Origin of the sequence: Citrobacter amalonaticus Y19 (assembly GCF_000981805.1) — a bacterium.
In the GTDB taxonomy this organism is placed as follows: Bacteria; Pseudomonadota; Gammaproteobacteria; order Enterobacterales; family Enterobacteriaceae; genus Citrobacter_A; species Citrobacter_A amalonaticus_C.
Window position 1 is genome coordinate 2646888 of record NZ_CP011132.1, and the last position, 56484, is coordinate 2703371.

A 56484-nucleotide genomic window follows, 5' to 3' on the forward strand; every position below is an offset into this window, starting at 1 on the left:
CGGTGCGTGTGCACAGAAGGTCTTACCCGGACCGAGGAAACGACACAGTTGCTCAAGTGTCTCGATATCCCCTGGTTGACCTTCGCCACGCTCCAGCGCACGCAGAATTTTTACACTCCACGGCAGGCCGTCACGACATGGCGTACACCAGCCGCAGGATTCACGGGCAAAGAACTCTTCCAGGTTGCGCACCAGCCCCACCATGCCAATCTCGTGGTCAACCGCCATCGCCAGCGCCGTACCCAGACGACTTCCGGCTTTACCAATGCTCTCAAATTCCATTGGCAAATCGAGGTGCGCTTCCGTCAGGAAGTCGGTTCCCGCTCCGCCGGGCTGCCAGGCTTTGAATTTGAGCCCATCGCGCATACCGCCCGCGTAATCTTCGAGGATCTCACGCGCGGTGGTGCCGAATGGCAGTTCCCACAGTCCCGGATTCTTCACGCGACCGGAGAAGCCCATCAGCTTGGTACCGGCATCTTTGCTCTTCGAAATGTTCTGATACCACTCCACGCCGTTATCGAGGATCGCCGGAACGTTACACAGCGTTTCCACGTTGTTGACGCAGGTCGGTTTACCCCATGCGCCAGAGGTCGCCGGGAACGGCGGCTTCGAGCGTGGGTTAGCGCGACGGCCTTCGAGGGAGTTGATAAGCGCAGTCTCTTCACCGCAGATGTAACGCCCTGCCCCGGTGTGAACAAACAGTTCGAAGTCAAAACCGGTGCCCAAAATGTTTTTGCCAAGCAGACCGGCTTCAGTCGCTTCCGCAATCGCACGGCGCAGATTCACGGCCGCTTCAATGTATTCACCGCGCAGGAAGATGTAACCCCGGTACGCTTTCAGCGCAAACGCGGAGATCAGCATGCCTTCCACCAGCAGGTGCGGCAGCTGTTCCATCAGCAAACGGTCTTTATAGGTGCCCGGCTCCATTTCATCGGCGTTACACAGCAGGTAACGGATGTTCATGGATTCGTCTTTTGGCATCAGGCTCCACTTAAGACCCGTGGAAAAGCCTGCGCCGCCGCGCCCTTTCAGGCCAGCGTCTTTTACCTGGTTGACAATCTCATCCGGAGACAGACCGGTCAGCGCCTTACGCGCGCCGTCGTAGCCTTTCTTGCTACGGTATTCGTCCAGCCAGACGGGCTGTTTGTCATCACGCAGCCGCCAGGTCAGCGGATGCGTTTCGGGAGTACGGATAATGTCTTTCATTTATACCGCTCCAGCAGTTCAGGAATGCCTTCCGGGGTCAGGTGAGCATGAGTATCGTCATCGATCATCATGTTCGGCCCTTTATCGCAGTTCCCCAGGCAGCAGGTCGGCAGCAGCGTAAAGCGACCGTCGAAGGTCGTCTGCCCCGGCTTGATGTTGAGCTTTTTCTCCAGCGCCGCCTGAATTCCCTGGTAGCCGTTGATATGGCATACCACGCTGTCGCAATAGCGGATCACGTGGCGTCCCACCGGCTGGCGGAAGATCTGGCTGTAGAACGTCGCAACACCTTCGACGTCGCTTGCCGGGATCCCCAGCACATCGGCGATCGCATGGATTGCGCCGTCCGGCACCCAGCCGCGCTGCTTCTGAACGATTTTCAGCGCTTCAATGGACGCCGCACGCGGGTCTTCGTAGTGGTGCTTCTCGTGCTCAATGGCTTCACGCTCTGCCGCACTCAGCTCAAAAGCCTCGGTTTGTGGTTGTTGATTCTCGTGCATAATTAGCGGTCCACATCTGACATAACAAAATCGATACTACCCAGATGGACGATCAGGTCGGACACCAGGCTGCCACGTACTGCCACCGGGATCTGCTGCAGATGCGCATAGCTCGGGGTACGAATACGGGTACGATAACTCATGGTGCTGCCATCGCTGGTCAGGTAGTAACTGTTGATACCCTTGGTCGCTTCCACCATCTGGAAGGACTCGTTCGCCGGCATGACCGGGCCCCACGACACTTGCAGGAAGTGGGTGATCAGGGTTTCGATATGTTGCAGCGTGCGCTCTTTCGGCGGCGGCGTCGTCAGCGGGTGATCCGCTTTGAACGGGCCTTCCGGCATATTATTGAGGCACTGCTCAAGGATGCGCAGACTCTGGCGCAGCTCTTCCACTTTCAGCATGACGCGGGTGTAGCAGTCGGAAACTCCGCCGCCAACCGGCACTTCAAAGTCAAAGTTTTCATAGCCAGAGTAAGGGCGCGCTTTACGCACGTCGAAATCAATACCGGTCGCACGCAGCGCCGCACCTGTGCAGCCCCAGTCCAGCGCTTCTTTCTTACCGTAAGCGGCCACGCCCTGCGAACGCCCTTTCAGAATGGTGTTTTGCAGTGCGGCTTTCTCGTAAGAAGCCAGACGCTTCGGCATCCAGTCGAGGAACTCACGCAGCAGTTTGTCCCAACCGCGCGGCAGGTCATGCGCCACACCGCCGATACGGAACCAGGCCGGGTGCATACGATAGCCAGTGACCGCTTCCACGATGTCGTAGATTTTCTGGCGATCGGTAAAGGCAAAGAAGACCGGCGTCATGGCGCCGACGTCCTGAATAAACGTCGAGATATACAGCAGGTGGCTGTTAATGCGGAACAACTCGGAGAGCATCACGCGGATAACGTTAACGCGATCCGGTACGGTAATGCCCGCCAGTTTTTCCACCGCCAGCACGTACGGCATCTCGTTGACGCAACCGCCGAGGTATTCGATACGGTCGGTATACGGAATGTAGCTGTGCCAGGACTGACGCTCGCCCATCTTTTCAGCACCACGGTGGTGGTAGCCGATGTCAGGCACGCAGTCGACAATCTCTTCGCCATCAAGCTGAAGAACAATACGGAATGCACCGTGTGAGGACGGGTGGTTCGGGCCGAGGTTGAGGAACATGAAGTCCTCGTTTTCGGTACCACGCTGCATGCCCCAGTCTTCCGGTTTGAAGGTCAGCGCTTCCATTTCAAGATCCTGCTTCGCTTTAGTCAGCTCAAACGGATCAAATTCGGTAGCACGCGCCGGGTAGTCTTTACGCAGCGGATGACCCTGCCAGGTATGCGGCATCAGCAGGCGCGTCAGGTGCGGGTGACCTTCAATATCAATCCCAAACATTTCCCAGGTTTCGCGCTCATACCAGTTGGCGTTCGGGAACAGTTTGGTGAAGGTCGGCACGCGCAGGTCGTTTTCAGACAATGCCACCTTGAGCATGATATCGCGATTGCGTTCAATGGAAATCAGGTGGTAGAAAACGGAAAAATCCGCGGCGGGTAACCCTTCGCGGTGTGTGCGCAGACGTTCGTCCATGCCGTGTAAGTCAAACAGCATGACGTAAGGTTTCGGCAATCTCTTTAAGAAATCGCCCACTTCCAGTAATTGTTCACGCTTGACCCAAACAACGGGTACCCCGGTGCGAGTCGCCTGAACGGTAAAGGCATCCGGCCCAAAACGGTTGCGCAGTTCGCCGATGACCGGGTCATCAAGGTGATCCCGGGTCTGCCATGCGGCATCTTGCGCGGTTAAGTCGGTCATAATGTTCACCATTGCAAATGGTCCGTGGTGACTGTCGACAGAGCTTCGCGCGATTTATGTAGTGATAGGCGAAGTAAAATGCTGCTGCCGACAGGCGCAAATTAAATCTCGTCTGGTGTACGCAGATTCGTTACTGCAATGCGTTCGCCGCGTTTACGCTCGCGCTCTGACTGCATGTTGGCGCGATAAACGCCCTGATCGCCAACCACCCAGGAGAGCGGACGACGTTCTTTGCCAATGGAATCCTGCAACAGCATTAACGCCTGCATGTACGCTTCCGGACGCGGTGGGCAACCCGGGATGTAAACATCCACAGGGATAAACTTATCAACGCCCTGCACTACCGAATAAATATCGTACATACCGCCGGAGTTGGCACACGCGCCCATGGAAATCACCCATTTCGGCTCCAGCATCTGATCGTAGAGGCGCTGAATGACCGGTGCCATTTTGGTAAAGCAGGTCCCCGCCACCACCATCAGGTCAGCCTGACGCGGCGAAGCACGCAGGACTTCCGCGCCAAAGCGCGCCACGTCATGCACGGCGGTGAACGAGGTCACCATCTCAACGTAGCAGCAGGAAAGGCCGAAGTTATAAGGCCAGATTGAGTTTTTGCGACCCCAGTTAACCATGTCATGCAGTTTGCCCATGAACACGTTTTTGTTAACTTCCTGTTCCAGGGGGTCGGTTACGATCTCCTGCTTTTGCAGGGGGTAACGGTCGTTCTCACCGTTAGGATCTATGCGGGTGAGCGTATAATCCATCTTAATGCCTCGCGGTTAGCGTTGACGATTAGCGATACTGTTCGTTTCCGGGTTCATACGCTCGCGGCGTGAACGCGCGGGCGTCCAGTCCAGCGCGCCAATACGCACCAGATAAACCAGACCTGCCAGTAACACAAAAATAAAAATTGCAGCTTCCACAAAGCCAACCCAGCCGCTTTCACGGATGGAGGTCGACCATGCGAACAGATACAGCGCTTCAACGTCGAAGATAACGAAGAACATGGCTACCAGATAAAACTTGGCAGACAGGCGTAAGCGGGCGGAGCCGACCGAGTCGATACCGGATTCAAACGGGGTGTTTTTTGACCTCGCGCGTGCGCGACCGCCTAAAAACCAACCGCCGATAAGCATCAGGCAGCACAGGCCAATGGCGACAATAAGAAAGATAGCGAATGCCCAGTGATGAGCGATGACTTCAGTGGATGTTGACATACTCATTGCTTACTCATCAAAAGTAGCGCCAAATTCTCTGCTCTTTTCGGCAGATGAACGCCACATCGATTCATGGGGAGGAATAAAAAAAACCTTACAATCGCTGCAAAAAATGTTTTAAACAGCCAATTGATGGGGTTTTTTACTCCTTTCTATAACCTTTTGTCAACTTTAACAAAAGTTTCCTCACATTAATTTACATGATAACAACACCCTTAACATTTAATGCGCTTTAGCACCGTGTCGATCGATTCACAGGCTAAATGGGAACGTTGTTGAATCGTGTCCGTTGTGAAGTAAGTAGGAAAAATCGCGCCTATTTTGACAGGAATTGATCCAAAAGCCTTCCCCTAAAAGGGAGTATTTTCTTGATCTGTGACACGCTTTTGTTAATCCACCAGAAAAAACAGCAACAATTTCTCTCGTTTTTTAACATGAAAGCGTTGAGTTGCGAATTTTGCTTAATTTTTACGCATTTTTTAATCGCAACGTCTACTCGCTGATTTATGAGGATTTTTAGCTTTTCCCTCCTGTCCGTTAAGGATATTAGTACAAAAAAAGAACCACTGGATGTTTTTTAATCATCAGTGGCTCTTTTTTACACTTGCATTTTTTAATGACTTTTTTGTGATCCGTTACTCATAGTCTCCTTCGACCAGCACGGAATCATCCCCCCCTTCCGGGGTAATCGGACTGTACTGCCACGGATTCTGCCAGGTATCCATCGCCTGAAAGATGACCTGCGCCAGATCGTTCTTCGACGCCGGGTCGCGGCAGAGTAAGTATTCGGTGTCCGGCAGCGGCGGTAATCCGTCAACGGCCCCCAGCACGCGCAGGTCCGGGCTCATCATTTCTACCGGGCGCGCCGTCACGCCGAGACCCGCCTTCACCGCCGCGCGCACTGCTGGCAGTGTCGACGCGACGTAGGCCAGCCGCCAGGGGATATTCGCCGCATTCAGAGTGGCAAGGACCACGTCACGAAACGGACTGGGATCATCCAATAACACCAGCGGAACCGGTTCGCCCTTTTGCAGTACATACTCTGCGGCACAGTACCAGTGTGTCGGTGAAGTACGCAGCGTCAGGCTCTCAAACGATCCGGGACGATTGGTGGTAACGATCAGATCCACCTCTTGCGATTTCAGCATGTCGAGCATAAAAGCATTTCGCTTCACTCTGACATCCAGCGCAAGTTTCGGATAAACCGAACTAATGCGATTGAGGAGGAAGGGCAGTATCGTATCGGCGGACTCATCAGAAGCCCCGATAGTTAATACTCCCTGAAGATTGCTGAACATCAATGATGAGCAGGCCTCATCATTGAAACGTAAAATTTTTCTGGCGTACCCCAGAAGCTGGATGCCGTGTTCAGTCAACAGTTTGTTACGACCGTGACGAGCGAAGAGTTCTTTTCCCACGAGCTGCTCGAGGCGCTGCATCTGTTGGCTCACCGCAGACTGAGTACGACACACCGCTGCAGCCGCTGCTGCAAATGTGTTCAGATCGGCAACAGCAACAAATGTTCTCAGCAGATCGAGGTCGAGGTTAATTATCGGACGATTTGCATTTATCATAATTTTTCACTTACTGGCGGCTCATACTGAGCTTGTTAATGCTGTGCATACAAAATCAAGCAATTCCGTTTGTAATGCGCTTCCTTAGCAGATTCACCCACTGGCAGCAGGTGAAAGTAAATAGGTATATCATGAGACTGGCGAAATGCTACTCTCTTTCTTACGTAATAATACCTTACGCGAACTCTCAGGTTATTATGTTATGAACGGGCTGACCTATTAAAGCGTATGTAGATTTCTGCCGTTACCTGGATGTAAAAGTGTAAACGTAAAGAATGGAGCTGAGCATACATCAACGAGAAATAAGCATATATGGCAGTAAGTTAGCAACAAAACCCCGTCCGGGATTTTAAAAAATCATGCGATTACATGCCATTTCCTCAGGCGTATCTTAACCTAAAACCTTTTTATTTATAAGCCTTAATGCGAATAATCTGATGCAAAGTTTTGTTATGTTTCTCAAACCAAGCCGCTATTATTCTCGCCTTGCGTAAAGCCTTTTTAATTATTAAATAATAATTAATGAGATTCGAGGTCATTCATAAATCCTGCTTAACATTAGATTTACACCGCCAGGGTTCCCGTACATCCCGATAACACAGCCGGCGGTTAATCTTTCAGTATTTACGAATTATTAAATGACGTAAGAGTCTTCCCGAAATTTCACGAACACAGAACCTTTTCCAGACCAGAGAATACGCCACTCACTAACGACAACGTTGAAACATCATACTATAAAACCAAGCAATTTCTGTTTTTATCTCTGTCAACCACGTAAAAACCAGTCAATGACAACATAATAGCACATCAACATTCAGCAAAATCTTCCTCTGCAAAGCCTTCAAAACGCCCCGCCGTGGGAGTACATTGTTTCAAACTGACTTCCACGGCAGGAAGTGATGATAACAGCATAAAAAGGTCAAGGTTCATGTCCCCCATTGAGAAATCCAGCAAATTAGAAAACGTCTGTTATGACATCCGCGGTCCTGTTCTGAAGGAAGCGAAACGCCTTGAAGAAGAAGGCAATAAGGTTCTGAAACTGAACATTGGTAACCCCGCCCCTTTTGGCTTTGACGCCCCCGATGAGATTCTGGTAGACGTCATTCGCAATCTGCCGACCGCGCAGGGTTATTGCGATTCGAAAGGCCTCTATTCCGCACGTAAAGCCATCATGCAGCATTATCAGGCTCGTGGTATGCGTGACGTCACCGTCGAAGATATCTATATCGGCAACGGCGTTTCGGAGCTAATTGTGCAGGCGATGCAGGCATTGCTGAACAGTGGGGACGAAATGCTGGTGCCCGCGCCGGATTACCCGCTGTGGACGGCGGCCGTTTCGCTCTCCGGTGGTAATGCCGTGCATTATCTGTGCGATGAATCGTCCGACTGGTTTCCGGACCTTGATGACATTCGCGCAAAAATCACGCCGCGTACCCGTGGGATCGTCATCATTAACCCGAACAACCCGACCGGTGCGGTCTATTCCAAAGAACTGCTAATGGAAATCGTCGAGATCGCGCGGCAGAACAATCTCATCATCTTTGCCGATGAGATCTACGATAAGATCCTGTATGACGACGCTGAGCACCATTCCATCGCCGCGATGGCGCCGGACCTGCTGACTATAACCTTTAACGGCCTGTCCAAGACCTATCGCGTCGCCGGATTCCGCCAGGGCTGGATGGTTCTCAACGGTCCGAAGAAGCATGCGAAAGGCTATATCGAAGGGCTGGAAATGCTGGCATCGATGCGTCTTTGCGCCAACGTGCCAGCGCAGCACGCTATTCAGACGGCGCTGGGCGGTTACCAGAGTATCAGTGAATTTATCATGCCTGGTGGACGCCTGTATGAGCAGCGCAATCGCGCCTGGGAATTGATTAACGATATTCCGGGTGTCTCCTGTGTGAAGCCGCGCGGTGCGCTGTATATGTTCCCGAAAATTGACGCCAAACGTTTCAATATTCACGACGACCAGAAAATGGTGCTCGATTTCCTGTTGCAGGAAAAAGTCCTGCTGGTTCAGGGAACGGCGTTTAACTGGCCGTGGCCGGATCATGTGCGCATCGTCACCCTGCCCCGCATTGACGACATTGAGATGTCGCTGAGTAAATTTGAACGTTTCCTGTCGGGATATCACCAGGCTTAAGGCCACCGTCTGAAATTGGCTGCCGGTATTTGCATCCGGCGGCCTTCTCTGCGCACAATGACCTCCAGGTTGTTATCATGAAAAGGTCACTATGAAGCAGAGCCATTTTTTTGCCCATCTCTCCCGTCTCAAACTCATTAACCGCTGGCCTTTAATGCGCAATGTGCGCACAGAAAACGTCTCTGAGCACAGCCTCCAGGTCGCGATGGTGGCCCATGCGCTGGCTGCTATCAAAAACCGAAAGTTTGCCGGTCAGGTTAATGCTGAACGCATTGCGCTGCTGGCGATGTATCACGATGCGTCAGAAGTGCTGACCGGCGATCTGCCCACGCCGGTAAAATATTTCAATTCGCAAATCGCCCAGGAATATAAGGCGATTGAGAAAATCGCGCAGCAGAAACTGGTCGATATGGTGCCCGATGAGTTGCGGGATATTTTTGCGCCACTGATTGATGAACATGCGTATAGCGAAGAAGAAAAATCAATTGTGAAGCAAGCCGACGCGCTGTGCGCGTATCTGAAGTGTCTGGAAGAGTTGTCGGCAGGAAATAATGAATTCCTGCTGGCGAAGACGCGACTGGAAAAAACGCTGGAATTACGCCGGAGCCCGGAGATGGACTATTTCATGGAGGTCTTCGTCCCCAGTTTCCACCTGTCTCTCGATGAAATTAGCCAGGATTCTCCATTGTAAGCCATGTTGCCGGATGGCGACGTAAACGTCTTATCCGGCCTACAGATCGCATCCAATCATGTCCGAATGATATGAACGTCTCGTAGGCCCGGTAAGCGTCAGCGCCACCGGGCAGCAGGTCAGAACGGAAACAGCATTGGGATCATCACCACGCATACCGCCATCACGATAAGGGTGAACGGGACGCCCAGCTTTAAAAAATCGCTAAAGCTGTAATTCCCCGGTCCCAGCACCAGCGTGTTGACCGGTGACGAAACCGGCGTCATAAAGGCCGCCGACGCCGCCATCGCGACCACCATCGCAAAAGGATAAGGGGAAACGCCCATCGACTTCGCCGCTGCAAGGGCAATCGGCGCCATTAACACCGCCGTCGCAGTATTTGAGATAAACAGGCCAATGGTCGCACACAGCACAAACAAACAGCCCAGCATCATGTACGGGCCGTAACCGCCGCCGACGTCCATCAACCCTTTCACCACTAAATCAACCCCGCCGGTCTTTTGCAGCGCCAGTGCAAAGGGCATCATGCCGACGATCAAAATGATACTAGGCCAGTGAATCGCCTTGTAGGCGCTTTCGGCGTCAATGCAGCGGAATTTGCCCATCAGCAGACAGGCCACAATCGCCGCAACAGTATTAGGTATTTCGTCGGTCAGCATCAGCGCGACCATCAGAACCAGACAGAAAATAGCGTGCGGGGCCTGGCTGTGCGCCGGTGAGGCCTCGCTCACCTCTTCTGGCAGGTTAAGCGCGACAAAATCTCGCCCCTGCTTCGCCAGCATACCGATCAACTTCCAGTTACCGACGACCAGGATGATGTCGCCCATCAGCAGCGGCTCATCGGCAAGCGAGCCTTCAATCGCCACGCCGTCGCGTTTCAGACCGACCACGTTCAGCCCGTAACGGGTACGAAAACCAATTTCCCGTACCGACTTGCCAATCAGCTCCGATTCCGGGATCAGTGAGATTTCCGCCATTCCCACATCCAGCGCCTGGTCAGAGAAATATTCCCCGCGCAGCACCATCGGCTCCAGCAATTGCTCGCTACAGAATTCACGGAGATCAACATCGGCGGCAGACATATCAATCAGCAAGACGTCGCGGGCGCGAAACTCCGAAACCCCGTTCACGTTCACAATCACCCGCCGAAAGCGCCGCCAGCGTTCAACGCCGATGACGTTGGCACCATAGCGCTCACGCAGTTTGAGATCGTCAAGGCGCTGACCGATCATCGGCGAGCCCGGACGAATCGCCAGTCGACGCGCCCGCCCGGTCAGGCGATATTCTTTGATCAGATCGCGGAAGGTACGGCGCTTCCAGCCATCCCGTTGCTGTTGCGGATTGTCACCTTTGAGCATAAAACGCATCAGCAGCATGTAGATAATGCCCAGCACCAACACCACCAGACCGATAGGTGTAACGCTAAAGAAGCTAAAACCGGCATGGCCTTCGCGCAACAATTCACTGTTAACCACCAGGTTTGGCGGGGTGGCCACCAGCGTCATCATGCCGCTGATAAGCCCTGCGAAACTCAGTGGCATCATCAGGCGCGATGGCGACGTTTGCATGCGCATCGAGACGCTGAGTACCACGGGGATAAAAATCGCGACAACGCCGGTTGAACTCATAAACGCGCCCAGTCCGGCAACGGTCAGCATCAGCAGGACCAGCATTTTGATTTCGCTGCTGCCCGCCATTTTCACAAGCCAGGTCCCCATGACGGTCGCCACACCGGTGCGCACCAGTCCGTCGCCGATGATAAACAGCGCGGCAATCAACACGACGTTAGGGTCGCTGAAGCCAGAGAAGGCTTCGGTAATATTCAGTGTTCCACTCAGAACAAAGGCGACGATGACCAACAGAGCGACCGCGTCCATACGCACTCTGCCCGTCGCAAACAAAATAACGGCAATCGCCAACAGCGAGAGAACCCAGATCAATTCACCGTTCACAACCTATCCTTGTCCTTGTCAGATGAGAAGATGGAATGATTCTGCCATAAAAAAGCCCCGACAAATCGGGGCTAAATCATGATCAGGTATTTCTTAACACGACCACATCGCCGTTCGGTTGTTTGGTCACTGAAAGCTGCTCCAGACTGGTCAGGACGAAGTCGACCTCATCCAGACGCGGCGTGTCCGCCGGGGCATTCACCGCGATAACATGACAGCCTGCCGCCAGTCCCGAGAGCACCCCCGCAGGGGCATCTTCCACCACCACACATTCGTGCGGCGATAACCCCAGCAACTGTGCCCCCAACAGGTAAGCATCCGGTTCTGGCTTACCGCGTTTGACCCGTTCAGCGGTGACGAAAACTTCCGGTGCCGGCAGGTTGGCAACCTGATGACGCGCGCGCGCGACCGGCATTGACCCGGATGTGACAATCGCCCACGGAATCCCGGCTTTGTTCAGATGATTGAGCAGCGCAACGGCACCGGGCAGCGCAGTAATGCCCGCCGTTTCTGTCGCTTCAATTTTCTCCAGACGTGTAAATTCAGCGACGATCTCCGCCTCAGGCTTACCCGCCATAAAGTGACGCAAAGAGGTGATCGCCTGCTTGCCATGAACAAAACTCAACACATCGTCATGCGCCAGCCCAAAACGATCGGCCCAGTTACACCATGCGCGTTCCACTGCGGGTAAAGAGTCAACCAGCGTCCCATCCAGGTCAAACAGAAAGCCTTTGCACTGCACGTTCACCTCCTCAGGCATTGATGATTTGGTTGATTTCGTTGGCGCTCAAATGATACTGACGCGGGCAGGCATGCCACGCGCTTAACATCCGCTGATATTTTTCCCACATTGGGGTCTGCGCGTTGAAGCCGTGAGTACCGGCATCAAAATGAGTGTAACGACCTTCCACATTCACCATAAAGCGAACATAGCCGAGGTAGCGCGCTTCCGTTGCGGCATCAAAACCCAGAAAGGTCACCCGACGCTCATCAATACTTTGCGCATCTTTCAGGTTGGCCCATGAGACATGCAGGGCATGATACATCTCCATGATGTCGATAACCGTACGACAGGTTTCCTCTTTCAGCTCACCAAACTCCCGATCCAGTTCGCGCATTTGCAGACCGTAACCGCGTTCAATGATCGTCTGCAGACGACGATAACGCTCGGCGTTAGTCGGATCGAGCATAGTCATCATTTTGTATTGATTAGACAAAATAAGACGTTGAGCGTTGGTCATTTCCATTTTGGACTCCTGTATCACTCTACTACGGTGAAAAAAGTGAAAAAAAAGAAGGCATCAATAATGCCTTCTTTTATATGCGTAATCCGGGGTCAATTACAAATCATCAAGGAAAGTTTTATCCAGTTGTTTGAAGGCACGCTTAAGCGTGTCAGCTAGCGCCTGGTAATCCGGCTTCCCTTCCACCGGGGAGAGCGCTTGCCCAGCTTCCTGTAATTTTCCTCTGACTTCATAGAACCAGTTCAGTATAGAGGGCGGAAGTGGCGTGACGGAACGTTTTCCTAACCACCACAGCCCCTGCATCGGCAGGCTAAGCGCGAACAACGCGGTGGCGACGGCAGGCCCTAGCTGGCCGCCCAGTGCTATCTGCCAGCACAGCGTAAAAATGGCGATTGGCGGCATAAAGCGGATCGCGTAACGCGTCATCCGTATCACGCGGTTCTCAACAAAGACGGGCGCAAGGCGCTTTTCCATTGGCCACGTCTTTGAGTAATGCTGCCCCCGACGAAAAAGGCTGAAAAAATTTACGGAGCGATGATCCGGCGTCGACATGGCTTACCTCAACTTCACATATAAAAATTCAAATATTTGTGCAAAACAACAACTATACGGGACAACGTTCAAAACATTTTGTCATTGATACCGACTATCGGGTATCCTGTAGCGGCCTGTAAATGGCCAGTAGTCCAAAATCATTGAGTCGTCAAATTTACATATAGTATGCCATTGGCTGAAAAATACGCAAAATGGCATAGACTCAAAGGTATTTCTTCCATCGTGCCAAAAAACACAACTGGCATGATGTTAATCATAAATGTCAGCGTCACACTGCGCTACGCTTTTGGCTCCCTGACGTTTTTTTAGCCACGTATCAATAATAGGTACTTCCATGTCGAGTAAGTTAGTACTGGTTCTGAACTGCGGTAGCTCCTCACTGAAATTTGCAATCATCGATGCAGTTAACGGTGAAGAGTACCTTTCTGGTTTAGCCGAATGTTTCCATCTCCCAGAAGCACGTATCAAATGGAAAATGGATGGCGGTAAACAAGAAGCGGCTTTAGGTGCAGGCGCCGCTCACAGTGAAGCGCTGAACTTTATCGTTAATACTATTCTGGCACAAAAACCAGAACTGTCTGCGCAGTTGACTGCAATCGGTCACCGTATCGTACACGGCGGCGAGAAGTATACCAGCTCCGTGGTTATCGATGACTCTGTTATTCAGGGCATCAAAGATTCTGCCTCTTTCGCACCGCTGCACAACCCGGCTCACCTGATCGGGATCGCAGAAGCGCTGAAATCCTTCCCGAATCTGAAAGACAAGAACGTGGCTGTGTTTGACACCGCGTTCCATCAGACCATGCCGGAAGAGTCTTACCTCTACGCCCTGCCGTACAGCCTGTACAAAGAACACGGCGTTCGTCGTTATGGCGCGCACGGTACCAGCCACTTCTTCGTCACTCAGGAAGCGGCAAAAATGCTGAACAAGCCGGTAGACGAGCTGAACATCATCACTTGCCACCTGGGCAACGGTGGTTCCGTTTCTGCTATCCGCAACGGTAAATGTGTTGATACGTCTATGGGTCTGACCCCGCTGGAAGGTCTGGTGATGGGTACCCGTTCTGGTGACATTGACCCAGCAATCATTTTCCACCTGCACGACACGCTGGGTATGAGCGTTGATCAGATCAACAAGATGCTGACCAAAGAGTCTGGCCTGCTGGGTCTGACCGAAGTCACCAGCGACTGCCGTTACGTTGAAGACAACTACACCACCAAAGAAGACGCGAAACGTGCAATGGACGTTTACTGCCACCGTCTGGCGAAGTACATCGGTTCCTACACGGCGCTGATGGACGGTCGTCTGGACGCGGTTGTCTTCACCGGTGGTATCGGTGAGAACGCGGCGATGGTTCGCGAGCTGTCCCTGGGTAAACTGGGCGTGCTGGGCTTTGATGTTGATCATGAACGTAACCTGGCTGCACGTTTCGGCAAGTCCGGTTTCATCAACAAGGAAGGTACCCGTCCTGCGGTGGTGATCCCAACCAACGAAGAACTGGTTATCGCGCAAGACGCGAGCCGTCTGACTGCCTGATTTCACACCGCCAGCTAAGCTGGCGGTGCTGTTTTGTAACCCGCCCAACGGGCGGTAACGAAAGAGGATAAACCGTGTCCCGTATTATTATGCTGATCCCTACCGGAACCAGCGTCGGCCTGACCAGCGTCAGCCTTGGCGTCATCCGCGCTATGGAACGCAAAGGCGTTCGTCTGAGTGTCTTTAAGCCCATCTCCCAGCCACGCGCCGGTGGCGATGCGCCTGACCAGACCACCGCTATCGTTCGTGCAAACTCCTCTGTCACCGCGGCTGAGCCGCTGAAGATGAGTCACGTTGAGTCTCTGCTGTCCAGCAATCAGAAAGATGTGCTGATGGAAGAGATCATCGCGAACTACCACGCGAACACCAAAGACGCAGAAGTGGTACTGGTTGAAGGCCTGGTCCCAACCCGTAAACACCAGTTTGCGCAGTCTCTGAACTACGAAATCGCTAAAACGCTGAATGCGGAAATCGTCTTCGTGATGTCTCAGGGCACCGATACGCCGGAACAACTGAACGAGCGTATTGAACTGACTCGCAGCAGCTTCGGCGGCGCAAAAAACACCAACATCACCGGCGTTATCGTTAACAAACTGAACGCCCCGGTTGATGAACAGGGCCGTACTCGCCCGGATCTGTCCGAGATTTTCGACGACTCTTCCAAAGCACAAATCGTGAAAGTTGATCCGGCTAAGCTCACCGCAAGCAGCCCGCTGCCGGTTCTGGGCGCGGTGCCGTGGAGCTTTGATCTGATCGCGACCCGTGCTATCGACATGGCGCGCCACCTGAATGCCACCATCGTTAACGAAGGCGACATCAACACGCGTCGCGTGAAGTCTGTCACCTTCTGTGCGCGCAGCATTCCGCACATGCTGGAACACTTCCGTGCCGGTTCTCTGCTGGTCACCTCCGCTGACCGTCCGGACGTGCTGGTTGCTGCATGCCTGGCTGCGATGAACGGCGTAGAAATCGGTGCCCTGCTGCTGACTGGCGGTTACGAAATGGACGCGCGCATCTCTAAACTGTGTGAACGCGCTTTCGCGACCGGCCTGCCGGTATTCATGGTGAACACCAATACCTGGCAGACCTCTCTGAGCCTGCAGAGCTTCAACCTCGAAGTGCCGGTTGACGATCACGCTCGTATCGAGAAAGTCCAGGAGTACGTGGCAAACTACATCAACGCTGACTGGATCGAGTCTCTGACCGCGACCTCTGAGCGTAGCCGTCGTCTGTCTCCGCCAGCGTTCCGCTATCAGCTGACCGAACTGGCGCGTAAAGCCGGTAAACGTGTTGTGCTGCCGGAAGGCGACGAACCGCGTACCGTGAAAGCGGCGGCCATCTGTGCTGAACGTGGTATCGCTACCTGCGTGCTGCTGGGTAACCCGGAAGAGATCAACCGTGTTGCGGCGTCTCAGGGCGTTGAACTCGGCGCTGGCATCGAAATCGTAGACCCGGAAGTGGTTCGCGAAAGCTATGTCGCCCGTCTGGTTGAACTGCGTAAGAGCAAAGGCATGACCGAAACCGTTGCCCGCGAACAGCTGGAAGATAACGTGGTTCTCGGTACGCTGATGCTGGAACAAGACGAAGTTGACGGTCTGGTATCGGGCGCCGTTCACACCACGGCTAACACCATTCGTCCGCCGCTGCAACTGATCAAAACAGCGCCAGGCAGTTCACTGGTTTCCTCCGTATTCTTCATGCTGCTGCCGGAACAGGTTTACGTTTACGGCGACTGCGCGATCAACCCGGATCCGACCGCTGAACAACTGGCTGAGATCGCTATCCAGTCTGCTGATTCCGCCATTGCCTTTGGTATCGAACCGCGCGTCGCGATGCTCTCCTACTCCACCGGCACCTCTGGCGCGGGTAGCGACGTAGAAAAAGTACGTGAAGCGACTCGTCTGGCGCAGGAAAAACGTCCTGACCTGATGATCGATGGTCCGCTGCAGTACGATGCCGCCGTGATGGCGGATGTCGCGAAATCCAAAGCGCCGAACTCTCCGGTTGCCGGTCGCGCTACCGTGTTCATCTTCCCGGATCTGAACACCGGTAACACCACCTACAAAGCGGTACAGCGTTCTGCCGACCTGATCTCCATCGGGCCGATGCTGCAGGGTATGCGCAAGCCGGTGAACGACCTGTCCCGTGGCGCGCTGGTTGACGATATCGTCTACACCATCGCCCTGACCGCGATTCAGTCTTCACAGCAGCAGTAAACCGCCCACCTGGGCTCTGATGAGCCCAGTCAACACCCGGAAATAGCCACTATTTCCGGGTGTTTTATTTCCGCCCTTCCCGCTTTGTAAAATCTGATTTTTTGGGCTTAACTGCGCTGTATCAATGAATAACCATTCGCCTGTTTGCATACTTAGCCTCTTTGCTTTGCAACAGGGATAGACGGTCATGTCTGCAGTAACCGAAACACAGCCAACCAAAAGAAAATGGGCCATGCCCGATACGTTGGTCATTATTTTCTTTGTCGCTATTTTAACCAGCCTTGCGACCTGGGTTGTCCCCGTCGGGATGTTCGACAGCCAGGAGGTGCAGTACCAGTTAGATGGTCAGACAAAAACCCGTAAAGTGGTCGATCCGCACTCCTTTCGTATTCTGACCAACGAGGCAGGTGAAGCGCAGTATCACCCGGTGAAGTTCTTTACCACCGGTGACGAAAGTCCGGGCCTGATGAACTTCCCATTCGAAGGGCTGACTTCTGGCTCTAAATTCGGTACCGCCGTCGGTATCATCATGTTTATGCTGGTGATTGGTGGCGCGTTTGGCATCGTCATGCGTACGGGTACCATTGATAATGGCATCCTGGCGCTGATCCGCCATACCAAAGGTAACGAAGTGCTGTTCATCCCGGTACTGTTTATTCTCTTCTCGCTGGGCGGCGCCGTATTCGGTATGGGGGAAGAGGCGGTTGCCTTTGCGATCATCATCGCGCCGCTGATGGTGAGGCTGGGCTATGACAGTATCACCACCGTGCTGGTGACCTATATTGCGACGCAAATCGGCTTTGCCAGTTCGTGGATGAACCCTTTCTGCGTGGTGGTCGCTCAGGGTATTGCCGGCGTCCCCGTCCTCTCCGGTTCCGGTCTGCGCATCGTGGTCTGGGTCATTGCAACGCTGATTGGCCTGACGTTTACCCTGGCCTACGCCTCGCGGGTGAAAAAGAACCCGCTTCTGTCGCGCGTCCATGAATCTGACCGTTTCTTCCGTGAACAACAGAATGACGTTGTCGAGCGACGCTTCACGATCGGCGACTGGCTGGTGCTGCTGGTTCTGACCGGCGTGATGGTATGGGTTGTCTGGGGCGTCATCGTCAACGCCTGGTTTATTCCTGAAATCGCCAGCCAGTTCTTCACCATGGGCCTGGTGATTGGCATTATCGCCGTTGTCTTTCGCCTTAACGGCATGACGGTCAACATTATGGCTTCCTCTTTCACTGAAGGCGCGCGCATGATGATTGCCCCCGCCCTGCTGGTGGGCTTTGCCAAAGGCATATTGCTGCTGGTAGGCAACGGTGAAGCGGGTGACGCGAGTGTGCTGAATACGCTGTTGCACAGTATTGCCAACGGCATCAGTGGGCTGGATAACGCCGTTGCCGCGTGGTTTATGCTGCTCTTCCAGGCCGTGTTTAATTTCTTTGTTACCTCGGGATCCGGCCAGGCGGCGCTGACCATGCCACTGTTAGCGCCACTCGGCGATCTGGTGGGGGTTAACCGTCAGGTGACCGTGCTGGCGTTCCAGTTTGGCGATGGCTTCAGCCATATCATCTATCCGACCTCAGCGTCACTGATGGCGACGTTAGGTGTCTGTCGGGTGGATTTCCGTAACTGGCTGAAAGTGGGTGCGACGCTGCTGGGACTGCTGTTTATTATGTCCAGTGTGGTGGTGATTGGCGCACAGATTATGGGATACCATTGATCCAAAATGCCGGATGGCGACGCTAATGCGTCTTATCCGGCTGACAGTCTTTCTTATCCTCGTAGGCCGGATAAGCGTTAGCGCTTATCCGGCATTACCTTTCTAAAGCAGTGATTTTGCTGCGGTCACAATTGCTGCCGCGGTGAGTCCATACTCTTCCTGTAAGAAGTCCGGGGTGCCAACCTGTCCATAACGCTCCCGGACGCCCACCCGCCGCATCGGAACCGGACAGGTTTCCACCAGCACTTCCGCTACCGCCGATCCCAGTCCGTTATGGATACTGTGGTTTTCACAGGTCACAATCCGCCCCGTTTTTTCGGCATAGTTTTTCACCAGCATGCGATCGACAGGCTTGAGGGTGAACATGTCGATGACGGCCGAACTGACTCCCATTCGTTCCAGCTGACGTGCCGCTTCCAGCGCTTCAGCCACCATAATCCCATTGGCAATTAAGGTGACATCGTTGCCTTCGCGCAACACATTCCCTTTTCCCAGCGTGAAGGTCGATCCCGGGGCATAAATACTCGGTGCCTGTTTACGGATGGTGCGCACCCAGTAGAACCCGTCGAGGTCGATCAGTTGGCGTAAGATATCCTCAAACATGACGGCATCAGTGACTTCCAGCACGACCGAATGCGCCAGCCCGCGAACGATGCCCATATCTTCGAAAGACATATGCGTCCCGCCGTTATGACAGGCGGTCACGCCAGCATCGGAGGCGATGACTTTGACGTTACTCCGCTGGTAATCGAGCGACATAAACAACTGATCGAAACAGCGGCGACTGGCAAACGCCGTAAAGGTATGCACAAACGGCTTGCGTCCGGTCAGCGCCAGCCCTGCCGCAGTACCTATGACGTTCGCCTCCATGATGCCGCAATTAATAACATGCTGCGGATACTCGCGCGCCACACCGTCCATCGCCATGGAGCTCATCAAATCGGCTTCCAGCGCAATAATCGGGCTTCCCGCCGCCACTTCTTTCGCGACAAAACCGGCATAAACCTTGCGCATCTCCACACTGTCTTTTTGCCCTTCGGGCGCGAGCTTAATCATGCGTAGCCTCCAGTTGGCGAAGGTTATCGTTCAGCGCAAGTCTTGACGCATCCGTCAGGCGCAGGTGATGCGAGTTGGTTAATTGCTCCAGATACGGCACTCCCTGACCTTTGATGCTGTCAAGAATCACGACGCGTGGACGTGCCTGGTTATCCAGAACCGGTTGTACCACCGCCAACAGTCCAGGGATGTCATCCCCTTTCACCGTGAACGCCTCAAAACCAAACGCGCGGAATTTATCTTCAAGACAAAACGGGTGAATGATGTCATCCAGTTCGCCGTCCAGTTGCTGCTTATTCCAGTCAACGAAAACCGTCAGGTTATTCAGCCGATGGTGGGCAATAAACTGGAACGCTTCCCAGCACTGCCCTTCATTGAGCTCGCCATCGCCGACAATGCAGAATACCCGGTTCGCCCGCTGCGCCAGTTTGTGCGACAGCGCCATCCCCGCGGCGATAGAAATGCCCTGCCCCAGCGATCCTGTCGTCGCATCAACGCCACGCGTCTTAAGCCTGTCCGGGTGACTGGGCAGGCGTGTGCCATTCTGGTTCAGCGTGCTCAACTCAGCGACCGGGAAGTAGCCTTTCAGCGCCAGCGTGCTATACAGCGCTGGCCCGGCATGGCCTTTTGACAACACGAAATAGTCCCGCTCCGGCCAGTCCGGATCGGCTGGATCAATGTTCATCACCTCGCCATACAAAACCGCCAGCGTTTCCACCACCGACATACAGCCGCCAAAATGGCCAAAGCCGAGATGAATGAGCGACTTCAGGGTGGCGATGCGAATTTCCCGCGCCAGTTGGGTTACCGCCTTCACACTCATGATTTGGCTCCATTATTTTCCTCAGTCTGACCCGCTACCGTCCGGTTTTTCGCGAACAGATTCCAGGCCACCAACAGCGCAAACAACGCCACAACCAGCCCCGTGATGGCAAAAGGCGACAGATAACGCGCCAGATTGCCGAGAACGATGCCAATGACGCCAAAGTCAGCATCCGAGAAGGTGGTATTGGCAAAACCAATCGCGCCCAGTACAGGCAGGAGCAGAACCGGCAGGAAGGTGATTAACAGGCCATTGGCAAACGCGCCAATCATGGCCCCGCGACGCCCACCGGTGGCGTTACCAAACACCCCGGCCGTTGCGCCAGTGAAAAAGTGGGGAACAACGCCTGGCAGGATCAGCACCAGTTTCATCTGCCCCAGCAGGAACAATCCCACCAGGCCTCCGAGGAAACTGAACAGAAAGCCAATCAGTACCGCATTCGGGGCATAGGGATAGACCACCGGGCAATCCAGTGCAGGCCGCGCATTAGGCACCAGTTTTTCAGAAAAACCGGTAAACGCCGGGACGATTTCCGCCAGAATCAGACGGACGCCTTGCAGAATAATGAATACCCCGGCAGCAAAGGTGATCGCCATGATGATGGCGTAAACCAGATAGTTCTGCCCGCCGCTGAAGGTACTTTCGACATATTCCCGACCGGCGCTGATCGCCATAATCAGATAGATTATCATCATGGTCAGAGAGATAGAGATTGAACTGTCGCGCAGGAAGCTCAGGTTTTTCGGCAAGTTCATCTCTTCGGTCGAACGGGAGCCCTTGCCGCAGACGCTGCCAATCCAGCCTGACAGCACGTATCCCAGGGTGCCGAAGTGACCAAAGGCAATCTCATCATTACCGGTGATCCGTCGCATGTAACGCTGCGCCAGCGCGGGGAAAAAGGCCATCACCAACCCCAGAATCAACGAGCCCGTAAAGACCAGGCCAATCCCGTCGAATCCGGCGACGGTCAGAATGACGCCGATCATGCAGGCCATATAAAACGTATGATGCCCGGTCAGAAAGATATACTTCAGGCGCGTGAAGCGGGCGACAATAATATTCGCCACCATCCCAAATGCCATAATAAGCGCGGTTGAAGCACCATATTTCTCGAGGGCAATAGAGACAATGGCTTCGTTATTAGGAATGATGCCCTGAATATTAAAGGCGTGCTCAAACATTCCGCCTAACGGATTTAACGATCCCACCAGCACCGTTGCGCCGCCGCCAAGAACAATAAACCCCAGAATCGTTTTAATTGTTCCTTTTATCACATCGGAAAACGATTTCTTCTGTGCCACCAGGCCAATTAATGCAATTAACCCCACCAGCACGGAGGGGACTTTAAGAATATCAACAACAAAATTCAGCGTTTCAAGGATAAACATATCCACCTCGCTTTATGCACATCAGCGCGCAAACGACCTTCAGGTCATTTGCATGATTGGGTGCATTTACCGTTATTGTTTGTCGAACCATGCGTGCAATTGCGCTTCCAGTTCATTGATATCGATAATATTAGTAATCACCACCAGTTGCGCCTCCGGTACGCTGGCGCTGGCGGCAATATCTTTTGCCATCACAAACAGATCGGCAGCCCCTGGCGTGGCGGAGGAGAGATCGGAATGTTCAACGTCTGCCTGAATATTAAGTTTCTTGAGCACTTTTTTAATATTCATTTCGACCATAAAACTGCTGCCCAGGCCAGAGCCACAAATCGCCAGAATTTTCATTATTATCCCCTTTTTTAAGTAGAGTACGCCCGCATCACGCTTTCGCGTCATGTTTTAGAAGATGCCCAAACGACTTACATCAGAAACGTGAAATAACTGTTTTAATTTCCTCCAGGGTTGTTGCCTGATGTAATTGCACCAGACCTTCGTCGCTTGAAAATAATTCCGCCAGTGCGGATATCATCGCAATATGGCTATGTTTATCCGGTGCCGCCAGCATGATAATAATATCGACAGGATCAAATTCACCTGCGCCAAATGAAACACCGTGCTCCAGTTTCAACAATGAGAGCCCTAATGCTTTTGCCCCTTCTTCTGGTCTGGCATGCGGCATCGCCAGACCCGGCGCCAGGACGTAATAAGGTCCCAGTTGATGGTGCTGCGCGACGATGGCGGTGAGGTATTCCGATGTAATGACCCCGGCGGCAAGCAAAGGTCTGGCACACCATTCAAGGGCCTGTTGCCAGTCCTCAACGCTCTCGCGCAGCATGATGGTTGTCTCCGTTAACCATTTATTCAGCACGCCCTCTCCTTATTTTTTGCTCAATGTGAGCAAACTTTATTCAACCCATAAAACCTTATCTGCGATCAGACTCACAAAGATAGCGCTATCAGGGGATATCGTTCAGATATGTGATAGCGCTATCAAAATACAATACCCCGGTAAAATCACAGCAATGAAAACCATTAAAGGCGTATACTTGCCCTGCATACGAAGCATAAAAATGACGATAGAAAGCGGCTCAACCGGTTGTAATTGCGCAGGAATGTGTATGTCTCTGACCCGAAAACGACGTAGTACAGGCAAAGTGACCATCGCTGATGTCGCTCAACTTGCTGGTGTCGGCACCATGACCGTCTCTCGTGCACTGCGCACGCCTGAACAGGTTTCCGATAAACTCCGGGAAAAAATAGACGCCGCTGTGCATGAACTGGGCTACATGCCCAATCTGGCGGCAAGTGCGCTGGCATCTGCGTCATCACGAACCATTGCGATGGTTGTGCCGAATCTCTCTGAGGCTGGCTGCTCGGAAATGTTCGCTGGATTGCAGGAAGTCCTTCAACCCGCCGGGTACCAGATCATGCTGGCAGAGTCCCGTCATCGCCTGGAACAAGAAGAAACATTGCTGGAGACGCTGCTGGCCTCCAATATTGCCGCTGCCATTTTGCTCAGCGTTGAGCACAGCGACACCGTGCGGAACTGGCTGAAGAACGCCAGGATTCCGGTCATGGAGATGGGCGCGATTCGTAGCGATCCCATTGATATGAACATTGGTATTGATAATGTCGCCGCCATGTTTGAACTCACCGAAATGTTGATTCAACGCGGCTACCAGAACATTGGACTGCTCTGCGCCAATCAGGAACAGTGGATTTTTCAGCAACACTTGCAGGGCTGGTATAAGGCAATGATGCGCCACCATATGTCGCCGAATCGGGTGATTAACGCGGCGCTCCCCCCCAACTTCTCCACCGGCGCTTCGCAACTGCCCGAGTTTATTCTCGCCTGGCCCGAACTCGACGCGCTGGTTTGCGTGTCGGATGAACTGGCCTGCGGCGTGCTGTATGAGTGCCAACGGCGACGCATCAAGGTGCCTGACAATCTGGCGGTGGTCGGATTTGGCGATAGCGATGTGAGCAGGGTTTGCCAGCCGCCGTTAACCACGATGGCAGTGCCCCATCGTAAGATTGGCATTGAGGCTGGACGGGCATTACTGGCGCGATTTGAGGATGGCAACTGGAGCGATCAAAAACCAATCGCCTCCAGTTTACGCATAAGGGACAGTTGCTGAGCGGTTACTCCGCCTCTTCCTGCTTCTCCTGCTGCGGCTCTGACCTGGCAGCTTCGTTTTTGGCGTTACGGGTCATCCACAGCGCCAGCGCTTTCAGAGAGTCGGGCGTGAATTCATCACAGCGGGCGGTAATTTCTTCTGGCGTCAGCCAGCACACTTCGCTGACCTCTTCTTCCTGCAAGGCGAACGGGCCGTGTGACACACAGCTGAACAACGCACCCCAGACGCGACAGTTCTTATCTTCAAAATTGAACTGGCCGTGTTCAGCGAAAGGCACACCGGCAATGCCTAACTCTTCTTCCGCTTCACGACGGGCAGAATCCAGCAGCTGTTCGTCGGCCTGCACAACGCCACCAGCAGTGGCATCTAACATGCCGGGTAAAAAGTCTTTTGTCTCGGTACGACGCTGCACCAGTATTTTGCCCATCCCGTCGTGGACGACAATATAGGTCGCACGATGACGCAGGCCCTGCGCTCGCATCTGTTCCCGGCTGGATTGTGCAATGACTTCGTTGTCTTCATTCACAATATCCACCCATTCCGTACTTGCCAAACGACGCTGTTCCACCATCAGGAAACCTTCTTTTTCTGGCGCTCTTACGGCGCATTTACATATGTGGGGGTAAATTACGAATTAATCGCTACCTGTGCAATGATACTTTGATCATTGAGTGCGATAACACTTAAAACATTATCATCCAGCAGGCCGTAACTTGCCTGAAAGCCGCCTTTCGGAATGCTCACTGAACCCGGGTTGAAGTGATAAATATCGCCCCTTTTTTCTGCCACTGGCAGATGCGTATGCCCATACACCAGGACATCGCCAGTACGTAGAGGTGGCAGGCTATCCGGCCCAAAGAGATGGCCGTGTGTCAGAAATAGCCGCTGATTAGCCAATAGCACCTGCTGCCAGGGCGCGGTCATTGGAAACTGCAACAGCATCTGATCCACTTCGCTATCACAGTTTCCCCGTACCGCGATAATCTGCGCGGCCTGTTCGTTCAGTCGTTCAGCCACCTGCGCAGGCGCGTAGCCTTCGGGTAAGGCATTTCGCGGCCCGTGGTTGAGTACATCGCCCAGTATCACCAGCCACTGCGCGCCGCTCTGTGAAAACACCGTCAGCACGCGTTCTGTGGCAGGCAAGGACCCGTGAATGTCGGATGCAAACATCAGTTTCATCACATACTCCGTGTCATCAAAATCTGCATTATGATACTGGATTGTAGACGCTTTATCAGCCTGAACGCTTCGCGGAAAGCGCAATATAGCGCTGGACAGAAGCGCGTTGCCACTGAAATGCTGCATATTCCGCCAGTCGTTCAGGGACCTCGTCGCCATTGAGGACCAACCGGTTGAGCATCAGGGCTAAATCGGTATCGGCCAGACACCATTCACCGAAAAGATTTGGCATGTCGTGCGCCAGCAGATTCCCCGCCGTGGCGAACAGTTTTTCGGCGCTGGCTTTTCCCGCCTCGCTCAGCGGCCCTTTTTTTTCGCCTCCGAAAACGACATCTGTCGGACGCTCTTCACGAATAGGCATTAAATCACTGCGCAGCCATGCCTGAATCTGTCGCGCGCGGGCGCGCTTTTGCAGATCGTGAGGATAGATGCGTTCCCAGGTAGGTGGCGCAAAACGGTCTTCCAGATATTCAGCAATCGCAGAAGACTCGCTCAGTTCAAAATCATCGATTTCCAGCAGCGGTACACGGCGAGTCAGTGCAAAACCCTGCCAGCCCGGTTGTAGATGTTCGCCGCGGCTCAGGTCGACGGTTTTCAGACTAAACGGCAGCCCCTTTTCCTGCAACGCGACATAGGCCGATAGCACGTAGGGAGAGAAAAAGTTCGCGTCTGACCAAAGCGTGATGGTGGGTTTACTCATAGCATCCTCGTCGTTAGTAGGCTTTTCTCCCAACATAGAGGGTCTTTCGCTTGCTGTCACCTGATGAAAACTCACACAGCGCAGCAGGCTTTCTATACTTGTGATTGTCTTATTCCACTCAACGCTTTCTGGAGCTGAAATGATCGACCTCTATTACGCCCCGACACCCAATGGGCACAAGATTACGATCTTCCTTGAAGAGGCTGCGCTGGACTACCGACTCATTAAGGTGGATATCAGCAAGGGTAATCAGTTTCGCCCTGATTTTCTGGCCATTTCCCCCAACAATAAAATCCCCGCCATCGTCGATCATGCTCCGGTCGATGGCGGCGCACCGCTCAGCCTGTTTGAATCTGGCGCCATTCTGGTCTATCTGGCGGAAAAGAGTGGCCTGTTGCTGAGCGGCGAATTGCGCGAGCGCTGTACCACGCTGCAATGGCTATTCTGGCAAGTGGGCGGACTGGGACCGATGCTCGGTCAGAATCACCATTTCAACCATTTCGCCCCGCAGGCCATCCCCTACGCTATCGAGCGCTATCAGGTGGAAACACAGCGACTGTACAACGTCCTCAATAAACGGCTGGAAACGTCGCCGTGGCTGGGGGGTGAACATTACAGCATTGCCGATATTGCCTGCTGGCCGTGGGTGAACGCCTGGCAGCGCCAACGTGTCGACCTTGAGATGTTTCCCGCCGTGAAGAACTGGTTTGACCGCATTCGCAGTCGGCCCGCCACGGAGCGCGCGATGCTGCAGGCGCACCAGGATACTGCGAGTGCAAAAGGATAACGTGGCGGGATTCTCGTGTATCATGCGAGAGTTCATACATGGAGGAGACCTGCAATGTCACATCATGACGCTATTATTCGTATAAAAAACCTTCGCTTACGCACTTTCATCGGTATCAAAGAGGAAGAGGTCAACAACCGACAGGATATTGTCATCAACGTTGCAATTCACTATCCGGCAGACAAAGCCCGCGTCAGCGAAGATATCAATGATGCGCTGAACTACCGCACGATCACCAAAAATATCATCCTGCACGTTGAGAACAACCGCTTCTCATTGTTAGAAAAATTAACCCAGGATGTGCTCGATATCGCACGCGAACATCACTGGGTCACTTATGCTGAAGTGGAAGTCGACAAACTACACGCGTTGCGTTATGCCGATTCTGTCTCCATGACGTTGAGCTGGCAGCGCTAACCGCCATCACGGGAGGCTGCATGAAGATACTGGTAACCGGAGGAACTGGCCTTATCGGAGGACACCTGGTCCCGCGCCTACAGGAACTGGGTCATCAGGTGACTGTACTGACCCGCCGCCCCGATGACGCCCATAAGAAACTCAATAATCGGGTCACGCTGTGGAGCACGCTGGACGATAAGCGCAACCTCGACGGTATCGATGCGGTGATTAACCTGGCCGGTGAGCCGATTGCTGACAAGCGCTGGACGACAGAGCAAAAAGATCGCCTGTGCCAGAGCCGCTGGCGCATCACTCAGAAACTGGCGGACCTCATTAACGCCAGTGAAACGCCGCCGTCGGTCCTGATTTCAGGTTCGGCCGCCGGTTATTACGGCGATCTCGGCGAAGTGGTGGTTACCGAGGAAGAGCCGCCGCATAACGAATTCACCCATAAGCTTTGCGCGCGCTGGGAGCAAATTGCCTGTGAGGCGCAAAGCGACAGAACGCGGGTGTGCCTGCTGCGTACCGGCGTGGTGCTGGCGCCAGAAGGAGGGATCCTCGCCAAAATGATCCCGCCGTTTCGCCTGGGTCTTGGTGGCCCCATTGGCAGCGGTCGCCAGTATCTGGCCTGGATCCACATTGATGACATGGTCAATGCGATCCTCTGGCTGCTGGATAACGACCTGCGTGGACCGTTCAACATGGTTTCACCCTATCCGGTACGCAATGAGCAGTTTGCTCATGCGCTGGGACATGCCCTACAGCGGCCTGCGATTCTTCGCGTACCGGCAACGGTGATTCGCCTGCTGATGGGTGAGTCATCCGTTCTGGTGCTGGGTGGGCAGCGCGCCCTGCCAAAGCGACTGGAAGCCGCCGGATTTCCCTTCCGTTGGTATGATCTTGAAGAAGCGCTGGCGGATGTTGTTCGCTAACGTCTTCCCTGTTTACTCTCGCTATTCCGGTGGTAAGGTAGTCTCACTGGCTTCCGGAATGGCGATTTTATGGCACGACTCACCACTGAACGACTGACGCTTTCCCCGTTTCAACCCACAGACTGGCCCTTTTTCCTCGCGCTTCGTGAAAATCCGGACGTCATGCGTTTTATGGGCAACCTCTGCCCCGAACGCGAAACACGCTTACTGTTTGCACGGCGCCTCACCTCAAAGCATACCTTTGTGATCCGCCAGCATCACGACGCCACGCCTCTGGGCGACATTGGTTTACAGGTAAGCCATCATTTTCCGCAGGAAGCAGATATTGGTTATTGCATCATCCCCGCCTTTCAGGGACGGGGGATTGCCAGCGAAGCCGTCAGCGCCGTCTGTCAGTATGCTTTTCGTGACGCTGGCGTAAAGGCAATCAACGCCTGGGTACTGGCGGAGAATCAGGGATCGGTGCGCTTGCTGGAAAAGCTGGGGTTTACGCGTACGCAGGTGCTGGAGAAAGCGTTTGAGGTCAACGGTATCCACTACGATGACTGGGGATACCGTCTGGAGGCAGAGGCGTTTGTTGATCTGTAGGCGTTTGGTGATCTGTAGGCCGGATAAGGCGTTTACGCCGCCATCCGGCATTGAATGTTAACCTGAAAAGGCCACGCCAACAGAGAACGGTTACTTCAGCGAACCTTTGAGGAACTGTTGCAGCCGTGGACTTTGCGGATTACCAAAGAGTTGCTCCGGATTGCCCTCTTCTTCGATTTTCCCCTGATGCAGGAAAATTACGTGGCTTGAGACATGGCGGGCAAAGCCCATTTCATGCGTCACCACCACCATCGTTTTTCCCTCTTCTGCCAGTTGCTGCATGATACGCAGCACCTCGCCCACCAGTTCAGGATCCAGCGCCGAGGTCGGTTCATCAAAGAGCAACACCTCCGGCTCCATCGCCAGGGCGCGCGCAATCGACACGCGCTGCTGCTGACCACCGGAAAGATGCACCGGATATTTTCCCTGGGCGCGCTCATCAATACCGACTTTCGCCAGATATTTGATCGCCCGCTCGCGGGACTCCTGTTTGCTCAGACCCAGTACCTGAATCGGCGCTTCCATGACGTTTTCCAGCACCGTCATGTGGCTCCACAGGTTAAAGTGCTGAAACACCATCGTCAGGCGCGTACGCAGTAAACGAAGCTGATTTTTATCCGCCACCTTTAGCTGACCGTCTTTGTCACGCACCAGGTTGATGTTCTGGCCATTGACCACAATCGACCCTTCGCTCGGTTTTTCGAGGAAGTTTATGCAGCGCAAAAACGTACTTTTACCCGAGCCAGATGAGCCAATAATACTGATCACATCTCCGGCGTTGGCCTGCAGCGAAACCCCTTTCAGCACTTCGTGTTCGCCGTAGCGTTTGTGCAAATCGATAACGTTTAATTTATTCTCAGACATCGTGTTACTCGAATTATTTAGAGGAAACATGCTGCAACCAGCGCTTTTCCGCGCGGCGGAAGAGGCTTATCAGGACATACGATATGATTAAGTACAGCACGGCGGCAATACCGAAGGCGGTAAAGGGCTGATAGGTCGCCGAGTTAATATCACGGGCGATTTTCAGCAGATCCGGAACCGTTGCGGTGAAGGCCAGCGCCGTAGAGTGCAACATCAAAATGACCTCGTTGCTGTACGCGGGTAACGCGATACGCAGCGCCGAAGGCAGAATAATGCAACGATACATTTTGAACGAGGAGAAGCCATACGCGCGCGCCGCTTCAATTTCACCGTGTGGAACCGAGCGGATCGCCCCGGCGAAAATCTCTGTGGTATACGCGCAGGTGTTCAGCGTCAACGCCAGAACGGTACAGTTCAGACCGCTGCGAAAGAAGGCGTTCAGGAAATCCGTGCCTTTGACTATCTCCAGCGTGTACATCCCTGAATAGAACACCAGTAGCTGAACGTACAGCGGCGTCCCGCGAAAAATATAGGTAAACAGCCAGATGGGAAACTGAACGAATTTGTTGCTGGAGACGCGGCCAATCGCCAGAATCACCGCCAGAATACCGCCCATCACCACGGAGGAGATCAGCAGCCACAGCGTAATCGCCACGCCCGTAAAGCGGTAACCGTCCGTCCACAGCAGGGATTTCCAGTACTCCTGAATAATCTCGATCACAGGTCAGCCCTCTTCACACCGACGGAGTAACGGCGCTCAAGGAACAGCAGCACACCATTGGAAACCGTAGTAAATACCAGATAGATAAGTCCGCAGACGATGGCGAAATAGAAAGGCTCCCAGGTGCTCTTCCCGGCCAGTTGCGTGGCTTTGACCACATCTTCCAGACCAAGCAGCGAGACCAGCGCCGTCGCTTTGAGGATCACCTGCCAGTTGTTACCAATCCCCGGCAGCGCGTATCGCATCATCGCCGGGAACATAATGCGGCGAAAAGTTTGTGAAGAGGTGAAACCGAAGGCGGTTGCCGCTTCAATATGTCCTCTGGGTACCGCCATAAAGGCGCCACGGAAGGTTTCCGTAAAATACGCGCCGTAGATAAAGCCGAGCGTAATAATACCGGCGACCATCGGGTCGATATCAATCTGGCTGATGCCTATCGCATCGGTTAACGCGTTGAGCGCTATCTGCAAGCCATAAAAAATCAGCAGCATCAGCACCAGGTCAGGCACCCCGCGAATGAGGGTGGTATAACCTTCGAAAATAAGCCCCGTCACCCGGTTTTGCGAGAGTTTGGCCCCCGCCCCGACGAGGCCGATCAGAACGGCCAGCACCACGGAACTGAGAGCCAGTTCCAGCGTGACAATTGCGCCCTGTAAAATAACACCTGAAAACCCGTACAACATGCTGCCTGTCCTGTCGTGAGTGGTGAGTCAGAAGCCTCTTTTGACGTGATGACACACTTCATTGATGCCGGATGGCGCTACGCTTATCCGGCCTACAAGAGCATCGTCGTAGACCGCGGATAAGGCGAAACCGTCATCCGGCATAAAGCCGGTCAAACATCTTCGGACTTTATCTGCACCTGCGGTGATTAACCGCCATAAACATCAAAATCAAAGTACTTCTTCGCCAGCTTCTCGTAAGTTCCGTCAGCGCGCATTTCTGCAAACGCTTTGTTCAGGGCTTCACGCAATTCGTTATCCTCTTTGCGCAGTCCCATACCGGTCCCTACACCAAACAGTTTCTCGTCTTTCACAGACGGGCCGCCGAATTTGTAATCTTTGCCAACGGGTTGTTTCAGAAAGCCTTCGCTCGCGGCGACTTCGTCCTGGAATGCGGCATCAATACGCCCGGCAGTCAGGTCGGAGTAAATATTGTCCTGGCCCTGATACGACACGATCTCAATGCCTTTTGGCGCCCAGTGTTCGTTACCAAACGTCTCCTGGGTGGTGCCCTGCAGCACACCGACGCGCTTACCTTTCAGCGATTCAACGGTCGGCTGAATGTCAGACGCATTGGCCACCACCAGACGAGAGTCGGCGGCATAAAGCTTGTCGGTGAAGGCGATTTCCTGCTGACGCTTTTCAGTAATTGAAAGCGAGGACATGATGGCGTCGATTTTCTTCGCTTTTAACGAAGGGATCAGCGCATCCAGCGGGTTCTCAACGAAGGTACATTGTGTATTAATACGTTTGCACAGCTCTTTCGCCAGATCGATATCAAAACCGACTAATTCCCCCTGGGCATTCTTTGACTCAAACGGGGCGTAGGTCGGATCGGTACCGATACGAACTTTTTGCGGAATGGCGGCAAATGCTGCGGTAGCACTGGAGAAAGCCAGGACCAGAGAAAGAGATAACACCAGTTTTTTCATAACTATCCTCAACAGACTGTCTTTTATAGGGATGTTTACAGGACCAGGTGCAGTTATCGTGCCACTAATCGGGTCGACAAGGCAAAACATTCTACCCTGTCGCCCGGTTTAATTTGCATGAAAAGCGCTTAAATATGCATTTCCGCCCTGTTCATCTGAAATGATTGCACCATGACAGTGCATTTCGCCCGTCACGCACCGCAATGGTTAACCCAAACAGTGCAATCCGTTCCCCGTATTGAGGTTTCAGTCACCGTAGACGTTAAAGTCAAAGTACTTTTTCGCCATCTTGTCGTAAGTACCATCCTGACGCAGATCGGCCAGCGCCTTATCAAAGGCGGCTTTCAGTTCAGCATCGTCTTTACGTAAACCAACGCCCGTACCGTCCCCGAAGTACTTTTTATCTTTCACGGAAGGACCGGCAAAAGCGTAGTCTTTGCCCGCAGGCTGTTTGAGGAACCCTTCGCTGGCAGCAACTTCATCCTGCAATGCCGCATCAAGACGACCCGCAGTCAGGTCGGAATAGATCAGATCCTGGTTTGCATAGGCCACCACATCCACGCCCTTGCTGCGCCAGATATCATTGGCATACGCTTCCTGAGTCGAGCCTTGTAACACACCAACGTGCTTCCCTTTCAGCGCGTCAAGCGTCGGCTGAATCGGTGACCCTTTCGCCGCGATCAGACGCGAATCCGCCGCGTATAACTTGTCAGAGAAGGCAATTTCCTGCTGACGTTTATCGGTAATGGAGAGCGAAGAGATAATGGCATCAATTTTCTTCGCTTTGAGTGATGGGATCAGCGCATCAAAATCACTGGCGACCCAGGTACATTTAACCTGCATACGCTTACACATCTCATTGCCCAAATCGATATCAAAGCCGACGAAGTCGCCTTTGGCATCTTTCGAAGAGAACGGTGCATAGGTTGTGTCCGTGCCAATGCGCACCGTTTGCGGTAGCGCTGCATAGCTGGATGCCGTTGCAGAAAGACCTATCAGCAATGACAGAGCGAGAATTGACTTCTTCATACATAACCCTCAAGTGGAATGACTTTATTATGTTTTACGCTGTGTTGTGTGTTTGCAGGCTTTTTCATGCAGGTCTTATGCCATTTTCGCGCCGCTCGGGATATTCGACGTTAAATATGTTAATAAAACGTTGCAATATTGTCCTGATGTTGAAGATAGCAGGTCTGCCGGACGAACCGCAGCGTTTCGAATGGATTTAGCGAATTAAATGTTGAGGATATGATCGCGGTTACAAAATTGCCCTGAAACAGGGCAACTGATGCAAAAAGGCACGCTGACGGCGCAGCATTATGCTCCCTGCCAGCGGGTGAAAAGGTCCTGCGGCAGAGGGATATCAAACTGATCGAGAACGCGATTAACTGTTTGATTTATCACATCATCCAGCGTCACAGGACGATGATAAAACGCCGGAACCGGCGGCATAATCACCGCGCCAATTTCCGCCGCCTGAGTCATTAAGCGCAGATGCCCCAGATGAAGCGGCGTTTCCCGAACGCACAATACAAGCGGACGGCGCTCTTTCAACACCACGTCTGCCGCGCGGGTCAACAGACCGTCGGTATAGCTGTGCACAATACCGGAAAGGGTTTTGATTGAGCATGGCAGAATCACCATGCCGGCCGTCGGAAATGAGCCTGATGAAATGCTGGCGGCAATGTCGCGCGCATCGTGCGTCACGCTGGCGAGCGCCTGGACATCGCGCAGCGATAAATCGGTCTCCAGTGACAGCGTCTGGCGGGCGGCCTGACTCATGATCAGATGCGTTTCAACGTCCGGTACATCGCGCAAAACCTGCAACAGCCGCACGCCGTAAATGGCGCCGCTGGCACCGCTGATCCCTACTATGAGTCGTTTCATGATATATCGCCCCGTCTGACTTCTGGGCTGACTTTGCAGGATTTTATGGGGAGTTGCAAGTCAGGGGGCAGGATCCGCCCCCTGGCAGGTCAGGATTACCCTTCGTTATGCATCTCGAGGTTTTCGACTTCGTTTTGTAACTGGACCGCTTTGGCGTCGTCATTACGCAGGGAATCGAGGAAATCGAGATACTGCTGATCCACATCCTTCGTGACGTAGACGCCGTTAAACACGGAACATTCGAACTGCTGAATATCCGGGTTCTCAGCGCGCACGGCGTCGATCAGATCGTCAAGATCCTGGAAGATAAGACCGTCTGCGCCGATGATCTGGCGAATCTCATCTACTTCGCGACCATGCGCAATCAGTTCGTTTGCGGTAGGCATGTCGATACCGTACACGTTCGGGAAGCGAATCTCCGGTGCCGCAGAGGCCAGATAGACCTTTTTCGCCCCGGCTTCACGCGCCATCTCAATAATCTGTTCTGAGGTGGTGCCGCGCACAATGGAGTCATCCACCAGCAGGACGTTTTTATCACGGAACTCCGCGCGGTTAGCGTTCAGTTTACGACGTACGGACTTACGGCGCAGCTGCTGTCCCGGCATGATGAAGGTACGACCAACATAGCGGTTTTTCACAAACCCCTGGCGGTACGGTTTACCAAGAATACGCGCAATTTCCAGCGCGATATCGCAGGAGGTTTCCGGAATCGGGATGACCACGTCGATATCCAGATCTTCCCATTCGCGAGCAATTTTTTCGCCAAGTTTGGTTCCCATATTCACACGGGCGCTGTAGACGGAAATCTTGTCGATGAAAGAGTCCGGACGCGCGAAGTAAACATATTCAAACAGGCACGGGTTGCTGACCGGGTTTTCAGCACACTGACGGGTGAACAACTGCCCTTTCTCAGTGATATAGACCGCTTCGCCTGACGCAACGTCACGCAGAAACTCAAAGCCCAGCGTATCCAGCGCAACGCTCTCAGACGCCACCATATACTCGGTGCGACCGTCGCCGATATCACGTTTACCCAACACCAGCGGACGGATACCATTCGGATCGCGGAAGGCAACCATACCGTGACCAATAATCATCGCCACGCAGGCATACGCACCGCGGATCTGGCGGTTGGTCGCAGCAATCGCCGCAAAAATGTTGTCGGCTTCCAGCGGATAGTGACGGAAGTTATCCAGTTCGCTGGCGAAGATATTGAGCAGGATCTCAGAATCCGAGGTGGTATTGATGTGGCGGCGCTTCTCTTCAAACAGCTTTTTACGCAGTTCGTGGGCATTGGTCAGGTTGCCGTTGTGGGCAAGCGTGATGCCATACGGGGAGTTGACGTAGAAAGGTTGAGCTTCAGAGGCGCTGGAGCTACCAGCCGTTGGGTAACGCACATGACCGATGCCCATGTTGCCCTGCATACGCTGCATGTGGCGAGCTTCAAAGACATCGCTCACCAGGCCGTTTGCCTTACGCAAGCGGAAGCAGTTATTTGCATCGATAGTGATAATGCCAGCGGCATCCTGACCACGATGCTGGAGCACTGTTAAGGCGTCATAAATCGACTGGTTAACCGGCATAACACCGGCGATACCGACAATACCGCACATACGTCTTTTTCCTCGTTAAGCTACAACCCAACGCTTATGCTCTGGGCAAGAAACTTGACGAGCTTTGCAGATAGTCAAAGAACCATCTGATGATGAAACTGAACTCCGGGATTAGCTGTGACTTACTCCAGTCTTCACCTTTCGACAGGCCGGTAAAGGTGTCGAGAAAGAACAGAATGGCAGCAACAATCAACACGCCACGCAGAGCCCCGAAACAGACTCCCAGAACCCGGTCGGTACCTGACAGACCGGTTTTCTCGACCAGTTGCCCTACCACGTAGTTCACAATAGCGCCGACGATAAGCGTCGCGATAAACAGCACCGCGATGGCAATCCCGTTTCGAACCAGTTCATCTTCAAAGCCCGAAAACCAGACAGACAGGTAAGTGTAGTAATGGCTGGCGACAAAGAAAGCACAACCCCATGTCACCAACGATAACGCTTCACGAACAAAGCCACGGATCAGGCTAACCAGACAGGAAAAACCAATCACCGCGATAATGGCGTAATCAATCCAGACCATATGTGTCCCACGATTTTACGCCCTGTCGTCCTGTTCGGGGCGCATTCTAACAGAAAAAGAAAACGTTTGCGTAGGGATTTCCTTCCCGCGCGTAAATAAAAATGGCGCTGAAAAAATATTCAACGCCATCTGACTTTTTGCCTCTTCGGGCATTGCCGGACGCGGTTTTATCATCCTGTCCGGCGGATAAAACCATGACTCAGTTCGGGCTGTACCCCATCACCACTCCGCTTAATCCGGAGATTTGCTGCAACTCGCCGAGCGAACCTTTCAGCTTGTCGCGTGATGCATCCGGCCCCACGAGAATACGGGTTATTTTACCCTGTACTGGCGTTGACGGTGAAGTATATACCCGGAAACCTGCGCCACGAAGTTTACCCACGATCTCATTGACCTTATCGGCATTTTTCAGCGCACCCAACTGCACAACGTAAGCTTTACCCGTCGGTGCCGGTTTCTCTTCCGCCGCTGGTTTTGGCGCAGGAGCAGGAACCGGAGCAGGCGTTGCCTCCACAACCGGCTGTGGTTTCGGTTGCGGCTTCGGTTTCTCAACCGGTTTTGGTTTGGGTTGTTCTACAGGCGCTGGCGTCGCATCAAGCTCAGGATTGTTCGCTGACGCATAGCGTGACGGATCCAGCGACGGGGCCGCCGCATCGCCTGCCTGCACCTCTTCCGCCGCCCCTTCAGGCGGTTGAGTCGGCAATGCCTGCGTTGCCGCGGGCATCATATCCGGCTCGTCGCGATCGCCTGGTTTCGGCACCAGCGGGATCGCCGCAAATTCATCCTGATAATGTTTTTTCTGCCCGTCGAGCAGCCCGGGCAGCACAATCACGCCCAGCGCGACCAGCACAATCGTGCCGACTAAACGATTCTGAAACTTACTCGCCACCGATTCTCCCCGCGTCCATTACTTCCATGACATGTGCAACCGTGTGAAATGAACCACACACCAGTACGGTATCTTCTGGTCTCGCGTCTGCCAGAGCGGCATGCCATGCCAGCGCGACACTGTCATAGACACTGCCTTTACCGAGATGTTCCAGCAGTTGCTCTGCCGTCGCGCCTCGGGGGCCTTCCAGCGGAGCACAATACCAGTCGTCGACCACGCTTTTCAACCAGGCCAACGTTCCCGCAATATCCTTATCATGTAGCATACCGATAACGGCAAGAACGCGCCCCTTTTTCGGCAACATTTTCAGCCGTCCGGTCAGATATTCCGCCGCATGGGGATTATGCGCGACATCAAGGATCACACGCGGCGACTCGCTCACAATCTGGAAACGTCCCGGTAGAATCGCCTGGGCAATGCCATCGCGGATCGCCTGCTCGCTGACGTTCAGACCACTGGCGCGCAGTGCCGCCAGCGCGGTCGCCGCATTGGGTTGCGGTACCTGTGGCAGCGGTAAGTCAACCAGTGTGCCGTGGCTGTCGCTGAAAGACCACCCCGTTTCCGTTACCGTAAACTGCCAGTCTTCGCCACGGCGCTGTAACCGCGCGCCTTTCTCCAGCGCCACATCGGCGATGGTATAGGGCATTTCCGGTTCACCGACAATCGCCGGTTTATCCGCACGGAAGATACCTGCCTTTTCACGGCCAATACTTTCACGATCCGGTCCCAGCCAGTCGGTATGGTCCAGCGCAATACTGGTGACCACGGCGACATCGGCATCGACGATATTCGTCGCGTCCAGTCGTCCGCCCAGCCCGACCTCCAGAATCACCACATCCAGTTGCGCCTGCTTAAACAGCCACAGCGCGGACAGGGTGCCATATTCAAAATAGGTCAGCGAAATATCCCCACGCGCCGCTTCGATCTCCGCAAAGGATTTGGTGTGGGCCGATTCGGGCAGTTCATTGCCCTGCACGCGTACGCGTTCGGTGTAGCGCACCAGATGCGGCGAACTGTATACCCCAACGTTGTATCCTGCCGCCGTCAAAACGGATTCCAGCGTCCGGCAGGTGGTGCCTTTGCCATTGGTGCCGGCCACGGTGAAGACAAACGGCGCAGGCTTCAGCACGCCCAGCCGCGCAGCCACCTGGCTTACGCGTTCAAGGCCCAGATCGATCGTTTTTGCGTGGAGGTTTTCCAGATAAGAAAGCCACGAGGCCAGGGGCGACGCGGCTTTAGGAATACGTTTGTTGTTCATGATGCCCGTAAATTCGTTACGTTGAGAAAAGCAAAAGGGCAGCGCCTGTGGCCCTGCCCTTTTCAGTTATCAGGCCTCAGGTTCCTGATCCGGCACCGGCGGCACCACCACGCCTTCACGCGGGGTATCCGGATTTGGCGCGGGCAGATTCATCAGCTTCGCCAGAATGCTTGCCAGTTTCAGGCGCATCTCCGGACGGCGGACGATCATATCGATAGCGCCTTTTTCGATCAGAAACTCACTGCGCTGGAATCCCGGCGGCAGTTTCTCACGTACGGTTTGTTCGATAACGCGTGGACCCGCGAAGCCTATCAGCGCTTTCGGTTCAGCAATGTTGAGATCGCCGAGCATCGCGAAGCTTGCAGAGACACCGCCCATCGTTGGGTCAGTCAGCACGGAGATATACGGCAGACCGCGTTCCTGCATTTTTGCCAGCGCCGCAGAGGTTTTCGCCATCTGCATCAGCGACATCAGCGCTTCCTGCATACGCGCGCCGCCGGAGGCAGAGAAGCACACCAGCGGGCAGTTATCTTCCAGCGCCTGTTCAACCGCACGCACAAAACGTGCGCCGACCACAGACCCCATCGAGCCGCCCATAAACGCGAACTCAAATGCCGCTGCGACAACCGGCATGCCGTGAAGCGTGCCTTTCATCACCACCAGCGCATCTTTCTCGCCGGTTTCCTTTTGCGCGGAAGCCAGACGGTCTTTGTATTTCTTGGAGTCACGGAACTTCAGTACGTCTTTCGGCTCAAGTTCGCTACCCAGCTCCACCAGCGTTCCTTCATCTAACAGGCTATGCAGGCGGTTACGCGCCGACATACGCATGTGATGGTCACACTTCGGACAGACCTCAAGATTACGTTCCAGCTCAGCACGGTATAAAACCTGACCGCAGCTATCACACTTAGTCCACACCCCTTCAGGAATGCTTGCCTTGCGGGTGGGAGTAATGTTGCTTTTAATTCGTTCAATCCAGCTCATTTATGACCTTTCTGCCTGAACCTGGTGTGTTCCAGTTTTGCCGTGGGGGCGCATAATGCCATTTTTGCCCCCGACAGACCATGAATGTTGCACATTAAAACATAACAGCCCGAAACTTTGGATAAAAAAGTGGTCGAACCGCCGAGTTAGTTTCTATTTTGTTACACGTGACGCCGCGCGTTTATGACGGATGATTTCCACCACGCCCGGCAGGATAGACACCACAATAATCCCGACGATCAGTAACTTAAGGTTGTTCTGAATCATCGGAATGGTACCAAAGAAGTAACCTGCGTAGGTGAAGAGCAGAACCCACAGCAGCGCGCCTATCACGTTATAGGCCGCAAAATGACGATACGACATATGTCCCATTCCCGCCACAAACGGCGCAAATGTTCTGACGATCGGTACAAAACGGGCGAGAATGATGGTTTTTCCGCCATGTTTTTCGTAAAACTGATGCGTCTTGTCCAGATAGCTGCGGCGGAAAATCTTCGAGTTCGGGTTACTGAATAACTTCTCACCGAACAATCGACCAATAGTGTAGTTCACCGCATCGCCAACAATCGCGGCAATCAGCATCAACACCACCATCAGGTGCACGTTGAGATCGTTCGTGCCCAGCGACGCCAGCGCCCCCGCCACAAACAACAGGGAATCGCCTGGCAGGAACGGCGTCACCACCAGTCCGGTTTCACAAAACAGGATCAGGAACAAAATCGCGTAAACCCAGACGCCGTACTGTGCGACCAGTTCCGCCAGGTGCACATCAATGTGCAGGATAAAATCGATAAGGAAGTAAATCAGGTCCATAGTTGTGCCTTTATACGACTCAAATTAGTCCGCCAGAAAGAGCGGGCCCATGGGCGGTTTAGGAAGGTCAAACCGGTCAGGGTAGTCTACCGCAACCAGATACAGTCCTTCGGCCTTCGCCGTTGCCGCTGCGAGCGTTCTGTCCTTTGCCGCTAACAACTCTGCTATCCAGCTCTCCGGCTGGTTGTGGGCACCCACTTCCATCAGGCTGCCAACAATGTTCCTGACCATATGATGTACAAAGGCATTCGCTTTGATATCGACCACCACATACGCGCCATGACGCGAGACAGTAATGTGCATTACGTTGCGCCACGGTGTACGCGACTGGCACTGGACGGCGCGAAACGACGTAAAGTCATTCTCGCCAACCAGACACTGCGCCGCACGATGCATGCATTCGGCGTCCAGCGGCTCATAATAATGCGTCACACCTTTACCTAACACCGCCGGACGTAACCGATGATTGTAGATGATGTAACGATATCGGCGAGCCGTGGCGCTGAAACGCGCGTGAAACTCTTCCGGTACAGCTTTCACCCATCGCACCGCAATGTCACCAGGTAAATTCGCATTTACACCCAATGTCCATGCCGCATCTTTGCGCAGCGCGGTCGTTTCAAAATGCACAACCTGCCCGGTGCCGTGCACACCGGCATCGGTGCGTCCGGCGCAAAAAACGTTAATCGGCTCGTTGGCGACCTGTGAGAGCGCTTTTTCCAGCTTTTCCTGCACACTGCGGACTTCATTCTGACGCTGCCAGCCATAATATTTGCTGCCGTCATACTCGATGCCCAGCGCAATTTTATACACCGGCGAGTGTTGCTGGTCAGACATCAGTACAGGTACTCCTGCACCAGTTTTTCCGCAATTTTCACCGCCATCAGCGCGCCGCCAAAGCGAACATTATCCGCCACGGACCAGAACTGAACCTGCTCCGGCATACCGTAATCGTTACGTACGCAGCCCACGGACAGGTGCGCGCTGCCTGTGGCGTCGCCCACCTGAGTCGGAAAATCACGCTCTTCTGACAACACAATGTCTTCACCATGGGCAAAAGCATCGCGCGCCTCTTCGGCAGCCAATGGACGCAGCGCTTCAAATGCTACCATCTGCGCGTGACCGTAAAACACCGGTGACTGTACGCAGCTTGCCGAGATCATCAACCCGTCATCCTGCATGATTTTGCGCACTTCATCGACGACCCGGCGCTCTTCACGCACGCTGCCTTCGCGATCCGGCAACAGCGGCAACATGTTGAACGCCAGTTGGCGGCCAAAGAAATCATCGTCATCGATGGGGATCCCGTTCAGCAGTTTCGCGCTCTGTCCGGCCAGCGCATCGACGGCTTTCTTACCGCGCGCAGACGCAGAAAGCAGGCTGGTTACGGTGATGCGAGAGAGTCCCCCCTGATCGATAAGCGGCTTCAGCGCAGCCAGCAACTGGCTGGTCAGGCTGTTTGGCACGGCAATCACGTTGCGATTGCGGTAGTCTGCCAGCACGAACGGGTTCACGTCTGGCACCACCAGCGGGACGTCCGGCTCAAGCGCGAACAGACCGCTGGTATCAATGACCAGACAACCCGCATTTGTCGCCTCTTCCACCCAGGCTGCCGTGGCGTCGACCCCGGCAACGAAGAAGGCCAGCTGTGCCTGCGTCCAGTCGAATTCAGCCGCATCCTGCACAATCACTGACTTACCACCAAAGCGCAGATGTTCGCCGGCACTTTCATTACGTGCCAGCGCAAAAATTTCCCCAACCGGGAACTGACGTTCTGCCAGGGTTTCAAGCAACGCTTCGCCGACGGCGCCCGTCGCGCCGAGGACGGCAATATTCCAGCCTTCAGACATGGTGGTTTACTCCAGAAAAGCATAAGCTTCCCTGCCGATTATTCGTCAGGAAGCATTAAGAAGACATTAACGTGCCGGGTGATGAACCGCGTTAAAACCCAGTTTACACAGTAACGCCGCCGCATCCGCGTCGTCGCACATCACGTACAGTGAGGACCATTCGCGGCGCTCGAGATAATTTTTGCGCAGTTTATCAAATTCACCCGGTATTCCGGCAACGTTGCGCAGTGGCGCATCGTCGCGGCGCACATCATACACCAAATGCACCAGTCTTTTCAGCGTCGGCTGATCCAACGGGCCATGCAGCGTAATGCGACCAAATTCCGGCGCAGGCAGCAGGGTATCCAGCGCGACATGCTGCTCGCGACCGATAAATGCGCTCCAGGCTTCAAAGACCTGCGTGGTGCCGCGCGCCTTGCCTTCCAGCGTGTAACCTGCAATGTGCGCCGTGCCAATATCGATCTTGTTCAACAGCTCGACATTCAGATCCGGTTCACCTTCCCAGACATCCAGAACCACGCTCAGCGCCTGCCCGGCGTTAAGGCGCGCCAGCAGCGCGGTGTTATCCACCACGGCGCCACGACAGGCATTAATCAGAATGGCACCCGGTTTCAGGCGACTAATCAGCGCTTCATCGACAAGATGCAGCGTTTTGTACGGCCCTTCTTTAAACAACGGTGTGTGGAAGGTCAGGACATCGGCTTCCTGTACCAGCTCATCAAGCGATCGGAAATCGCCCTCGTCCCCGCGATCGGCGCGCGGTGGATCGCATAACAGCGTACGGATCCCCAGCGCTTCCAGCCGAGCCTGCAGGCGCCCTCCGACGTTACCCACGCCGACAATCCCGACAGTACGATCGCGTAATGCGAATCCGTCACGCTCCGCCAGCATCAGCAGCGAGGAAAAAACATACTCCACCACCGCAATGGCGTTACAGCCGGGAGCCGCTGAAAATCCGATTCCCGCCTGCTTAAGCCAGCCCTCATCCACATGATCGGTGCCGGCAGTTGCGGTACCAACGAACTTGATGGCTTTCCCCTCCAGCAATGACGCGTTCACTTTGGTGACAGAGCGCACCATTAAAGCATCGGCATCATCCAGTTCAGCGACAGGGATGGGGCGTCCAGGAACCGCTTTGACTTCACCCAGACGACTAAACAATTCGCGGGCATAAGGCATATTTTCATCAACGAGAATTTTCACGTCTGTCGTACCTGTTTGAGAACGAGAGTTAACCGGGCAAGTGTGCCATAATCTGGCCGCCAGGCATACTTTGCTAAGATTGATGTTTTAAGGATAAGTGATGATGCAACCCATTTCCGGTACTCCCGCGCACCCTCCCGGTGAAGGGCAACCTGCGGTATCCACGGCGGGCGAACAACCGCTCTCCACGCAACAGCGGACCGTACTGGAACGACTGATAACCCGCCTGATTTCACTGACGCAACAGCAAAGTGCGGAAGTGTGGGCTGGCATGAAGCACGATCTCGGAGTGAAAAGCGACACTCCGCTGCTGTCGCGCCATTTCCCTGCGGCGGAGCAAAATCTCAGCCAGCGTCTTGGCGTGGCTCAACAGAATCATGCCAACCGTCAGGTACTTTCGCAGTTGACGGAATTGCTGAGTCAGGGAAACAATCGCCAGGCGGTGAGCGATTTCATTCGCCAGCAGTACGGACAAACGGCGCTCAGTCAACTCAAACCGGAGCAGCTTAAGAACGTACTGACGCTTTTACAGCAGGGGCAGTTGTCGATCCCGCAGCCGCAACAGCGCCCGGCAACCGATCGCCCGCTGATGCCCGCCGAACACAATACGTTAAATCAGCTGGTGACCAAACTGGCCGCCGCCACGGGGGAGTCCGGCAAGCTCATCTGGCAATCGATGCTGGAACTCTCCGCAGTGAAAAGCGGTGAGCTGATCCCGGCAAAGCATTTCACTCATCTGGCGACCTGGCTGCAGGCGCGTCAGACCCTCAGTCTGCAACATGCTCCCACTCTGCAATCGCTACAGGCGGCGCTTAAGCAACCGCTGGAAGCCGACGAGCTGGTCAGTTTGAAAGATTACGCCCAGCAGAACTGGCAGATCCAACCGCAAACGGTGCTCACTACCGCCCAGGTGCAGGATCTCCTGAATCAGATCTTCCTGAAGCGCGTTGAGCGCGATCGGGAATTAACCGATCCGCGCCACATTCAGCCGATTTACAGTCCGTTTGCGCCGGTGATTGAGACGCTGCGATCGTTCACCGCGCGTCCCGGACTGCTGTTTATCGCCCTGCTGGTCGCGTTACTGATTTTCTGGCTGGTCGTCTAGCCCCGGCGAAACGACAACAGCGTCACCACAATCCCCAGCACCGCCGAAATCGCACCGGCAAGAAACACGGATCGATAGCCACAGGACGTGGCAAGCAACCCCGCCAGCGGACCGGTCACCGCATAAGAGATATCCTGAAATGCAGCATAGCCTCCCAGCGCTGTCCCACGGACCTGCGACGGTACGCGTTTGACCACCTCAACGCCGAGCGCCGGGAAGATCAGCGAACAACCTGCCCCGGTGAGTGCCGCACCGAGCAGCGCAAACCACGCCGTCGGTGCCAGCCAGAGCAGTATCAGTCCAACGGTCTCTATCAGCAAGGAAGCGATAGCCACCTTGACCCCACCAAAGCGGTCCGGCATCCAGCCAAACAGCACGCGCATGATGACAAAGGCCCCGCCAAACGCGGTCAGCGTAAAACCGGCCATCGCCCAGCCGTGACTGGCAAAATAGAGAGAGATAAAGGTGCCGATAACGGCAAATCCTACGCCTTGTAACGCGAGACCCAGACCCGGTTTCCAGATAAGCCCCACCACACTCCACAACGAAGGACGCTCACCCGCATGGGCCGGCACTTTACGCACCGTTCCGTTAAACGCCCATGCCAACAGCGGTAACGCCATTGTCGTACCGGCTAGACCCGCAAAACCAAAATGGCTATGGATGAGAAGCCCCAGCGGTGCGCCTGCTGCCAGCGCACCGTAAATCGCCATCCCGTTCCACGACATCACCTTACCGGAACGTGCGGGCCCCACCAGGCCAAGTCCCCAGGTCAGCGTGCCGGTGAGTAACTGGCTTTCACCAAAGCCGAGGATCAGACGTCCGACTATCAATAATGCGAATTTGATCGGCACAGAAACGGGTAACAGCGCCGCCAGTAGCCACGCGCCGCCCGCCAGCGCGCAGGCGAACATCCCCTGAAGCGCAGAACGTTTGGCACCGTACTGATCGGCAAGTCGCCCGGCATAACCGCGCGTCAGGACGGTGGCCAGAAACTGAATGCCCACGGCGATACCGACCATCGTATTGCCATAGCCCAGCTCATGGTGGACAAAAAGTGGAATGACGGGTAGCGGCAGGCCGACCGTCATGTAGGTCAAAAAGACCGCAAAAGCGATGCGAAAAAGCGATGTGTTCGCTACAGATGTTTTTTCTTTATGGGTTACTGCTGTCATGCGTTACTCCAGAATGCAGAGTAAGGCGAGGAATTGCCACGCCCCCTCCACCTGACCGTCAGGATTAAGGTGCGTTGGATAACGTCAAACGCTTACGCATTATCCAGAAGATAATGATGGGCCTGAAGTCTGCCTGTGAGTGGCTAAAGTTGTCAACCGCAAACCATGCATGTGCTCAATACAGAGAATTATCGTCGAAGAGCGAAGGAAGCACCGCACCAATCCCTTTAGTACCAAACAGATAAGTCACTTGCTGCTGCTGTTCTGGCGTCAGGAGTCTGAACATCATATCCCAAATTTCTTTCGGTTCCGCTTCCCAGGCCGATGCCTCATTCCGCACTGATTCAGGATCGCTGTCCACAACGTAAGGACGAACATACACGGGGAGAATCGAAATATGGTATTCCCATGCCTTCGATTTACTGCGTTTGCGCTTAATGCCTTCTTTACCTGCACTCAGGCTATTGAGTCGATTGCGAACAGCGGGGACGCTACCGGGAAAACCAGGTAGACCAATACATTCCTGTACCGTGAGCCATTCTTTAGACATCATTTCGTTCCTTTCGCCAATAATATAAAAATAATTTTTCTTTTTTCGCGCAATTTCAGGGGGATTCTGGCAATATTCAGTCGACAAAAGAAAATCACCTTCTTTTTTCACTGTAATATCACATCCTGAAAAATATCGGTGCCGATAACATATCTTTGTAGGATTACAGAATGAGAGAAAAAAGCCAAGACTGGCATCGTGCAGATATTAAAAGTGCACTTGAAAAAAAGGGTATTACGCTCAGAGAACTTTCTCGTGTTGCAGGATTATCACCAGATTCCCTGCGCAACGTTTTCGTCCGTAGCTGGCCTCGAGCAGAATGGATTATTGCCAACGCGCTGGAAACAACGCCGGACGTGATTTGGCCATCGCGCTACATTTCCGACGATGAAGAAACGCATCCTCATTCAAAAGAATAAAAGTGCAATCGTTCTCACGTATTTTAAAAATCAATATCATTGATATATAAAATATATCTGAGTTATTTATATTCCTCCCCTATAGCACATATTACCTATTCCCCCCATAGCTACAGTGATAATTAATTAACAGATCACGTAATAACACAGGGAGAATATAATATGACATGGGATATAAGAGCAGCAACAAACTATGCAAAACGTCACGCTCATGCACACTCAATCAGGCAATGTGCTGAATATACACGAAAGGCAATCTATGCCGGAGGCATCGATATAGGACACACAGGGCATGCCAAAGATTATGGTTCTCTATTAATTAACGCGGGTTTCAGACCAGTCTCTCCCTATGAATCTTTGCGTGCAGGTGATGTTGTCATTTTGCAACCCTATGCGGGAGGAAATGCCAGCGGTCATATGGCTATTTTTGATGGGCAAGAATGGTATTCCGATTTCAGGCAGCGTGATATGTGGGCAGGTCCAGGTTACAGGACAGCAAGACCACAATATACGATATACAGGAGAAACTGATGCGACTTATTCTGCCATTAATTCTTTTACTATTATCGGGATGTAGTGTTCACAATGATACAAGTAGTCGTAACATGGTGAATCAATTCTACCTTCAGTACATGACGATATACACCAGCGATAACGATGAGAGTCTCATCAATTACACCAATCCGGTTTATGGAAAATATGTTTCAACTGAGATTATTCAAAGGCTGAAGCAAATTGACAATTATTATGAGCAGGAGATCGTGAATTCGGACTACTTTATGTACGTGCAGGATTACGCACCGGAGTGGATCTCTACATTCCGCACCGGGACGGCCAGCGCTTTTCTGGGCGGCGAAAAAGTGGAAGTATGGCTTGGTGATTCCAGTACCCGTCTTATCCATTTACTGGTGTACACCCGTCGGGAAGATGGCCAATGGAAAATTTATCGAGTACGCGATCTTACGCACCAGTTTGAACATCCGATCTACGATGCCGGTGCTATTGCCCGTGCCAGGGCGTGGTCTGCAGAAATCGCGCCAGAATACGAACCGCTTAAAAAGTAAAAAGGGAGCCGCTTGGCTCCCTTTTTCGTCAACAACGGTCTTACGCTTTCAGCTTACGCATCACCAGCGTGGCGTTGGTACCGCCGAAACCGAAGCTGTTGGACATGACGGTGGTCAGTTCACGATCGAGAGTTTCGGTCACGATGTTCAGACCGGCAGCCTGCTCGTCCATCTCTTCAATGTTGATGCTCGGTGCGACAAAGCCGTGTTCCAGCATCAGCAGAGAGTAAATCGCTTCCTGTACGCCTGCGGCACCCAGAGAGTGACCGGTCATCGCTTTGGTCGCAGAGATAGCCGGGCTGTTATCGCCAAACACTTCGCGAATCGCACCCAGTTCTTTCACATCACCCACCGGCGTAGAAGTCCCGTGGGAGTTCAGGTAGTCGATTGGGGTATCAACGCCGTGCATCGCCATCTGCATGCAGCGCACCGCGCCTTCACCAGACGGTGCAACCATGTCAGCGCCATCAGACGTCGCGCCGTATCCCACGATTTCCGCGTAGATATGCGCGCCACGCGCCAGTGCATGTTCCAGCTCTTCGACCACGACCATACCGCCGCCGCCGGCGATAACAAAACCGTCACGGTGCGCGTCATAGGTACGGGAAGCTTTAGCAGGCTGGTCGTTATATTTGGTGGACAGTGCGCCCATCGCGTCGAATTCACAGGCCATTTCCCAGCCCAACTCTTCGCCGCCGCCAGCAAATACGATGTCCTGTTTGCCCAGTTGAATCTGCTCAACCGCATTACCGATGCAGTGTGCGGAGGTCGCACAGGCAGAGCTGATGGAGTAGTTCACGCCGTGAATTTTGAACGGTGTTGCAAGGCAGGCGGAAACCGCGGAGCCCATCGCTTTGGTGACCACATACGGGCCAACCGCCTTCAGGCCGCGCGGGCTACGCATGGCGTCAGCACCGAATACCTGCGCTTTGGAAGAGCCACCAGAACCGGCAATCAGGCCAACGCGCGGGTTGTTCTGATACGCTTCTTCACTCAGGCCTGCATCCGCAATCGCTTCACGCATGGAGAGATAGGCATAAATAGAGGCATCGTTCATGAAACGAACCACCTTACGGTCGATCAAACCAGTGGTGTCCAGTTTGACGTTGCCCCATACGTGGCTGCGCATTCCTGCATCTTTAAACTCGTCAGAAAAAGTGATCCCTGAACGTCCTTCACGCAGAGATGCCAGGACTTCCTGCTGGTTATTACCGATGCTGGAAACGATGCCCAAGCCAGTAATCACTGCACGTTTCATTCAATACCTCTGTAATCGCACTATAGTAAGTTTCGATTGGCACAATAGCGTACACTTGTACGCCGAACAAGTCCGATCAGCCAATTTGTACTGAAATTTGCGCCGCCTGGCACACATCGCTAAGATCGTGACACTGCCTGTCAGACGAGTAACTTACGTGAAACAATACGCTATACAACCCGCCAACCTCGAATTCAACGCTGAGGGTACACCTGTTTCCCGAGATTTTGACGACGTCTACTTTTCCAACGACAACGGTCTGGAAGAGACGCGCTATGTTTTCCTCGGCGGCAACCGAATCACCGAACGCTTTGCACAACATTCTCGCCCGCTGTTTGTGGTGGCGGAGAGTGGTTTCGGCACCGGCCTGAACTTTCTCACGCTCTGGCAGGCGTTTGCTGCATTTCGCGCCACTCAGCCCGAGGCTACGCTACAAAGATTACATTTCATCAGTTTTGAAAAATTTCCGCTGACCCGTGACGATCTTACTGCGGCACATCAGCGCTGGCCGGAGCTCGCTGAATTTGCCGGGAAACTTCAGGCCCAGTGGCCGTTGCCGCTGGCGGGTTGTCACCGTCTGCTGCTGGATGAAGGGCGCGTCACGCTCGATCTCTGGTTTGGCGATATCAATGAACTCACCGATCAACTCGATGACAGCCTGAATCAAAAAGTCGACGCCTGGTTTCTTGATGGTTTCGCCCCGGCCAAAAACCCGGACATGTGGACGCCAACGCTGTTTAACGCGATGGCGAGACTGGCTCGACCGGGCGGTACGCTGGCGACCTTTACATCTGCCGGATTTGTTCGTCGCGGTTTACAGGATGCCGGTTTTACCATGCAGAAATGCAAAGGCTTTGGTCGCAAGCGCGAGATGCTGCGCGGCGTGATGGAACACGCTCCCGCGCTGCCGGCATCAATGCCGTGGTTTTCCCGTCAGGGCAGTGAAAAACGCGAGGTCGCTCTGATTGGCGGCGGGATTGCCAGCGCGCTGCTTTCGCTGGCGCTGTTGCGCCGCGGCTGGCAGGTCACGCTCTATTGCGCGGATGATAAACCCGCCCAGGGCGCGTCCGGCAACCGTCAGGGGGCGCTCTATCCTCTTCTCAGCAAACACGACGCGGCAATAAACCTCTTTTTCCCCGCTGCATTTACGTTCGCCCGTCGTCTCTATGACGCCCTGCCTGTCCGGTTCGATCACGACTGGTGTGGCGTCACGCAACTGGGCTGGGACGACAAGAGTCAGCAGAAAATCGCGCAGATGCTGTTGCTGGACTTACCCTCAGCGCTGGCAAACGCCGTTGATGCCCTACAGGCGCGACACCTTACCGGTGTCGAAACCGGCTGTGGCGGCGTGACGTACCCTCTGGGCGGCTGGCTGTGCCCGGCGCAATTAACCGCAGCCGTACTTCTGCTTGCCGAAAAACAGGGATTACGCTGTCACTATCAGCATTCGCTGGCGACACTTAACCAGTCTGCATCCGGCTGGGATTTGCACTTTACGAACGGTTATCGCGCTGACCATGCGGTGGTGGTACTGGCCAACGGTCATCAGATTAACCATTTCACGCAGACACAACCGTTACCCGTCTACCCTGTTGCCGGTCAGGTCAGCCATATTCCGACGACGCCAGCGCTTTGTGGGATCCGTCAGGTGCTGTGCTATGACGGCTATCTCACGCCGCAGAACCCGGCTAATCAGCAGCACTGTATCGGTGCCAGCTACCATCGCGGCAGTGAAGAGACGCAGTATCGGGAAGACGATCAGCAGCAGAATCGACAGCGCCTGATTGACTGCTTCCCGGCGGCGGAATGGGCAAAAGAGGTCGATGTCAGCGACAACGCGGCGCGCTGCGGCGTACGCTGCGCCACTCGCGATCATTTGCCGATGGTGGGAAGCGTTCCGGACTATGCCGCCACGCTGGTACAGTACGCTGATTTAGCCGACAACAAAGCAGGCGCGGCGAGTGCGCCGGTGTATGATGATTTGTTTATGCTGGGTGCGCTGGGTTCCCGCGGGCTGTGCTCCGCGCCCCTGTGCGCAGAAATTCTGGCCTCACAGATGAGTGATGAACCGGTGCCGATGGATGCCGCCACGCTGGCAGCATTAAATCCAAATCGTTTATGGGTGCGGAAATTGTTGAAAGGGAAAGCGGTTAAAACACCGATGGGATAAACAAACGCGCCATCCGGCAAGGTAACCAGGCCGGATGGCGGTATCGTGATTATTGCGTTGCTTTCTGGAACAGCGTGTCCCACATCTCTTTCACTAACGCCTGATCGCGCGGCGACAACTCACCGGCACCGATCGCGTTTTCCAGGCTGCGGGTGACGTTGGCATAGACGGCCTGAGCAGAATGGTCATCTGTACCTTCCAGTTCTGCAACGGCTAACGTCAGGTGGCCACGCAAATATCCACTGGCAAACAGCTCATCATCGCTTGCATGCTCTACCATGTCATCGATTAATGCCAGAATGCGTGATTCAAACTCCGCGATCATCTTCTTTCCTCATTGTAACGTGGCGCTGGCTTTAGTTGAGCGCTTCTGGCCACGGGAACTGTTCCGCCGTAAGTTCAGGCGTGTGATAATAATTCTGTAATGCCTTAATGAAGCGCGCCGGACGTTCGGGAATGCCGCTCTCCAGATACGTCATCACCTGCGCATGAACCCGACGCTGGAACACCACGCGGTCCGGTTCAAAATCGCCTTCCAGGTTGTCGCAACTGACGTTAAACGGATACCCCGCCGCCACGCAGAACAACCAGTCAAACGCCTGGGGCTTCACTTCCACATCTTCAAACTGCCCCTGCGTCGCCGCATCGCGACCGTCCGGACAATACCAGTAGCCGAAATCCACCCGTTCGCGGCGCGCCTTTCCGGCAATGCACCAGTGCGAAATCTCATGCAATGCGCTGGCGTAAAAGCCGTGCGCAAAGACAATCCGGTGATACGGGATCTCTGCATCAGCAGGAAGATAGATCGGTTCGTCGTCGCCTTTAATCAGACGGGTATTAAAATCATCGGCAAAGCAGCCGTTAAAAATGTCAATCAACTGTTCGTAGCGGTGCGTACTGTTCATTAATTCATCCCCAGCCAGTGGAGAATCTCCTGTCCATGGTTATCATAAATAAGTTTGATGCTCATCACAGCCGAGACGATGACGATCATCGGCCGAATCAGCTTTTGTCCTTTGCTCAGTACCAGTCGGGAGCCCATCCGCGCCCCGAGAAATTGTCCGATCAGCATGACAAAGCCGGTGGCCCAAATCACTTTCCCGCCGATAATAAACAGCAGCAGGCCGCCAATATTGGAGGTGGCATTCAGCACCTTGGCGTGGGCCGTCGATTTCGCGAGGTTATAGCCGCACAGCATGACAAATGACAACGCGTAAAATGAGCCTGCCGCCGGGCCAAAGAAGCCATCGTAAAAGCCCACGCAGCCCCCGGCGATCAGGGCAAATGGCAAACCGTACAGACGACGCTGCCGGTCTTCCTCACCCACTTTCGGCATCAGCAAAAAGTAGAGGCCAATGCAGATAACCAGAACAGGCAGGATCTGACGTAACACGTCTGACTGCACATGTTGCACCAGCAGTGCGCCGCTCATCGAGCCAATAAACGTCATTGCGATATTGAGCTTCTGCTCGGCGAGGTTGACCACCTTACGGCGAATAAAGTAAATAGACGCAGAAATCGAACCGCCGCAAGCCTGCAACTTGTTGGTCGCCAGCGCCTGCGCGGGAGACATCCCTGCCGCCATCAGCGCAGGGATGGTCAACAGACCCCCGCCCCCCGCCAGTGAGTCGATAAATCCAGCCAACATTGCCACGAAAAACAACACCATCAACAATAGCGGTGAGACCATAAACAGGTCTGCAAAATTATCCATTAAAGTACATGCTCATCCAGTAGCGCCTGGCAGGAAGGCGGCAACGGAGGCGGTGTCTTCTTCTCAGGCTTTGTTGTTCCAGGTTTTGGTGTTTCAAACCAACTTTGTAACTCCGCGCCACAGCCATCGCCCGGAGGAGGCAAAGGTTGATCTTCGCACTCAAGGCTGCCGGCAGGACAGCGTAATCGTACATGCATATGCGCACGATGCTGGAACCACGGTCGCACTTTACGTAACCAGTCGCGATCGGTACCGGCATCCAGACAAAGTTGTTGTTTTATGGCAGGATTTACAAAAATACGGGTGACGTCGTTATCTTCCGCCGCCAGCTTAATCAGGCTGGAGATTTCCGGTTTCCACAAGGTCGGCACCACATGTTTACCGTCACCAGCGACCAAATCCAGCGCCTGGGGACGCAGCAACTGCGCCTGAGTCCAGCGTGTTTTTGGCAGTTGCAAGAAAATGTCCACATCCAGACCGGTCTGATGGCTGGCATGTCCGCTAGTAAATCGGCCACCGGCGGGCATTCCCATGTCGCCAATCAGCACCGTTCCCAGTCCAAGATTGTTCACCTGTGTACTGAGGCGCTGAATAAACATCACCAGATCGGGATGGCCGAAATAGCGGCGCTGATCGGTACGCATCACCTGATAGTGCTCGGACTGCACGGGAAGCGTGTCTGCCCCCACAATGCAGCCGTTCGAGAAACCACCAATTGACTGCGCGCTGCCCGGCACGGGCTGGGTAATTTTCTGCCACGGCGTCGCCGCCAGGCTGGCCGTGCTGGCAAGCAGGGCCAGCAGTGCTATCGCGGTTTTTTTCATTTCTTACCAGCGTGGAATATCCGTTTTGACATCCGCATTTTGCGCCCGTTGACGTAACAGGTGATCCATCAGCACGATCGCCAGCATTGCTTCTGCGATCGGTACGGCGCGGATCCCCACGCACGGATCGTGACGACCTTTGGTGATCATCTCCACCTCTTCGCCAAAGCGATTAATGGTGCGCCCCGGAACGGTAATACTGGACGTCGGTTTCAGCGCCATATGGGCCACGATCTGCTGACCGCTGCTGATCCCGCCCAGAATACCGCCAGCGTGATTGCTCTGGAACCCCTCTTTGGTGATTTCGTCACGGTTCTGACTGCCGCGCAGCGCCACGACATCAAATCCGTCGCCAATTTCGACGCCTTTCACCGCGTTGATGCTCATCAGCGCGTGGGCGATGTCGGCATCGAGACGATCAAAGACCGGTTCGCCCAGCCCCGCCGGGACGCCGCTGGCGACCACGGTCACCTTCGCGCCGATGGAATCGCCCTCTTTTTTCAGTGCACGCATCAGTTCATCAAGCGCCTCAATCTTATCCGGGTCCGGACAGAAGAAAGGGTTAAGCTCTACCTGCGACCAGTCTTTGACTGCCAGCGGAATGTCGCCCATCTGGGTCAGACAGCCCTGAATAACGATGCCAAACTTTTCGGTGAGATATTTTTTTGCAATCGCCCCTGCCGCCACGCGCATCGCGGTTTCTCGCGCAGAGGAACGTCCGCCGCCGCGATAATCGCGCAGGCCATATTTCTGCTCGTAGGTGTAATCCGCGTGTCCGGGACGAAACACGTCCTTGATGGCGCTGTAGTCCTGCGAACGCTGGTCGGTGTTTTCAATCAACAGACCAATGCTGGTGCCTGTTGTGACGCCTTCAAACACGCCGGAAAGGATTTTGACCTGATCCGGTTCGCGACGCTGCGTCGTGTAACGCGACGTGCCAGGGCGACGTCTGTCGAGATCGTGTTGCAGGTCAGCTTCCGTCAGCGGAATGCCCGGCGGCACACCGTCGACGATACAACCGAGCGCCAGCCCGTGCGATTCGCCGAAGGTGGTTACACGAAAGAGTTGTCCAATTGTATTTCCTGCCATTGCGGTCTCGTTGTTGTCGTTGTGGTTTAATCTTTATAGAGGCTGAAGTGCTCGCGGGCAGCAATCAACTCGGCTTTGGTCAGCATAAAGACGCCATCGCCGCCATTGTCAAATTCCAGCCAGGTGAACGGGACATCCGGATATTGTTCCATCAGATGTACCATGCTGTTACCGACTTCACAAATCAGAATACCGTCATCAGACAGGTAATCCGGCGCGTTGCCCAGAATACGACGGGTAAGTTTCAGGCCGTCAGTGCCGGACGCTAGCCCCAGTTCCGGCTCGTGACGATATTCGTTAGGCAGATCGGACATATCTTCCGCGTCAACGTACGGCGGGTTGGTCACGATCAGGTCGTACTGCACTTTTGGCAGGTCACGGAACAGATCGGAGCGAATGGGCGTGACGTGATGGATTAGACCGTGCTCTTCAATGTTACGTTCGGTCACGGCCAGCGCGTCCGCCGAGATATCTACCGCATCGACTTCCGCTTCCGGGAAGGCGTAGGCGCAGGCAATCGCGATACAGCCGCTGCCGGTGCACATATCCAGTATGAGGTGAGGTTGCTGTGAAATCAGCCCCGCAAAGCGGTTGTTGATCAGCTCGCCAATTGGAGAGCGCGGCACCAGCACGCGTTCGTCAACATAGAACTCATGGCCGCAGAACCAGGCTTTATTGGTCAGATAGGCCACCGGGATACGTTCATTCACGCGACGGATCACGCGCTCAACAATACGGTGGCGTTCGCTGGAGGTCAGGCGCGCGGTACGCATGTCTTCGGGAATATCCAGCGGCAGGTACAGCGAGGGCAGCACCAGCTGTACGGCTTCATCCCACGGGTTATCGGTCCCGTGACCGTACCAGATATTCGCCGCACTAAAACGGCTGACCGCCCAGCGCAACATGTCCTGAATGGTATGCAGATCACTCACTGCTTCATCAACGAAAATTTTATCCATCTGTTCCTCCAGGGCATGCTCGCATTAATTTCGGCGGCTAGTTTGCCATGAAGACGGCGATAAATCAGCAATCACGCAGGGGTAGCCGGGTGAAAATTGCGTTTTGAGCATTCGCATCCGCATCGAGTCGGGTAAACTAACGGATAATAAAAAAAGATGAGACCGCAGAATGAAAAAGAAAACATCGCTCAGCGAGGAGGACCAGGCGCTGTTCCGGCAACTGATGACCGGCACCCGCCAGATTAAACAGGACACCATTGTTCATCGCCCGCTGCGTAAAAAAGTCACCGAAGTTCCGGTTAAGCGACTGCTTTCAGAGCAGGCCGATGCCAGCCACTATTTCTCTGATGAATTTCAGCCGCTGCTGAATACGGAAGGCCCGGTGAAATATGTCCGTCCTGACGTCAGCCATTTCGAGCTGAAGAAAATGCGCCGCGGCGATTACTCCCCGGAATTGTTTCTCGATTTACACGGTCTGACGCAGCTTCAGGCAAAACAGGAACTGGGCGCGCTGATTGCCGCCTGCCGACGGGAGCATGTGTTTTGCGCCTGTGTGATGCACGGGCACGGCAAACATGTGCTGAAGCAACAGACGCCGCTGTGGCTGGCGCAGCATCCGCATGTCATGGCTTTCCATCAGGCACCGAAAGAGTACGGCGGCGACGCCGCGCTGCTGGTGTTGATAGAGGTGGAAGAGTGGGCTCCGCCGGAACTGCCCTGAGCGCAAAAACAACAAGAGCCGCATCAGCGGCTCTTTGAAGGTAAAACGACAGGTTAAATCGCTTTCGCCATTTTGAGGTTACACGGACTCATCTGCCAGTTGAACACCCCTTTTCCGCTGTCATCCAGCGTTACACTGGCAATCGCTGAGGTGGTAAACATCGGCGGCGTTTCGCCAGGGCACAGCTCGGACACCAGGTAACCCACTAACGGGAGGTGGGAAATCACCAGTGCGGTGGCGACACCTTCATTGGCCAGAACTTGTAAATAAGCGCTGACCAGACCGACATCGCCGCAGGGAGTCAACTCCGGCAAAACATCCACGTCGCCTGGCAGGTTCATGCATCCCCCTACCACATCCAACGTTTGTTCGGCTCGCAGGAACGGGCTCACCAGAACACGTTCGATATCCACTTTTTGACCTTTCAGCCAGTTCGCCATAAGGCGGGATTCATCACAACCACAGGTGGTTAAGGGACGAACCGAATCACTGGCGGCATCGAGGGCCGCGTCGCCGTGACGCATGATAAAAACTTGCATATTGCACCGCTTTTGTTAACCAGAATCACACGCACCCCAGCTAAAACCTCTCAGGGTTGCTGTAATGCAGTGGCCGGCATTGTGCCTTATCCGTTCACTGAATGAAACGCTGTGTTTTACCTCAATGGCGTAAGTATAGTCAATCTGTGTTTACAATTTAACCAAACCACAACCATTCAGTACGGATTTACCTTACATTTGACCTTGTTAATTCAGGTCAGTTGCATCTGCTTTCCAGAAACTTTCACCCCGCTCCGCCATCTGTAACAGCGTATCGCACGGCGTAAACCGTGGACCATACAGCGAAGC

Annotated in this window: 61 protein-coding genes (2 of these 61 running past the window's edge); 16 read left to right on the forward strand and 45 right to left on the reverse strand. The window is 54.0% G+C overall.

Annotated features, from left to right (window positions below; translation table 11 throughout):
* The 6 genes from nuoF to lrhA form a co-directional block, all read right to left on the reverse strand.
* Nucleotides 1–1206: the 5' portion of an NADH-quinone oxidoreductase subunit NuoF gene (gene nuoF, locus F384_RS12195; RefSeq protein ID WP_046483001.1), read on the reverse strand. 132 nt of this gene lie to the left of the window's left edge; only the first 1206 of its 1338 coding nucleotides appear in the window; the start codon lies at nt 1204–1206; the stop codon falls past the left edge of the window.
* Entirely contained in the window at nt 1203–1703 is a 501-nt protein-coding gene (gene nuoE, locus F384_RS12200; RefSeq protein ID WP_046483003.1) for an NADH-quinone oxidoreductase subunit NuoE, read from the reverse strand. Before nuoE ends, nuoF begins: the two co-directional genes overlap by 4 nt.
* 2 nt (nt 1704–1705) lie before the next feature.
* Entirely contained in the window at nt 1706–3508 is a 1803-nt protein-coding gene (gene nuoC, locus F384_RS12205) for an NADH-quinone oxidoreductase subunit C/D (RefSeq protein WP_080949932.1), read from the reverse strand.
* An 89-nt stretch (nt 3509–3597) separates the two neighbouring features.
* The gene (gene nuoB, locus F384_RS12210; RefSeq protein WP_003028075.1) at nt 3598–4260 is read right to left on the reverse strand and encodes an NADH-quinone oxidoreductase subunit NuoB; all 663 of its coding nucleotides are present in this window, start codon (nt 4258–4260) and stop codon (nt 3598–3600) included.
* Nucleotides 4261–4275: 15 nt separating this feature from the next.
* Complete coding sequence (gene nuoA / locus F384_RS12215; RefSeq protein ID WP_046483010.1) at nt 4276–4719, reverse strand: NADH-quinone oxidoreductase subunit NuoA; 444 nt, start codon at nt 4717–4719, stop codon at nt 4276–4278.
* A gap of 629 nt (nt 4720–5348) precedes the next feature.
* On the reverse strand, nt 5349–6287 hold the full coding sequence (gene lrhA / locus F384_RS12220) for a transcriptional regulator LrhA (RefSeq protein ID WP_046483013.1): 939 nt from the start codon (nt 6285–6287) through the stop codon (nt 5349–5351).
* Between the two features lie 928 nt (nt 6288–7215).
* Between lrhA and alaA the strand changes: the two genes are divergently transcribed.
* Nucleotides 7216–8433 carry an alanine transaminase AlaA gene (gene alaA, locus F384_RS12225; RefSeq protein ID WP_046483015.1) on the forward strand — a complete coding sequence of 406 codons (1218 nt, stop codon included), beginning with the start codon at nt 7216–7218 and terminating at the stop codon, nt 8431–8433.
* Nucleotides 8434–8524: 91 nt separating this feature from the next.
* Nucleotides 8525–9124, forward strand: a complete 600-nt coding sequence (gene yfbR, locus F384_RS12230; protein WP_046483017.1) for a 5'-deoxynucleotidase — start codon at nt 8525–8527, stop codon at nt 9122–9124.
* 119 nt (nt 9125–9243) lie between these two features.
* Here the strand turns inward: yfbR and F384_RS12235 are convergent, their stop codons facing one another.
* From F384_RS12235 to yfbV, 4 genes are all read right to left on the reverse strand, one after another.
* Nucleotides 9244–11076: an SLC13 family permease gene (locus F384_RS12235; protein ID WP_046483019.1), complete on the reverse strand. Its 1833-nt coding sequence runs from the start codon at nt 11074–11076 to the stop codon at nt 9244–9246.
* Between the two features lie 82 nt (nt 11077–11158).
* Nucleotides 11159–11836, reverse strand: coding sequence for a sugar phosphatase (locus F384_RS12240; protein ID WP_046483022.1), 678 nt, complete (start codon nt 11834–11836; stop codon nt 11159–11161).
* Nucleotides 11829–12323, reverse strand: coding sequence for a YfbU family protein (locus F384_RS12245; protein ID WP_042290698.1), 495 nt, complete (start codon nt 12321–12323; stop codon nt 11829–11831). The genes F384_RS12240 and F384_RS12245 overlap by 8 nt, the downstream gene beginning before the upstream one ends.
* Before the next feature lie 93 nt (nt 12324–12416).
* Nucleotides 12417–12872, reverse strand: coding sequence for a terminus macrodomain insulation protein YfbV (gene yfbV / locus F384_RS12250; protein ID WP_042317796.1), 456 nt, complete (start codon nt 12870–12872; stop codon nt 12417–12419).
* 337 nt (nt 12873–13209) lie between these two features.
* Here yfbV and ackA point away from each other — a divergent pair, with 337 nt between their 5' ends.
* The gene (ackA, locus tag F384_RS12255) at nt 13210–14412 is read left to right on the forward strand and encodes an acetate kinase (RefSeq protein ID WP_046483028.1); all 1203 of its coding nucleotides are present in this window, start codon (nt 13210–13212) and stop codon (nt 14410–14412) included.
* A 74-nt stretch (nt 14413–14486) separates the two neighbouring features.
* Nucleotides 14487–16628 (forward strand): phosphate acetyltransferase, encoded by a 2142-nt coding sequence (pta, locus tag F384_RS12260; RefSeq protein WP_046483030.1) that lies wholly within the window; start codon nt 14487–14489, stop codon nt 16626–16628.
* Here pta and F384_RS29880 read toward each other — a convergent pair.
* Nucleotides 16614–16778: a hypothetical protein gene (locus F384_RS29880; protein WP_155403994.1), complete on the reverse strand. Its 165-nt coding sequence runs from the start codon at nt 16776–16778 to the stop codon at nt 16614–16616. The two genes, pta and F384_RS29880, sit on opposite strands and share 15 nt — an antisense overlap.
* A gap of 37 nt (nt 16779–16815) precedes the next feature.
* Between F384_RS29880 and yfcC the strand changes: the two genes are divergently transcribed.
* Nucleotides 16816–18339, forward strand: coding sequence for a putative basic amino acid antiporter YfcC (gene yfcC / locus F384_RS12265; protein WP_046483033.1), 1524 nt, complete (start codon nt 16816–16818; stop codon nt 18337–18339).
* A 102-nt stretch (nt 18340–18441) separates the two neighbouring features.
* On the opposite strand, the gene F384_RS12270 is transcribed toward yfcC, so the two are convergent.
* From F384_RS12270 to F384_RS12290, 5 genes are all read right to left on the reverse strand, one after another.
* On the reverse strand, nt 18442–19395 hold the full coding sequence (locus F384_RS12270) for a transketolase family protein (RefSeq protein ID WP_046483036.1): 954 nt from the start codon (nt 19393–19395) through the stop codon (nt 18442–18444).
* Nucleotides 19388–20218, reverse strand: coding sequence for a transketolase (locus F384_RS12275; RefSeq protein ID WP_046483037.1), 831 nt, complete (start codon nt 20216–20218; stop codon nt 19388–19390). The genes F384_RS12270 and F384_RS12275 overlap by 8 nt, the downstream gene beginning before the upstream one ends.
* A complete protein-coding gene (locus tag F384_RS12280) occupies nt 20215–21606 on the reverse strand; it encodes a PTS ascorbate transporter subunit IIC (protein WP_046483040.1) in 1392 nt (463 codons plus the stop codon). The genes F384_RS12275 and F384_RS12280 overlap by 4 nt, the downstream gene beginning before the upstream one ends.
* Before the next feature lie 72 nt (nt 21607–21678).
* On the reverse strand, nt 21679–21951 hold the full coding sequence (locus tag F384_RS12285; protein ID WP_046483043.1) for a PTS sugar transporter subunit IIB: 273 nt from the start codon (nt 21949–21951) through the stop codon (nt 21679–21681).
* Between the two features lie 79 nt (nt 21952–22030).
* A complete protein-coding gene (locus F384_RS12290) occupies nt 22031–22474 on the reverse strand; it encodes a PTS sugar transporter subunit IIA (RefSeq protein WP_046483046.1) in 444 nt (147 codons plus the stop codon).
* A 250-nt stretch (nt 22475–22724) separates the two neighbouring features.
* Between F384_RS12290 and F384_RS12295 the strand changes: the two genes are divergently transcribed.
* The gene (locus F384_RS12295) at nt 22725–23744 is read left to right on the forward strand and encodes a LacI family DNA-binding transcriptional regulator (RefSeq protein WP_046483048.1); all 1020 of its coding nucleotides are present in this window, start codon (nt 22725–22727) and stop codon (nt 23742–23744) included.
* Between the two features lie 4 nt (nt 23745–23748).
* Here F384_RS12295 and yfcD read toward each other — a convergent pair whose 3' ends face one another.
* From yfcD to yfcF, 3 genes are read right to left on the reverse strand one after another with little or no spacing between them, the layout of a single operon-like run.
* Nucleotides 23749–24315 carry an NUDIX hydrolase YfcD gene (gene yfcD, locus F384_RS12300; RefSeq protein ID WP_046483051.1) on the reverse strand — a complete coding sequence of 189 codons (567 nt, stop codon included), beginning with the start codon at nt 24313–24315 and terminating at the stop codon, nt 23749–23751.
* Between the two features lie 56 nt (nt 24316–24371).
* Nucleotides 24372–24923 carry a phosphodiesterase gene (gene yfcE, locus F384_RS12305; protein WP_046483052.1) on the reverse strand — a complete coding sequence of 184 codons (552 nt, stop codon included), beginning with the start codon at nt 24921–24923 and terminating at the stop codon, nt 24372–24374.
* A 55-nt stretch (nt 24924–24978) separates the two neighbouring features.
* A complete protein-coding gene (gene yfcF, locus F384_RS12310; RefSeq protein WP_046483055.1) occupies nt 24979–25623 on the reverse strand; it encodes a glutathione transferase in 645 nt (214 codons plus the stop codon).
* Nucleotides 25624–25762: 139 nt separating this feature from the next.
* Between yfcF and yfcG the strand changes: the two genes are divergently transcribed.
* The 4 genes from yfcG (at nt 25763) to F384_RS12330 (ending at nt 28329) form a co-directional block, all read left to right on the forward strand.
* The gene (gene yfcG / locus F384_RS12315; protein ID WP_046483058.1) at nt 25763–26410 is read left to right on the forward strand and encodes a GSH-dependent disulfide bond oxidoreductase; all 648 of its coding nucleotides are present in this window, start codon (nt 25763–25765) and stop codon (nt 26408–26410) included.
* A 54-nt stretch (nt 26411–26464) separates the two neighbouring features.
* Nucleotides 26465–26827: a dihydroneopterin triphosphate 2'-epimerase gene (gene folX, locus F384_RS12320; protein WP_046483060.1), complete on the forward strand. Its 363-nt coding sequence runs from the start codon at nt 26465–26467 to the stop codon at nt 26825–26827.
* Between the two features lie 20 nt (nt 26828–26847).
* Nucleotides 26848–27741, forward strand: a complete 894-nt coding sequence (locus F384_RS12325) for a TIGR01777 family oxidoreductase (protein ID WP_046483062.1) — start codon at nt 26848–26850, stop codon at nt 27739–27741.
* Between the two features lie 69 nt (nt 27742–27810).
* Nucleotides 27811–28329, forward strand: a complete 519-nt coding sequence (locus F384_RS12330; protein WP_046483064.1) for a GNAT family N-acetyltransferase — start codon at nt 27811–27813, stop codon at nt 28327–28329.
* A gap of 90 nt (nt 28330–28419) precedes the next feature.
* On the opposite strand, the gene hisP is transcribed toward F384_RS12330, so the two are convergent.
* From hisP to pdxB, 15 genes are all read right to left on the reverse strand, one after another.
* Nucleotides 28420–29193, reverse strand: coding sequence for a histidine ABC transporter ATP-binding protein HisP (gene hisP / locus F384_RS12335; protein WP_046483066.1), 774 nt, complete (start codon nt 29191–29193; stop codon nt 28420–28422).
* A gap of 13 nt (nt 29194–29206) precedes the next feature.
* A complete protein-coding gene (gene hisM / locus F384_RS12340; RefSeq protein WP_046483069.1) occupies nt 29207–29914 on the reverse strand; it encodes a histidine ABC transporter permease HisM in 708 nt (235 codons plus the stop codon).
* Nucleotides 29911–30597 (reverse strand): histidine ABC transporter permease HisQ, encoded by a 687-nt coding sequence (locus tag F384_RS12345; protein ID WP_046483073.1) that lies wholly within the window; start codon nt 30595–30597, stop codon nt 29911–29913. The genes hisM and F384_RS12345 overlap by 4 nt, the downstream gene beginning before the upstream one ends.
* A 188-nt stretch (nt 30598–30785) precedes the next feature.
* Nucleotides 30786–31568 (reverse strand): histidine ABC transporter substrate-binding protein HisJ, encoded by a 783-nt coding sequence (gene hisJ / locus F384_RS12350; RefSeq protein ID WP_046483076.1) that lies wholly within the window; start codon nt 31566–31568, stop codon nt 30786–30788.
* 246 nt (nt 31569–31814) lie between these two features.
* Nucleotides 31815–32597, reverse strand: coding sequence for a lysine/arginine/ornithine ABC transporter substrate-binding protein ArgT (gene argT, locus F384_RS12355; protein ID WP_042317767.1), 783 nt, complete (start codon nt 32595–32597; stop codon nt 31815–31817).
* Nucleotides 32598–32885: 288 nt separating this feature from the next.
* The gene (locus F384_RS12360; protein ID WP_046483079.1) at nt 32886–33455 is read right to left on the reverse strand and encodes a UbiX family flavin prenyltransferase; all 570 of its coding nucleotides are present in this window, start codon (nt 33453–33455) and stop codon (nt 32886–32888) included.
* A 95-nt stretch (nt 33456–33550) separates the two neighbouring features.
* A complete protein-coding gene (gene purF, locus F384_RS12365) occupies nt 33551–35068 on the reverse strand; it encodes an amidophosphoribosyltransferase (protein WP_046483081.1) in 1518 nt (505 codons plus the stop codon).
* Between the two features lie 34 nt (nt 35069–35102).
* A complete protein-coding gene (cvpA, locus tag F384_RS12370) occupies nt 35103–35591 on the reverse strand; it encodes a colicin V production protein (RefSeq protein WP_046483084.1) in 489 nt (162 codons plus the stop codon).
* A 199-nt stretch (nt 35592–35790) separates the two neighbouring features.
* On the reverse strand, nt 35791–36480 hold the full coding sequence (gene dedD, locus F384_RS12375) for a cell division protein DedD (RefSeq protein ID WP_046483087.1): 690 nt from the start codon (nt 36478–36480) through the stop codon (nt 35791–35793).
* Nucleotides 36470–37738, reverse strand: a complete 1269-nt coding sequence (folC, locus tag F384_RS12380; protein ID WP_046483090.1) for a bifunctional tetrahydrofolate synthase/dihydrofolate synthase — start codon at nt 37736–37738, stop codon at nt 36470–36472. Before folC ends, dedD begins: the two co-directional genes overlap by 11 nt.
* A 69-nt stretch (nt 37739–37807) precedes the next feature.
* On the reverse strand, nt 37808–38722 hold the full coding sequence (accD, locus tag F384_RS12385; RefSeq protein WP_042317761.1) for an acetyl-CoA carboxylase, carboxyltransferase subunit beta: 915 nt from the start codon (nt 38720–38722) through the stop codon (nt 37808–37810).
* A gap of 153 nt (nt 38723–38875) precedes the next feature.
* Nucleotides 38876–39535, reverse strand: a complete 660-nt coding sequence (locus F384_RS12390; protein ID WP_046483093.1) for a DedA family protein — start codon at nt 39533–39535, stop codon at nt 38876–38878.
* A 24-nt stretch (nt 39536–39559) separates the two neighbouring features.
* A complete protein-coding gene (truA, locus tag F384_RS12395; protein ID WP_046483095.1) occupies nt 39560–40372 on the reverse strand; it encodes a tRNA pseudouridine(38-40) synthase TruA in 813 nt (270 codons plus the stop codon).
* Nucleotides 40372–41385 (reverse strand): aspartate-semialdehyde dehydrogenase, encoded by a 1014-nt coding sequence (locus F384_RS12400; RefSeq protein ID WP_046483098.1) that lies wholly within the window; start codon nt 41383–41385, stop codon nt 40372–40374. The genes truA and F384_RS12400 overlap by 1 nt, the downstream gene beginning before the upstream one ends.
* Nucleotides 41386–41451: 66 nt before the next feature.
* Nucleotides 41452–42588, reverse strand: coding sequence for a 4-phosphoerythronate dehydrogenase PdxB (pdxB, locus tag F384_RS12405; protein WP_046483101.1), 1137 nt, complete (start codon nt 42586–42588; stop codon nt 41452–41454).
* A 103-nt stretch (nt 42589–42691) separates the two neighbouring features.
* Between pdxB and flk the strand changes: the two genes are divergently transcribed.
* The gene (gene flk / locus F384_RS12410; protein ID WP_046498090.1) at nt 42692–43693 is read left to right on the forward strand and encodes a flagella biosynthesis regulator Flk; all 1002 of its coding nucleotides are present in this window, start codon (nt 42692–42694) and stop codon (nt 43691–43693) included.
* Here the strand turns inward: flk and F384_RS12415 are convergent.
* Both F384_RS12415 and F384_RS12420 read right to left on the reverse strand, forming a co-directional pair.
* Nucleotides 43690–44868: an MFS transporter gene (locus tag F384_RS12415; protein WP_046483104.1), complete on the reverse strand. Its 1179-nt coding sequence runs from the start codon at nt 44866–44868 to the stop codon at nt 43690–43692. The genes flk and F384_RS12415 overlap by 4 nt on opposite strands.
* Before the next feature lie 175 nt (nt 44869–45043).
* A complete protein-coding gene (locus F384_RS12420; protein WP_046498092.1) occupies nt 45044–45418 on the reverse strand; it encodes a DNA-binding protein in 375 nt (124 codons plus the stop codon).
* Between the two features lie 170 nt (nt 45419–45588).
* On the opposite strand from F384_RS12420, the gene F384_RS12425 reads away from it, so the two are divergent.
* The 3 genes from F384_RS12425 (at nt 45589) to F384_RS12430 (ending at nt 46901) form a co-directional block, all read left to right on the forward strand.
* Nucleotides 45589–45837 carry a helix-turn-helix domain-containing protein gene (locus F384_RS12425; RefSeq protein WP_046483106.1) on the forward strand — a complete coding sequence of 83 codons (249 nt, stop codon included), beginning with the start codon at nt 45589–45591 and terminating at the stop codon, nt 45835–45837.
* A gap of 162 nt (nt 45838–45999) precedes the next feature.
* A complete protein-coding gene (locus tag F384_RS28860) occupies nt 46000–46368 on the forward strand; it encodes a hypothetical protein (protein ID WP_052746921.1) in 369 nt (122 codons plus the stop codon).
* Nucleotides 46368–46901 (forward strand): YbjP/YqhG family protein, encoded by a 534-nt coding sequence (locus F384_RS12430; protein WP_046483109.1) that lies wholly within the window; start codon nt 46368–46370, stop codon nt 46899–46901. The genes F384_RS28860 and F384_RS12430 overlap by 1 nt, the downstream gene beginning before the upstream one ends.
* A gap of 40 nt (nt 46902–46941) precedes the next feature.
* On the opposite strand, the gene fabB is transcribed toward F384_RS12430, so the two are convergent.
* The gene (gene fabB / locus F384_RS12435; RefSeq protein WP_046483112.1) at nt 46942–48159 is read right to left on the reverse strand and encodes a beta-ketoacyl-ACP synthase I; all 1218 of its coding nucleotides are present in this window, start codon (nt 48157–48159) and stop codon (nt 46942–46944) included.
* Between the two features lie 157 nt (nt 48160–48316).
* Between fabB and mnmC the strand changes: the two genes are divergently transcribed.
* Nucleotides 48317–50329 carry a bifunctional tRNA (5-methylaminomethyl-2-thiouridine)(34)-methyltransferase MnmD/FAD-dependent 5-carboxymethylaminomethyl-2-thiouridine(34) oxidoreductase MnmC gene (mnmC, locus tag F384_RS12440; protein ID WP_046483114.1) on the forward strand — a complete coding sequence of 671 codons (2013 nt, stop codon included), beginning with the start codon at nt 48317–48319 and terminating at the stop codon, nt 50327–50329.
* Nucleotides 50330–50378: 49 nt separating this feature from the next.
* Here mnmC and F384_RS12445 read toward each other — a convergent pair whose 3' ends face one another.
* The 6 genes from F384_RS12445 to prmB are packed head-to-tail and all read right to left on the reverse strand — an operon-like array spanning nt 50379 to nt 54915.
* On the reverse strand, nt 50379–50654 hold the full coding sequence (locus tag F384_RS12445) for a YfcL family protein (protein WP_046483117.1): 276 nt from the start codon (nt 50652–50654) through the stop codon (nt 50379–50381).
* A 31-nt stretch (nt 50655–50685) separates the two neighbouring features.
* Nucleotides 50686–51234: an elongation factor P hydroxylase gene (locus F384_RS12450; protein ID WP_046483119.1), complete on the reverse strand. Its 549-nt coding sequence runs from the start codon at nt 51232–51234 to the stop codon at nt 50686–50688.
* Nucleotides 51234–52043, reverse strand: coding sequence for a sulfite exporter TauE/SafE family protein (locus F384_RS12455; protein WP_046483121.1), 810 nt, complete (start codon nt 52041–52043; stop codon nt 51234–51236). Before F384_RS12455 ends, F384_RS12450 begins: the two co-directional genes overlap by 1 nt.
* Nucleotides 52043–52867, reverse strand: a complete 825-nt coding sequence (gene mepA, locus F384_RS12460; protein ID WP_046483124.1) for a penicillin-insensitive murein endopeptidase — start codon at nt 52865–52867, stop codon at nt 52043–52045. Before mepA ends, F384_RS12455 begins: the two co-directional genes overlap by 1 nt.
* 3 nt (nt 52868–52870) lie before the next feature.
* Nucleotides 52871–53956: a chorismate synthase gene (gene aroC, locus F384_RS12465; protein ID WP_046483127.1), complete on the reverse strand. Its 1086-nt coding sequence runs from the start codon at nt 53954–53956 to the stop codon at nt 52871–52873.
* A 26-nt stretch (nt 53957–53982) separates the two neighbouring features.
* Nucleotides 53983–54915, reverse strand: a complete 933-nt coding sequence (gene prmB, locus F384_RS12470) for a 50S ribosomal protein L3 N(5)-glutamine methyltransferase (protein WP_046483130.1) — start codon at nt 54913–54915, stop codon at nt 53983–53985.
* Nucleotides 54916–55084: 169 nt separating this feature from the next.
* On the opposite strand from prmB, the gene smrB reads away from it, so the two are divergent.
* Entirely contained in the window at nt 55085–55636 is a 552-nt protein-coding gene (gene smrB, locus F384_RS12475; protein WP_046483131.1) for an endonuclease SmrB, read from the forward strand.
* A 53-nt stretch (nt 55637–55689) separates the two neighbouring features.
* Here the strand turns inward: smrB and sixA are convergent, their stop codons facing one another.
* Complete coding sequence (gene sixA / locus F384_RS12480) at nt 55690–56175, reverse strand: phosphohistidine phosphatase SixA (RefSeq protein ID WP_046483134.1); 486 nt, start codon at nt 56173–56175, stop codon at nt 55690–55692.
* Nucleotides 56176–56382: 207 nt separating this feature from the next.
* A protein-coding gene (gene fadJ, locus F384_RS12485; RefSeq protein WP_046483135.1) for a fatty acid oxidation complex subunit alpha FadJ crosses the window boundary here: on the reverse strand, nt 56383–56484 show its 3' portion. 2043 nt of this gene lie beyond the right edge of the window; the window shows 102 of its 2145 coding nt (coding positions 2044–2145); its start codon lies beyond the right edge, outside the window; it ends in the stop codon at nt 56383–56385.

Excerpts from the sequence above, each read along its gene's own strand:
- nuoC (WP_080949932.1), bottom strand. The coding sequence starts at position 3,508 with ATGGTGAACATTATGACCGACTTAACCGCGCAAGATGCCGCATGGCAG.
- F384_RS12275 (WP_046483037.1), bottom strand. The coding sequence starts at position 20,218 with ATGAGTGTGAAGGCGGTAACCCAACTGGCGCGGGAAATTCGCATCGCC.
- F384_RS12400 (WP_046483098.1), bottom strand. The coding sequence starts at position 41,385 with ATGTCTGAAGGCTGGAATATTGCCGTCCTCGGCGCGACGGGCGCCGTC.
- lrhA (WP_046483013.1), bottom strand. The coding sequence starts at position 6,287 with ATGATAAATGCAAATCGTCCGATAATTAACCTCGACCTCGATCTGCTG.
- alaA (WP_046483015.1), top strand. The coding sequence starts at position 7,216 with ATGTCCCCCATTGAGAAATCCAGCAAATTAGAAAACGTCTGTTATGAC.
- F384_RS12245 (WP_042290698.1), bottom strand. The coding sequence starts at position 12,323 with ATGGAAATGACCAACGCTCAACGTCTTATTTTGTCTAATCAATACAAA.
- F384_RS12425 (WP_046483106.1), top strand. The coding sequence starts at position 45,589 with ATGAGAGAAAAAAGCCAAGACTGGCATCGTGCAGATATTAAAAGTGCA.
- yfcG (WP_046483058.1), top strand. The coding sequence starts at position 25,763 with ATGATCGACCTCTATTACGCCCCGACACCCAATGGGCACAAGATTACG.
- F384_RS12280 (WP_046483040.1), bottom strand. The coding sequence starts at position 21,606 with ATGTTTATCCTTGAAACGCTGAATTTTGTTGTTGATATTCTTAAAGTC.
- F384_RS12240 (WP_046483022.1), bottom strand. The coding sequence starts at position 11,836 with ATGCCTGAGGAGGTGAACGTGCAGTGCAAAGGCTTTCTGTTTGACCTG.
- F384_RS28860 (WP_052746921.1), top strand. The coding sequence starts at position 46,000 with ATGACATGGGATATAAGAGCAGCAACAAACTATGCAAAACGTCACGCT.
- accD (WP_042317761.1), bottom strand. The coding sequence starts at position 38,722 with ATGAGCTGGATTGAACGAATTAAAAGCAACATTACTCCCACCCGCAAG.
- yfcC (WP_046483033.1), top strand. The coding sequence starts at position 16,816 with ATGTCTGCAGTAACCGAAACACAGCCAACCAAAAGAAAATGGGCCATG.
- yfcF (WP_046483055.1), bottom strand. The coding sequence starts at position 25,623 with ATGAGTAAACCCACCATCACGCTTTGGTCAGACGCGAACTTTTTCTCT.
- yfcD (WP_046483051.1), bottom strand. The coding sequence starts at position 24,315 with ATGGTGGAACAGCGTCGTTTGGCAAGTACGGAATGGGTGGATATTGTG.
- ackA (WP_046483028.1), top strand. The coding sequence starts at position 13,210 with ATGTCGAGTAAGTTAGTACTGGTTCTGAACTGCGGTAGCTCCTCACTG.
- flk (WP_046498090.1), top strand. The coding sequence starts at position 42,692 with ATGCAACCCATTTCCGGTACTCCCGCGCACCCTCCCGGTGAAGGGCAA.
- F384_RS12415 (WP_046483104.1), bottom strand. The coding sequence starts at position 44,868 with ATGACAGCAGTAACCCATAAAGAAAAAACATCTGTAGCGAACACATCG.
- smrB (WP_046483131.1), top strand. The coding sequence starts at position 55,085 with ATGAAAAAGAAAACATCGCTCAGCGAGGAGGACCAGGCGCTGTTCCGG.
- yfcE (WP_046483052.1), bottom strand. The coding sequence starts at position 24,923 with ATGAAACTGATGTTTGCATCCGACATTCACGGGTCCTTGCCTGCCACA.
- F384_RS12360 (WP_046483079.1), bottom strand. The coding sequence starts at position 33,455 with ATGAAACGACTCATAGTAGGGATCAGCGGTGCCAGCGGCGCCATTTAC.
- F384_RS12330 (WP_046483064.1), top strand. The coding sequence starts at position 27,811 with ATGGCACGACTCACCACTGAACGACTGACGCTTTCCCCGTTTCAACCC.
- yfbR (WP_046483017.1), top strand. The coding sequence starts at position 8,525 with ATGAAGCAGAGCCATTTTTTTGCCCATCTCTCCCGTCTCAAACTCATT.
- F384_RS12445 (WP_046483117.1), bottom strand. The coding sequence starts at position 50,654 with ATGATCGCGGAGTTTGAATCACGCATTCTGGCATTAATCGATGACATG.
- fabB (WP_046483112.1), bottom strand. The coding sequence starts at position 48,159 with ATGAAACGTGCAGTGATTACTGGCTTGGGCATCGTTTCCAGCATCGGT.
- F384_RS12455 (WP_046483121.1), bottom strand. The coding sequence starts at position 52,043 with ATGGATAATTTTGCAGACCTGTTTATGGTCTCACCGCTATTGTTGATG.
- F384_RS12390 (WP_046483093.1), bottom strand. The coding sequence starts at position 39,535 with ATGGACCTGATTTACTTCCTTATCGATTTTATCCTGCACATTGATGTG.
- nuoE (WP_046483003.1), bottom strand. The coding sequence starts at position 1,703 with ATGCACGAGAATCAACAACCACAAACCGAGGCTTTTGAGCTGAGTGCG.
- hisP (WP_046483066.1), bottom strand. The coding sequence starts at position 29,193 with ATGTCTGAGAATAAATTAAACGTTATCGATTTGCACAAACGCTACGGC.
- mepA (WP_046483124.1), bottom strand. The coding sequence starts at position 52,867 with ATGAAAAAAACCGCGATAGCACTGCTGGCCCTGCTTGCCAGCACGGCC.
- purF (WP_046483081.1), bottom strand. The coding sequence starts at position 35,068 with ATGTGCGGTATTGTCGGTATCGCCGGTGTTATGCCGGTTAACCAGTCG.
- nuoB (WP_003028075.1), bottom strand. The coding sequence starts at position 4,260 with ATGGATTATACGCTCACCCGCATAGATCCTAACGGTGAGAACGACCGT.
- prmB (WP_046483130.1), bottom strand. The coding sequence starts at position 54,915 with ATGGATAAAATTTTCGTTGATGAAGCAGTGAGTGATCTGCATACCATT.
- yfbV (WP_042317796.1), bottom strand. The coding sequence starts at position 12,872 with ATGTCGACGCCGGATCATCGCTCCGTAAATTTTTTCAGCCTTTTTCGT.
- F384_RS12345 (WP_046483073.1), bottom strand. The coding sequence starts at position 30,597 with ATGTTGTACGGGTTTTCAGGTGTTATTTTACAGGGCGCAATTGTCACG.
- folX (WP_046483060.1), top strand. The coding sequence starts at position 26,465 with ATGTCACATCATGACGCTATTATTCGTATAAAAAACCTTCGCTTACGC.
- F384_RS12430 (WP_046483109.1), top strand. The coding sequence starts at position 46,368 with ATGCGACTTATTCTGCCATTAATTCTTTTACTATTATCGGGATGTAGT.
- F384_RS12450 (WP_046483119.1), bottom strand. The coding sequence starts at position 51,234 with ATGAACAGTACGCACCGCTACGAACAGTTGATTGACATTTTTAACGGC.
- argT (WP_042317767.1), bottom strand. The coding sequence starts at position 32,597 with ATGAAGAAGTCAATTCTCGCTCTGTCATTGCTGATAGGTCTTTCTGCA.
- aroC (WP_046483127.1), bottom strand. The coding sequence starts at position 53,956 with ATGGCAGGAAATACAATTGGACAACTCTTTCGTGTAACCACCTTCGGC.
- F384_RS12285 (WP_046483043.1), bottom strand. The coding sequence starts at position 21,951 with ATGAAAATTCTGGCGATTTGTGGCTCTGGCCTGGGCAGCAGTTTTATG.
- cvpA (WP_046483084.1), bottom strand. The coding sequence starts at position 35,591 with ATGGTCTGGATTGATTACGCCATTATCGCGGTGATTGGTTTTTCCTGT.
- F384_RS12270 (WP_046483036.1), bottom strand. The coding sequence starts at position 19,395 with ATGATTAAGCTCGCGCCCGAAGGGCAAAAAGACAGTGTGGAGATGCGC.
- F384_RS12420 (WP_046498092.1), bottom strand. The coding sequence starts at position 45,418 with ATGTCTAAAGAATGGCTCACGGTACAGGAATGTATTGGTCTACCTGGT.
- hisJ (WP_046483076.1), bottom strand. The coding sequence starts at position 31,568 with ATGAAAAAACTGGTGTTATCTCTTTCTCTGGTCCTGGCTTTCTCCAGT.
- folC (WP_046483090.1), bottom strand. The coding sequence starts at position 37,738 with ATGAACAACAAACGTATTCCTAAAGCCGCGTCGCCCCTGGCCTCGTGG.
- nuoA (WP_046483010.1), bottom strand. The coding sequence starts at position 4,719 with ATGAGTATGTCAACATCCACTGAAGTCATCGCTCATCACTGGGCATTC.
- sixA (WP_046483134.1), bottom strand. The coding sequence starts at position 56,175 with ATGCAAGTTTTTATCATGCGTCACGGCGACGCGGCCCTCGATGCCGCC.
- F384_RS12325 (WP_046483062.1), top strand. The coding sequence starts at position 26,848 with ATGAAGATACTGGTAACCGGAGGAACTGGCCTTATCGGAGGACACCTG.
- F384_RS29880 (WP_155403994.1), bottom strand. The coding sequence starts at position 16,778 with ATGCAAACAGGCGAATGGTTATTCATTGATACAGCGCAGTTAAGCCCA.
- F384_RS12295 (WP_046483048.1), top strand. The coding sequence starts at position 22,725 with ATGTCTCTGACCCGAAAACGACGTAGTACAGGCAAAGTGACCATCGCT.
- truA (WP_046483095.1), bottom strand. The coding sequence starts at position 40,372 with ATGTCTGACCAGCAACACTCGCCGGTGTATAAAATTGCGCTGGGCATC.